This is a genomic window from Chryseobacterium edaphi (assembly GCF_025628985.1).
In the GTDB taxonomy this organism is placed as follows: Bacteria; Bacteroidota; Bacteroidia; order Flavobacteriales; family Weeksellaceae; genus Chryseobacterium; species Chryseobacterium edaphi.
In genome coordinates this window covers 1384113-1441783 of the sequence record NZ_JAOTEM010000001.1, presented here as the reverse complement: position 1 = coordinate 1441783, position 57671 = coordinate 1384113, and the positions used below count along the sequence as shown (strand labels likewise).

40 protein-coding genes (2 of these 40 cut by a window edge) are annotated in these 57671 nt (G+C 36.6%); 28 read left to right on the top strand and 12 right to left on the bottom strand.

Annotation, left to right across the window (positions count from 1 at the left end; all coding sequences use genetic code 11):
• The 13 genes from NZ698_RS06745 to NZ698_RS06685 all read left to right on the top strand — a co-directional run.
• A protein-coding gene (locus tag NZ698_RS06745; RefSeq protein WP_263002309.1) for a rhamnogalacturonan acetylesterase crosses the window boundary here: on the top strand, positions 1-358 show its final stretch. 965 nt of this gene lie to the left of the window's left edge; only the last 358 of its 1323 coding nucleotides appear in the window; the start codon falls outside the window, past its left edge; the stop codon is at positions 356-358.
• Positions 359-701: 343 nt separating this feature from the next.
• Positions 702-3479, top strand: a complete 2778-nt coding sequence (locus NZ698_RS06740; RefSeq protein ID WP_263002308.1) for a glycosyl hydrolase — start codon at positions 702-704, stop codon at positions 3477-3479.
• Positions 3480-3488: 9 nt separating this feature from the next.
• Positions 3489-4292: a hypothetical protein gene (locus NZ698_RS06735; RefSeq protein ID WP_263002307.1), complete on the top strand. Its 804-nt coding sequence runs from the start codon at positions 3489-3491 to the stop codon at positions 4290-4292.
• Positions 4293-4748: 456 nt separating this feature from the next.
• Entirely contained in the window at positions 4749-6623 is a 1875-nt protein-coding gene (locus NZ698_RS06730; RefSeq protein WP_263002306.1) for a rhamnogalacturonan lyase, read from the top strand.
• A gap of 30 nt (positions 6624-6653) precedes the next feature.
• A complete protein-coding gene (locus NZ698_RS06725) occupies positions 6654-7817 on the top strand; it encodes a glycoside hydrolase family 88/105 protein (protein WP_263002305.1) in 1164 nt (387 codons plus the stop codon).
• A gap of 306 nt (positions 7818-8123) precedes the next feature.
• Complete coding sequence (gene rhaT / locus NZ698_RS06720; RefSeq protein WP_263002304.1) at positions 8124-9212, top strand: L-rhamnose/proton symporter RhaT; 1089 nt, start codon at positions 8124-8126, stop codon at positions 9210-9212.
• Between the two features lie 343 nt (positions 9213-9555).
• The gene (locus tag NZ698_RS06715) at positions 9556-12600 is read left to right on the top strand and encodes a SusC/RagA family TonB-linked outer membrane protein (RefSeq protein WP_263002303.1); all 3045 of its coding nucleotides are present in this window, start codon (positions 9556-9558) and stop codon (positions 12598-12600) included.
• 18 nt (positions 12601-12618) lie between these two features.
• Positions 12619-14682, top strand: coding sequence for a RagB/SusD family nutrient uptake outer membrane protein (locus NZ698_RS06710; protein ID WP_263002302.1), 2064 nt, complete (start codon positions 12619-12621; stop codon positions 14680-14682).
• Positions 14683-14874: 192 nt separating this feature from the next.
• Complete coding sequence (locus NZ698_RS06705) at positions 14875-16977, top strand: bifunctional aldolase/short-chain dehydrogenase (protein ID WP_263002301.1); 2103 nt, start codon at positions 14875-14877, stop codon at positions 16975-16977.
• Positions 16978-17179: 202 nt separating this feature from the next.
• Positions 17180-18457: a sugar isomerase gene (locus NZ698_RS06700; protein WP_263002300.1), complete on the top strand. Its 1278-nt coding sequence runs from the start codon at positions 17180-17182 to the stop codon at positions 18455-18457.
• A 438-nt stretch (positions 18458-18895) separates the two neighbouring features.
• Complete coding sequence (locus tag NZ698_RS06695; protein WP_191737267.1) at positions 18896-20281, top strand: FGGY-family carbohydrate kinase; 1386 nt, start codon at positions 18896-18898, stop codon at positions 20279-20281.
• Positions 20282-20389: 108 nt separating this feature from the next.
• The gene (locus NZ698_RS06690; protein WP_263002299.1) at positions 20390-21541 is read left to right on the top strand and encodes an alpha-hydroxy acid oxidase; all 1152 of its coding nucleotides are present in this window, start codon (positions 20390-20392) and stop codon (positions 21539-21541) included.
• Between the two features lie 573 nt (positions 21542-22114).
• On the top strand, positions 22115-23518 hold the full coding sequence (locus tag NZ698_RS06685) for a glycoside hydrolase family 140 protein (protein WP_263002298.1): 1404 nt from the start codon (positions 22115-22117) through the stop codon (positions 23516-23518).
• Positions 23519-23532: 14 nt separating this feature from the next.
• Here the strand turns inward: NZ698_RS06685 and NZ698_RS06680 are convergent, their stop codons facing one another.
• From NZ698_RS06680 to NZ698_RS06655, 6 genes are all read right to left on the bottom strand, one after another.
• Positions 23533-24090 carry a hypothetical protein gene (locus NZ698_RS06680; protein ID WP_263002297.1) on the bottom strand — a complete coding sequence of 186 codons (558 nt, stop codon included), beginning with the start codon at positions 24088-24090 and terminating at the stop codon, positions 23533-23535.
• Positions 24091-24121: 31 nt separating this feature from the next.
• A complete protein-coding gene (locus tag NZ698_RS06675; RefSeq protein ID WP_263002296.1) occupies positions 24122-24565 on the bottom strand; it encodes a nuclear transport factor 2 family protein in 444 nt (147 codons plus the stop codon).
• A 114-nt stretch (positions 24566-24679) separates the two neighbouring features.
• Positions 24680-25726 carry a GntR family transcriptional regulator gene (locus NZ698_RS06670; RefSeq protein WP_056076505.1) on the bottom strand — a complete coding sequence of 349 codons (1047 nt, stop codon included), beginning with the start codon at positions 25724-25726 and terminating at the stop codon, positions 24680-24682.
• A 350-nt stretch (positions 25727-26076) separates the two neighbouring features.
• Positions 26077-28212, bottom strand: a complete 2136-nt coding sequence (locus tag NZ698_RS06665) for a hypothetical protein (RefSeq protein ID WP_263002295.1) — start codon at positions 28210-28212, stop codon at positions 26077-26079.
• A 265-nt stretch (positions 28213-28477) separates the two neighbouring features.
• Positions 28478-32086 (bottom strand): DUF4450 domain-containing protein, encoded by a 3609-nt coding sequence (locus NZ698_RS06660; RefSeq protein ID WP_263002294.1) that lies wholly within the window; start codon positions 32084-32086, stop codon positions 28478-28480.
• Position 32087: 1 nt separating this feature from the next.
• Positions 32088-33491 carry a glycoside hydrolase family 28 protein gene (locus NZ698_RS06655; protein ID WP_263002293.1) on the bottom strand — a complete coding sequence of 468 codons (1404 nt, stop codon included), beginning with the start codon at positions 33489-33491 and terminating at the stop codon, positions 32088-32090.
• Between the two features lie 320 nt (positions 33492-33811).
• Here NZ698_RS06655 and NZ698_RS06650 point away from each other — a divergent pair, with 320 nt between their 5' ends.
• A complete protein-coding gene (locus NZ698_RS06650) occupies positions 33812-34999 on the top strand; it encodes a GAF domain-containing sensor histidine kinase (protein WP_263002292.1) in 1188 nt (395 codons plus the stop codon).
• 90 nt (positions 35000-35089) lie between these two features.
• Here NZ698_RS06650 and NZ698_RS06645 read toward each other — a convergent pair whose 3' ends face one another.
• Positions 35090-35335: a hypothetical protein gene (locus NZ698_RS06645; protein WP_263002291.1), complete on the bottom strand. Its 246-nt coding sequence runs from the start codon at positions 35333-35335 to the stop codon at positions 35090-35092.
• Between the two features lie 22 nt (positions 35336-35357).
• Complete coding sequence (locus NZ698_RS06640) at positions 35358-35867, bottom strand: hypothetical protein (RefSeq protein ID WP_263002290.1); 510 nt, start codon at positions 35865-35867, stop codon at positions 35358-35360.
• Between the two features lie 270 nt (positions 35868-36137).
• On the opposite strand from NZ698_RS06640, the gene NZ698_RS06635 reads away from it, so the two are divergent.
• The 3 genes from NZ698_RS06635 (at position 36138) to NZ698_RS06625 (ending at position 38564) form a co-directional block, all read left to right on the top strand.
• Positions 36138-36314 (top strand): BF3379 family histone-like protein, encoded by a 177-nt coding sequence (locus NZ698_RS06635; protein WP_047446385.1) that lies wholly within the window; start codon positions 36138-36140, stop codon positions 36312-36314.
• 261 nt (positions 36315-36575) lie between these two features.
• On the top strand, positions 36576-37724 hold the full coding sequence (locus NZ698_RS06630) for a hypothetical protein (RefSeq protein ID WP_263002289.1): 1149 nt from the start codon (positions 36576-36578) through the stop codon (positions 37722-37724).
• Positions 37725-37730: 6 nt separating this feature from the next.
• Positions 37731-38564 (top strand): GLPGLI family protein, encoded by an 834-nt coding sequence (locus NZ698_RS06625; RefSeq protein ID WP_263002288.1) that lies wholly within the window; start codon positions 37731-37733, stop codon positions 38562-38564.
• A 53-nt stretch (positions 38565-38617) separates the two neighbouring features.
• Here NZ698_RS06625 and NZ698_RS06620 read toward each other — a convergent pair whose 3' ends face one another.
• From NZ698_RS06620 to NZ698_RS06605, 4 genes are all read right to left on the bottom strand, one after another.
• Complete coding sequence (locus NZ698_RS06620) at positions 38618-39187, bottom strand: RDD family protein (protein ID WP_263002287.1); 570 nt, start codon at positions 39185-39187, stop codon at positions 38618-38620.
• Positions 39188-39196: 9 nt separating this feature from the next.
• Positions 39197-41320 carry a Tex family protein gene (locus tag NZ698_RS06615; protein ID WP_263002286.1) on the bottom strand — a complete coding sequence of 708 codons (2124 nt, stop codon included), beginning with the start codon at positions 41318-41320 and terminating at the stop codon, positions 39197-39199.
• A gap of 149 nt (positions 41321-41469) precedes the next feature.
• Positions 41470-43884: a hypothetical protein gene (locus NZ698_RS06610; protein WP_263002285.1), complete on the bottom strand. Its 2415-nt coding sequence runs from the start codon at positions 43882-43884 to the stop codon at positions 41470-41472.
• A 114-nt stretch (positions 43885-43998) separates the two neighbouring features.
• Positions 43999-46407, bottom strand: a complete 2409-nt coding sequence (locus NZ698_RS06605) for a hypothetical protein (protein WP_263002284.1) — start codon at positions 46405-46407, stop codon at positions 43999-44001.
• Between the two features lie 307 nt (positions 46408-46714).
• Here NZ698_RS06605 and NZ698_RS06600 point away from each other — a divergent pair, with 307 nt between their 5' ends.
• From NZ698_RS06600 to NZ698_RS06550, 11 genes are all read left to right on the top strand, one after another.
• Positions 46715-46978 carry a helix-turn-helix domain-containing protein gene (locus tag NZ698_RS06600; protein WP_263002283.1) on the top strand — a complete coding sequence of 88 codons (264 nt, stop codon included), beginning with the start codon at positions 46715-46717 and terminating at the stop codon, positions 46976-46978.
• Between the two features lie 35 nt (positions 46979-47013).
• Complete coding sequence (locus NZ698_RS06595) at positions 47014-47148, top strand: hypothetical protein (protein WP_263002282.1); 135 nt, start codon at positions 47014-47016, stop codon at positions 47146-47148.
• Positions 47149-47240: 92 nt separating this feature from the next.
• Positions 47241-47882, top strand: a complete 642-nt coding sequence (locus NZ698_RS06590; RefSeq protein WP_263002281.1) for a DUF6266 family protein — start codon at positions 47241-47243, stop codon at positions 47880-47882.
• Positions 47883-48107: 225 nt separating this feature from the next.
• Positions 48108-48233, top strand: a complete 126-nt coding sequence (locus NZ698_RS06585) for a GIY-YIG nuclease family protein (RefSeq protein ID WP_263002280.1) — start codon at positions 48108-48110, stop codon at positions 48231-48233.
• A 12-nt stretch (positions 48234-48245) separates the two neighbouring features.
• Entirely contained in the window at positions 48246-48419 is a 174-nt protein-coding gene (locus tag NZ698_RS06580; RefSeq protein WP_263002279.1) for a GIY-YIG nuclease family protein, read from the top strand.
• 428 nt (positions 48420-48847) lie between these two features.
• Positions 48848-49741 carry an exonuclease domain-containing protein gene (locus tag NZ698_RS06575; protein WP_263002278.1) on the top strand — a complete coding sequence of 298 codons (894 nt, stop codon included), beginning with the start codon at positions 48848-48850 and terminating at the stop codon, positions 49739-49741.
• A 79-nt stretch (positions 49742-49820) separates the two neighbouring features.
• Entirely contained in the window at positions 49821-52880 is a 3060-nt protein-coding gene (locus NZ698_RS06570) for a type I restriction endonuclease (RefSeq protein WP_263002277.1), read from the top strand.
• Between the two features lie 7 nt (positions 52881-52887).
• Positions 52888-54504, top strand: a complete 1617-nt coding sequence (locus NZ698_RS06565) for an HsdM family class I SAM-dependent methyltransferase (RefSeq protein ID WP_263002276.1) — start codon at positions 52888-52890, stop codon at positions 54502-54504.
• The gene (locus NZ698_RS06560; RefSeq protein WP_263002275.1) at positions 54497-56113 is read left to right on the top strand and encodes a restriction endonuclease subunit S domain-containing protein; all 1617 of its coding nucleotides are present in this window, start codon (positions 54497-54499) and stop codon (positions 56111-56113) included. The genes NZ698_RS06565 and NZ698_RS06560 overlap by 8 nt, the downstream gene beginning before the upstream one ends.
• Entirely contained in the window at positions 56097-56690 is a 594-nt protein-coding gene (locus NZ698_RS06555) for an ImmA/IrrE family metallo-endopeptidase (RefSeq protein ID WP_263002274.1), read from the top strand. The genes NZ698_RS06560 and NZ698_RS06555 overlap by 17 nt, the downstream gene beginning before the upstream one ends.
• 39 nt (positions 56691-56729) lie before the next feature.
• A protein-coding gene (locus tag NZ698_RS06550; RefSeq protein ID WP_263002273.1) for an AAA family ATPase crosses the window boundary here: on the top strand, positions 56730-57671 show its 5' portion. Its footprint extends 1002 nt past the window's final position; the window shows 942 of its 1944 coding nt (coding positions 1-942); it begins with the start codon at positions 56730-56732; its stop codon lies beyond the right edge, outside the window.

Below are 57671 nucleotides of genomic sequence, written 5' to 3'. Positions count from 1 at the left end.
TGCAATGCGTGAAATTGCGAAGGAAGAAAAAGTCGATTTAATTGATTTGAATGCCTTGACCAAAACCTTGTTTGAAGCGATGGGACCGGAAGAAGCAAAAAGAGCATTCGTGCATTATCCCGCAAATTCTTATCCCAACCAACCGACCGCTCTGGCTGATGATACACATTTCAATACGTATGGCGCTTACGAATTGGCAAAATGTGTCGTGAAATCAATCGTCGACCAAAATTTATCTTTAAAGAAATATATTTCAAAAAATTATAAAAGTTTTAACCCAAATAAACCTGATAAAGTTGAAGAATTTCACTGGCCGGAATCTGTTTTTATGGAATCTTTGAAACCAGATGGAAATTGAAAAATAATAGATTGGTTCGAAAAGAAATTTTGTTTGCTCCAACCCTAAAGTGAGCAAAATTTCTGTGAAATATTTCAGCAAAATTACTCCCTTAAGGGTCGGGAAAATAATTTTGATGAAATTGAAAGTCCTGAAAGGACGTTATCAAAAGCATTGGGTGAAGCCCAATGATAAAATGAAGAAATAATAAACGAGCCCTGAAAGGGCGAAATCAAAACGTAACAAAAAAATCTTTGATTTTTAAAACTAATGTGTTCTTTATAGCAGTCGAATCATTCACTTATAAATAACTAATATGTCCAAAAATCTTTTGTGACTTTGTGGTTAAATTAAACAGTCAAAAATGAAAATTAAAAATATAGTCAGCCTTAGTCTCCTCTGTTTTGCTTTCGGAAATCTCTCCGCACAAAACCCGTGGCCACAAACCACCGAGACCGCGAAACCGTGGACCCGCTGGTGGTGGATGGGAAATGCCGTTGATGAAAAAGGATTGGATAAACAACTGACCACTTTAAATAAGGCAGGTTTTGGAGGTGTGGAAATCGTGCCGATTTATGGCGCAAAAGGTTTTGAGAAACAATACCTCACTTACCTTTCTCCGGAGTGGATGAAAATGCTGCAGTTCACGACCAACAAAGCAAAAAGCCTGAATATGGGCGTTGATATGTCGGTAGGAACAGGTTGGCCAATCGGTGGTCCACAAGTTGACGAACAGGATGCTGCGACAAAAATGATTGTACAAACCTACACGATTTCATCTGGTGAAAAATTTTCAGATAAAATCGCTCTGAAAGATGAGAAACAGAAGAATTTAAAAACAGTAAAACTCGATATTGTCACGGCTTACAATGAAAAAAATGAAGCTGTAGTTTTAACGGATAAAATCGATGCTGACGGAACTTTGAACTGGAAACCAGGTGCAGGAAAATGGACGGTTTACGCAGTTTTCGTTGGCAAAACTTTACAAAAAGTAAAACGTGCTGCACCGGGTGGAGAAGGTTACACTTTAAACCACTTTTCGCCGGACGCGACGAAGGATTATCTGAAAACTTTTGACAAGGCTTTTGGAAATTCCAACTACGGAATCAGGTCTTTTTTTAATGACAGTTATGAGGTTTATAACGCTGACTGGACGCCGGATTTTTTAAATGAATTCAAAAAAAGAAGAGGATATGACTTAAGTCCGTTCATCAAATATCTCGTGAGCAACGAAGAAAATGAAATTGCGGGAAGGGTAAAATCGGATTATAGAGAAACTTTGAATGAATTGATTTTAAATAATTTCACCAAAGATTTTACCAACTGGGCACATTCAAAAAACTCAAAAAATACCAATCAGGCACACGGTTCGCCGGGAAATTTGTTGGATTTGTACGCAGCTGTCGATATTCCCGAATCTGAAACTTTCGGAAGTTCGATTTTTGAAATTCCAGGATTGAAGAGAGATACTGCGGATATTCAGAAATCAGATATGCCGGATTTTAATATGTTGAAATTTGCATCTTCGGCAGCGAATGTGACGGGCAAAAAATTAACTTCCAACGAAACTTTTACGTGGCTGACAGAGCATTTCAAAACCTCGTGGTCACAGGCAAAGCCGGAAGTAGAGCAGGTGTTTTTATCGGGAATCAATCACGTTTTTTACCACGGTACGACGTACACACCGGCCGATGAGAAGTTTCCGGGATGGCTGTTTTATGCGTCGGTAAATTTCGTTCCTGAAAACAGTTTGTGGCCACATCTGAAAGGATTAAATTCTTATATCGAACGCACACAATCTGTTTTGCAGAGCGGAAAATCGGATAACGAACTGCTGATGTACTGGCCGGTTTACGACCAATGGGCAAGTCCGAAAGGGAAGGATGTGACGTTCAAAGTTCATAACGTGGAAAAATGGCTGGTGCCGACTCCGATGTACGAAAATATGAATAAGCTCAGTAAAATGGGATATTCTCTCGATATGATTTCGGATAAAATGATTGGTGAATCAAAGTCGGAAAATCAGAAAATTCAGGTTTCGAAGGAAGGCTCGGCTTATCAGGTTTTAATTATTCCTGAACTGACGTATTTGCCGGAATCTACTTTAAAAAACATCCTGAATTTAGCTCAAAATGGTGCATCTGTCATATTTCAAAACGAACCCAAAGATATTCCCGGAAACTTTGAAGTCGAAAAAAGAAGAACGCAGTTAAAATCTTTATGGAATCAGATTCCGTTTCAAAACCAAGCCGGAAATGTGAAATTTGCTAACGTTGGTAAAGGAAAAATTGTATTAAGTTCTGATGTTGCAAAAGCTTTGGAATATTTAAAAATTGAAAGAGAAAAACTGACTGATACTGGATTGAAATTCGTGAGAAGACAGTTCGACGGCGGAAAATATTATTACATTGTCAACCATACTTCAAAGGAAATCAATCAAAATATTCCTTTAAATTTCACAGGAAAGCAAGTTACTTTAATGAACCCTGAAAATGGCGATTTCGGAATTGCCGAGACTCAGAATAATTCAGTAAAAGTTCAGTTGAAATCAGGAGAATCATTAATTATCAAAACTTCTGACATTCCGGATAATTCAATTGCAAAATGGAATTATATTGAAAAAACCGAAGCGCCGATTCTTTTAAACCAATCTTGGCAATTGACTTTCAGAGAAGGCGGTCCCGAACTTCCGAAACCCAAAATTTTAGACAAACTTCAGCCTTGGACCAACTTCACAGAAGATGCTTCAACCCAAAGTTTTTCCGGAACCGGAGTGTACACGACGACTTTAAAGTTAAAAAAGAAAAACGCTGACGATTATCTTCTGAAACTCGATAAACTCTACGAAAGTGCAAAAGTAATTGTCAACGGCCAGGATGCCGGAATTGTCTGGAGTCTGCCTTTTGAAATCAACATCGGAAAATATCTGAAGAAAGGAAAAAATACCATCCAAATCGAAGTCTGCAACCTGATGGCTAACAGAATCCGTGATATGGACCAAAAGAAAATCCAGTGGAGAAATTACCACGAAATCAATTTTGTGAATATTAACTATAAGCCGTTTGACGCATCCAACTGGAAAGTTCAGCCTTCTGGTTTGGACGGACAAATTCAAATAATTCCAATTCATTATTCAAAATAAAAATTAATTATGACTAAAAATATCATAAAAACATTCGCATTAGGAACTTTGCTGACATTCAGTTTTTCTAATGCCCAACAGAAACCGAAAGTCGTTTTAGACAACTTTTTCAACAACGAAAAAAAGGAAAACAAGGAAACCAAAGTATTGGAATCGTGGCATTACACGTGGAACGATACCAGCAACGGTGGATTTTCTCTGTTGGGAGAAATCTTTACAAAACAAGGTGCAGAAATCAGTACTTTGACGACGGCCCCGACCAAAAAAGATTTGAAAAACGCCAATATTTACATCATCGTCGATGCCGATATTGATAAAGAAGCATATGGCGGAAAGGCCAATCTGATTGACCCGACCAGCATCAAAAACCTCACAGATTGGGTGAAAATAGGAGGTGTTTTGGTTCTGATGAGCAACGATAACGGCAATTCAGAATTCGAACATTTCAACAAACTTGCTGGCGAATTTGGAATTCATTTCAACGATGATAGCTACAACCGCGTTCAGAAAAGAGAATTTGAGCAGGGAAAAGTGATGGTTCCAGCCGGAAACGAAATTTTCTCTGAGCAGAAATTATATATGAAGGAAGTGGCAACGGTTTCCGTGAAAAGTCCGGCGAAAGAATTGCTTTCTGCGGAAGGCAAAAACATCGCAGCCATCGCAAAAATAGGCAAAGGAACTGTTTTCGCACTAGGCGACCCGTGGTGCTACAATGAGTACATCGACGGCAAAAAATTACCCGCAGATTTCACCAATTATCAGGGAACTGAGGAGTGGGTAAAGTGGCTGTTAAAGCAGACTTCTAAGAAATAATTTTTTTAAAGTGCAATCGGTTGAAGTTGTTTAGAAAGATTTATTTGGGCAGCTATTTCCGCCTTCCGCTCCCAATCTTTTTTGCAAGACGATTCAGTTTAAATAGAACTTGCAGTCTAAGCAAAAAAGGATTTCCGCTCAAGTCGGGCTGCGAGAATCGAGAAACGAGATTTCTTGATTCAAAGTAAAAATAGAAACTAAGTGATAGATTCACGGTTTTAAAATGTTTTTAAATTTTTAAAAGCCCTGAAGGGCAACATCAAAAGCATTGGTTAAAGCCCAATGATAATTAGAAGTACAGATTTCAACCAGCCCTGAAAGGGCAATATCAAAAGCATTGGGTGAAGCTCAATGATAGATTAAAGGAAGATTTCACACAGCCCTGAAAGGGCGAAATCAATTAAAATAACCTTTGGAAAACGGCAACCATTAGCCAAAACTTATAAAATCAGAATTATGAATGTAAAATTCAAATTTATTTTAGGCGCCATTCTTTTTTCAGAACTCCTGTCTGCACAAAGACAAATGGAATATCTGAAACGGGGTATCGTTGCCATACCTTCAGATTCAGGCGTTTTTGTGAGTTGGCGATTGCTAGGCACAGAAGCTCAAAACACCCATTTTGATTTGTACCGAACTGAAAATAATTCAACCAGAAAGCTGAACGAAAAACCACTTTCAAACGAAACCAATTTTTTAGATAAAACCGCCGACAAAGCAAAAAACTACACTTATTTCGTCAAATCAAATACTCAGGACAAATCGGTTGATATTGATTCTGCAAACTATGTAGCGAATCAAAAACCATATTTTTCTATTCCGCTGAAAACACCTCAAGGTTACACGCCAAATGATGCATCAGTCGCAGATTTGGATGGCGATGGAGAATATGAAATCATCCTTCATCAAACCGGAAGGTCAAAAGACAACAGCCAAAAAGGAGAAACCGACCCACCAGTTATTCAGGCTTATAAAATGGATGGGAAGCTTTTGTGGGAAATCAATTTAGGTAAAAACATTAGAGAAGGCGCACATTACACGCAATTTTTGGTCTACGATTTAGACCAGGACGGCAAAGCGGAAATCGTAATGAAAACAGCCGATGGAAGCAAAGACGGCAAAGGAAAATTTATCGGTGACCCGACAAAAAATTACGTCAACGAAAACGGAATGATTCTCTCCGGACCGGAATTTCTGACTGTTTTTGACGGAGAAACCGGCGCAGAAATTCATACCGTGAATTATGAAGTTCCAAGATTTGCCGGCAGTTTAAATCCAACCGATGAAGAAATGACCGAAACCTGGGGCGACGCCAAAGGAAACCGTTTAGACCGATTTTTGGGAGCCGTTGCTTATCTGGACGGCAAAACACCGAGCGTCATTATGTCGAGAGGCTATTACACCAGAACGGCAATTGCAGCTTGGGATTTTAAAGATAAAAAACTCAGCCTGCGATGGCTTTTTGATACGGAAAGTTCCGAAGAAAATAAAAAATACCGCGGACAGGGAAATCATAATTTAAGCATTGCGGATGTCGATAACGACGGAAAAGACGAAATTGTTTTCGGTGCAATGACCGTTGATGACGACGGGAAAGTGTTGAATAGCACAGGTTACGGTCACGGCGATGCTTTGCACGTTGGAGATTTAGACCCATCGAATCCGGGACTGGAAATTTTTGATATTCAGGAAAGATTTGATGATGCAGGAGCGCATTTCAGGGACGGCAAAACCGGAAAAGTTTTATGGAAATTACCGTCCACAGTGTATAGTGAAGCAGGAAAATTTCAGGGACCGGGACGTGGCTTGTCATTAAATATCGACCCTCGTCACGAAGGTTCGGAATCGTGGGCAGCCGGAGCCGGATTGAAAGGAGTTTATAACAAGAAAGGAAAAAAAATCAGCAACAAAAATCCTCCAGCGAATATGGGAATTTACTGGGATGGTGATTTCTTAAGCGAAATTTTAGACGGAACCAATGTATTAAAATGGGACTGGAAAAAAGAAAAATCCAATCTGATTTTTGATGCAAAAAGTTTCCAGTGTGAATCGAATAACGGAACAAAGAAAAATCCTGCTTTGGTGGCTGATTTATTCGGAGACTGGCGTGAAGAGGTGATGTACAGAACGGCCGATAATCAGGAATTGAGAATTTTTTCTACGACCATCCCAACAAAACACAGATTGTACACTTTGATGCATAATCCGCAATATAGATTGAGTATTGTCTGGCAAAATGTCGGGTACAATCAGCCTCCGCATACCGATTATTATTTGGATGAATCGATTAAGGAAATGCCAAAACCGAATTTTAAAACAGTAAAACCTTAGAATAAAATTGATAAAAATAAATTAAAATATATGAAAAGATTACTCATTAGAAATGGTGTTTTTGCTCTTGTCATCGCAGCTTTGTCTTCGTGTTCAGTTCAGAAGACAACGACGGCAAAAGATGTTGAGCTACCCAACAAAAAAGAAGTTTTGGAAGTCTCGAGAAGAGCCAACCAATACTTTATGAACAAATGGCCGGATACCAAAAAAGAGATTATTGGCAAAAAAGTCTGGCCAAGTAATCTCTGGACAAGAGCGGTTTATTATGAAGGATTGATGGCACTTTACACCGTTGATCCTAAAAAAGAATACTACGATTACGCAATGTCGTGGGCAAACAATCACAATTGGGCGTTACAGCGTGGAACTTATACCCGAAATGCCGATCATCAAGCCTGCGGACAAACCTATTTAGATCTTTATGAAATTGATGGAAGAAAAAATCCTGAAAGAATAAAAGACGTAAAAGCTGCGATGGACAGTATGATTGTAACGGATAAAGTAGATGATTGGTGGTGGATCGACGCACTTCAAATGTCAATGCCGATTTTTACGAAACTTGGTAGAATTACAGGAGAGCAAAAGTATTTCGATAAAAATTACGAAATGTATGCCTATACCAAATATAAGCACGGCGGAAATGGTTTGTATAATCCAATAGATAAAATCTGGTGGAGAGATAAAAGTTTCGTTCCACCTTATAAAGAACCGAATGGCGAAGATTGCTACTGGAGTAGAGGAAACGGTTGGGTAGTTGCAGCTTTGGCGAAAACTTTACAAGATACTCCAAAATCTGATCCTCATTATCAGGAATATCTGAAAGATTATAAAGATTTGTTAGCGGCATTGCTTCCAACTCAAAGAGAAGATGGTTTTTGGAATGTGAGTTTACACGATCCTACAAATTTCGGAGGAAAGGAAATGACAGGAACCGCACTTTTCGTTTATGGAATGTCATATGGAATCAATAATGGATTGATCGACAGAGAAACTTATTTGCCAGTTGTGGTAAAAGCGTGGAACGCAATTGCTAAAGATTCTGTGCAACCAAACGGATTTTTAGGTTGGGTACAGGGAACAGGAAAAGAGCCAAAAGATGGACAACCGCTTGCTGTAGACAAACAGCCGGATTTTGAAGATTATGGTTTGGGTTGTTTGCTACTTGCGGGAAGTGAGGTTTATAAATTGAAATAGATTTTTTAAAATAATTGAAAGACTTAATAATGAAAATTGTTAAGTCTTTTTTGTTGGTATAAATGAAATGGTGAATATGTAAATAGTCAAAATTTGAAAAAATAAATTTAGATTCATATTTTGGTATCTAAATAAGGATTAAAAAATGTCTTAAAATAAATGTAACTTTCAATATAATAATGTGTTGTCGATAGTATGAGAAATTATAGAAAAAGTCTTATTTTACAATAATATATAGGCATGACACCACAAGATGCGTAACCGATTACATCTTGTTAATTTTCAAATTCAACCAATACAATAATTATGAATGCATTATTAGGAGTTTTATTCCATTTCTTAGGAGGATTTTCTTCGGGAAGTTTTTACTTACCCTATAAAAAGGTAAAAGGTTGGTCGTGGGAAACGTATTGGTTGATAGGAGGAGTTTTCTCCTGGATCATTGTTCCGCCGCTTGCTGCTTTTCTTACCATACCTGGTTTTTGGGATATCATTCAGAATGAAAGTTCTTCTATTTTGGGACTGACTTTTTTGTTTGGTGCTTTATGGGGAATCGGTGGCTTCACCTATGGTTTGGGCGTTCGATATTTGGGTGTTGCGCTTGGAAGCAGTATAATTTTGGGACTTTGTATGGTTTTCGGATCATTAGTTCCTTCCATATATTATGAATTTTCTCCACAATCAGGTAAAGATAATATTGGATTAATGTTTTCCAGCACGTGGGGACAGTTTGTTTTATTGGGACTTTTGGTTTGCGTTGTCGGAATCATTATTAGCGGAAAAGCCGGGATGATGAAAGATAAAGAACTTCAAAAAGAATCGATTGATCCACATGGTGTAGAAGTAAAAACTGAATATAAATTTGGTTTAGGATTAATCGTCTCTATCATATCCGGGGTTTTGAGTGCTTGCTTCAACTTCGGATTGGAAGCCGGTAAACCAATGGCGAATGTTGCCAACGAAGCCTGGAAACTGGCAAATCCTGATCAGGGAGAATTTCTTTTTCAGAATAATGTAACTTATGTAGTCGTTCTTTGGGGCGGAATGGCGGTCAATCTGATTGGTTGTCTGTACTTGGCAAATAAAAATAAAACATATACCGACTACGTCAAAAAAGATGTTCCGACTTTTAGGAATATCCTTTTCTGTGCGCTTGCCGGAACAATGTGGTATCTGCAGTTTTTCTTTTACGGAATGGGAGAGAGCAAGATGGGGAATGGCGCAAGTTCTTGGATTCTGCACATGGCATTTATTATTTTGATAGCCAATCTTTGGGGAGTTATTATTAAGGAATGGAAAGGTGTTTCCAAAAAAACCATTACTACTATTTCCATTGGAATGTTTGTTTTATTAATATCAATTTTAATAGTGGGTTACGGAAATTCTTTAAGATAGTTTAAGTAAAATTTACAACTTATTAATTTCATCAATTTTATATAGTTTCAATTTTGTAAGGCACTGATAAAGATCAGTGCCTTTTTTTTTGCAATTTGTATACTTTTTTGTAAAAATTATTTTAAACTGATGGCGAATCTCCAGTTGCGATTTATTTATCGATTTCAAATTTTATTCGTTTTTTTATAACTGAATCACTAATAGTTTTAAATTTTATATCAAATATTTATAAATATTTAAGTTAAATTAAGAATTTTGTAAGGCAGGATATTGCAGGATGCCAAAACTTTTGTAACAATGTACTTTGGTGACAGAATTAAATAATGTAAATAAAAATTAATATATGTCATTAATAATTAAACCTAAGAATTTTAAGCCACTCATCGCACCGCTATTTTTGCTTGCGTCTGGTTTGATGTTCGGACAAAAAGCAGTAAGTGATACTGCAAAAACAAATACCAAAGATATCGAGGAAGTAGTAGTTATCGGATATGGTAAAATTAAAAAGTCTGATCTCACTGGATCTGTATCATCTGTATCTGCAAAAGATCTTGCGGCGACTCCCGCAATGAATGCTTTACAGGCTTTGCAAGGTCGAGCAGCCGGTTTGAATATTGTTACAGCAGGTGGAGCCCCCGGAGCGGCTGCAAACGTAACCGTTCGTGGTGGTGCATCAATTACTCAAGGAACAGAACCGTTGTACATAGTTGATGGTTTTCAGCTAGATAATGCTTTGAACATCATCAATCCTAATGATATTGAAAGCATAGATGTATTGAAAGGAGCTTCTGCGATTGCAATTTACGGAGCGCGTGGATCCAATGGTATTATTGTTATTAAAACAAAAACCGGTGCAAAGGGAAGAATCACGATCAACTATAATTCTTTCATGGCATTTGATATGCTTTCAAAGAAATTGGATATGGTTTCAAACTCTGAACAATATGTAAAATACCAATATGAGATGGCTCAGCTTCAGGCAAAAACAACTACATGGAGTAATGTTTTTGATAATGGTTTGGGTATAGATTCACCAGGATTTTATACGGGTGCATTTAACAGAATAAGCAATCGTTATGGTTCTGCACCTGCACTAGACTGGCAAGAAAAAATGCTTGGCGGAACGGGCTTGACTACCAACCAAAACGTAAGCGTTTCTGCAGGTAATGAGAAAACTCAGGCTTTCATCAGTTATAACTATAATAAACAGGAAGGTTTATTACAAAACTTTAGCGAAACAAGAAATTCATTACGTGCTAATATCAATTCAGAATTGTATAAAGGAATACGTTTAGATTTCAGTTCGATGTTTACTTCCAATTCGACTAATGGTGGAGGAGCCTATTCCGGAATGAAAAAAATCCTCCTTCAGCCAATTAACGGAGGAACATTGTTTACACAAGATCAGCTGTTTAATACTCAGACTTTCCCAGATTACTCTGCTTTAGATTCTAGTTTTGATACTGAAAACCCTTATGTAGAAACTGCGGCATCTACTTCAAACAGAAGAGCCAGGACTTTCTTAGCAAACGTAGGTTTGGAATTTGATTTATTGAAAGGTTTGACATTTAGAACTGCAGGATCTTATAACTGGACAAATACTAAATCCACTGCATTTTCAGATAAAAATTCACGCGCATTTCTTACAGATCCTGTGAACACGGGAATCAATGGAAGTATTGGAAATTCTGAAGCATACCGATATCAGATTACCAATACTTTAACTTACAATAAGAATTTTGGTGAAAAACACAAACTAACTGCTTTAATTGGTAATGAAATAATCTATCAGGAAACTGAAAGTAACAGCATGAGATTGATAAAGTTTCCAGCTATTTTAAATTATGGGTTAAACGATATCTCAAATGCTACTGTTTCTGATAAGGATGCAGACAAATCTTCACTAAGCTTACTATCATATTTTGCACGTGTAAATTACAATTATGACAACCGCTATTTGTTAACAGGTACAGTTCGTAGAGATGGCTCATCAAAATTTGGTCCTGAAAATAAATATGGTGTGTTTCCATCTGTAGCTGCTGCATGGAGAGTTTCACAGGAAGGTTTCTGGAAAAATTCTAAAATAGATAACTATGTCAATGATCTGAAATTCAGATTTGAATATGGTATTGTAGGTAATAATAGTTTACCAAATAACGTATTCAGAACCAATGTTGTAGGAACAGATTATCCTTTAAATAATACGGTAGGTAATTTAGCGTTAGTTACAAGTAGTGTTTTAGGAAATCGTATGGTGCAATGGGAGGAGATGAGATCTACAAACATTGGAGTAGATTTAGCATTATTTAACAATAGAGTAAAATTAACTTCCGAATGGTACAATAACAATGTATCAAGCATGTTATTGCAAACTGTACTTCCTGCTTCTACAGGATATTCAAGCACCTATAAAAACATCGGTTCAATGAAGAATTCCGGTATGGAATTCACTTTAAATTCAATCAACCTAAAATCTGAAGACTTCAGATGGTCAACTGATGCCAACATAGGATTTAATAAGTCTAAAGTACTGTCTCTTGATGAGGGTCGAACATTCAGGAACTTCAGCGTAGGAAGCAATAGAGCAGGTATGGTAACATATTATGCAACCGTTGGAGAAGAATTGGGTGATATGTATGGATATGTTTATCAGGGAATTTATACCACTGATGACTTTACCCAAGCTTCAAACGGAACATTAACCTTGAAGCCGGGTGTTGTGAAACCTGCATCAGGAACTCCAAAACCAGGAGATATTAAATTTGCGGCAGATAATGCAGCCGGAGATCAGTTTACAAGACAATTAGTAAAAATTGGAAACGGTACACCTGATTTTATTGGAGGATTGAGTAATAACTTTTCTTACAAAGGTTTTGATCTTGCAGTATTCTTGAAATTCAGTGTAGGTGGAGATATTTACAATGCCACAAAACACAGTATGAGTCCGTATGCTTTGTTCCAGAACGTACCTTCAGAATTCGGTGATAACTATTACCATGTGGTTGATCCAATTACAGGACAGGCTGCAACAAGTTTGGTGAGATTAAAAGAACTAAATCCTAATGAAAGTGATAGACTTTGGAGCTTAGGGACTACAAATTCAAGTTATATTACTTATCCTTCATCATATTATGTAGAAGATGGTTCATACTTGAGAATTTCTATGGTAACTCTGGGTTATTCTTTTCCAAAAGAATTTATAAGCCATGTTAAATTAACAAATGCACGTATCTATGCAACTGTGAATAATTTAGCAACGATTACTGGTTATTCAGGATTTGATCCTGAAGTTTCGGCAGCAAGTGGCGTTACAGTTACTCCGGGATATGATAATTCTTCTTTTCCAAGATCTAGAAGTTATGTTCTTGGTATTAATCTTACTTTTTAATATTTAAATGTTTCAATCATGAAAAATATATTTAATAAACACAATTTAATAAAAAAACTGATTATCGTTCCAACGATTTTAATTGCAGGATTAAGTATCAATTCTTGTAGTGATGAGTTTTTAAATCAACCCGCATACAATTCGTCTGATACAGAGTCTGTATTTACAAATATCGAAACTGCAGATGCCTTTGTTCAGGGTTTATACAGAGGTCTTATCCCTACAGAGATGTTCTATCAACTAGGAGCGGGAGATACCGTAACTCATTCTTCTGAAGATGGATCAACCAATAATTCAAAATACAATATCTGTAATTATCAGTATGATGCAAAAACGCCTAATACGGTTACAGGAATTTATGCTGCAATGTACGCCGTCATAGAAAGAACTAATATTGCAATTGACAGATTACCGGATATGCCTGCAAGCACGAAACGTGATGCGTTATTAGCTGAAGCAAAAGCAATTCGCGCCTTTTGCTACTACAATCTTATTAGAGTGTATGGTGACGTACCAGCGATCTGGATTCCTTTGGAAGAGGCAGATCCTAATGATCCTGCGACACTTTATCCTAAACGTACTTCACGTGATGTAATTTATGACAAGGTTATTGGTGATATTCAAGAATCTATTGGTAACATGCCTGTTTCTAATGGAACTCCTGAGAGATTAAACAGACAATCTACCAATGCAATTTTAGCAAGAATTGCTTTGTATGCAGCGGGATATTCTCTTCGTTGGGATCTTAATACCGGATCTGCAGGTACAATGTCTCGTCGTCCAGATAACGCAAGAGTTCAGCAATTATATCAGATTGCAGATGCAGCATTATCTTCAGTTATTAACGGAGGTACCAATAGCTTAGTGCAGGCTCAAGGTGGTAAAAGCGGTTTTGAAGCTTTATGGTTCAATTTTGACAGAAGAAATTTTTCTACTGTAAATCAGGAGATGATGTGGCACATCGCTGAATACGGACCAAATACCAATTCAGCCTTTGGTGTTTATGCACATCCGGGTTCAAGAGGAGGTACATATGGCTCTCGTAAAGCATTACAGTTTATACTTCCAAGTTATTATCTTTCTTTTAACGCTTTAGATAAACGTAGAGATGTTGCTACAACATCTTACAGTATTTATTTCTTAAATGCAGGTGCAGCAACGGATACTTGGGTTGATGTAGGGACTACATATTCTTGTATTATGCCGGGTAAATTCAGAATTTCATGGTGTGTTGAGCCACAAGCTGCAGACGCACGTAACCTGAATATTCCGATTATGAGATACGCAGATGTCTTGTTAATGTATGCTGAAACACAAAATTATTTGAATAATGGTCCTACTGCAGCTGGAATCGCTGCTTTGCAACAGGTAAGAAACCGTGCAGGGATTAGCTCTATGACAATTCCAAGCGGACAACAAGCTTTCGAATCAGCAATTGTTCAAGAGCGTAAATGGGAATTTTCTGACGAGTTTATGCTTCGTACAGATTTAATTAGAATGAATAAACTAGCGACAGAAATTGATGCTACAAGACAGGCAATGAAGAACTTATCAAACCGTACGGGTCAATTTGCAGCAACACCAATTTATCGTCTTTATAAGTATCATAAGAATACACAGGTTTACGGAGATCCATTCTTGGCAGTTACTTATATTGATTTAACTAATCCTGCACAGATTGCACAAGTTCAGGCAGTTCCTACAAGTTCTGCAGGTTATGCAGCTTATCAAACAACTTTGAAGGCTATAGCATTAGCAAACGGACAAGCTTCAACTACTGATGACAAATGGTATCCTGCAAATATGTTCCAAGCTTATACAAGTACATTTAATGGTAACGCAAGAAAAGCTGTAGGATTTACTGCAGGTTTCAATGTACTCCAAATCGGAAATATTATCTATACAAAACCAACAGGATCTTTTGAGAATGGAGGAGTGTATCCAAACTGGATCGAAGGTGGAGGTGATGGACTTTTCTACGGATTTGTACCAAACAAAACAGAACTACTTCCTTTTGCTTCGGCTTCTGCAGGTCATCCTTTAGTTGATAACCCTAACTTGACTCAGCTTCCTGGGTACTAATCAAGACTAAACACCAAGCAAAATATTAATTTATACTTAACCTAATTAAAATTACCGTACAGCTGAACCGGAACGTGATAAATATCATTGTTAATTTATCTTTAAATAATCGGTTCAGCAGTATAGTACGGGATGCTGTAGAAAATGCTACAGTCTAAATTTGGGTAAAATTCAGAAACAAAAAGAAAACAAATGGAAAACGTAAAAACATTTAAATACGTAGATTATTTATGGGATGAAGAAAAAGCAGCATCATTTGGCGACGACCAGGTGGCTTTATTTTTATACCGTTCAAACATATTAGGAGCAGACCTTAGAATTACCAATTATGGTGGTGGTAACACAAGTTGCAAAACCATAGAAAAAGATCCTTTGACCAACGAAGAAGTTGAAGTAATGTGGGTAAAAGGTTCAGGTGGAGACATCGGAACACTTACAAGAAAAGGAATCGCCGGATTATATACGGAAAGATTAAGAAATCTTAAAAATGTTTACGGAGGTCTTGCAGACGAAGACAGAATGGTAGGTTTATTCGACCACTGTATTTTTGATCTTGAAAGCAAAGCTCCGTCTATTGATACGCCTCTTCACGGTTTACTTCCATTTAAACATATCGATCACCTTCACCCGGATGCTCTAATTGCAGTAGCTGCCGCTAAAGACAGCGAAGCGATTACCAAAGAAATCTGGGGAGATACAATGGGCTGGGTTCCATGGCAGCGTCCCGGTTTTGATTTAGGTCTGCAGCTGGAAAAATGTTTAGCCGATAATCCTGGAATCAGAGGAATCGTTTTGGGTAGCCACGGTTTGTTCACATGGGGAGATACTTCTTATGAATCTTACATGAACAGTCTGGAAGTAATCGAAATGGCTTCTGAATATATCGCTAAAAAAATCGAAGAAAAAGGACAGGTTTTTGGCGGACAAAAAGTGGAGTCTCTACCTGCTGAAGAACGTAAAAACAAAGCTGCTCAGATTATGCCTTTGTTGAGAGGTTTAGCCTCTTCTGAAAACAGGATGGTAGGTCATTTCACAGACAGCGACGTTGTTTTGGAATACATCAACAGTAATGATTTGGAAAGACTGGCTCCGCTTGGAACTTCTTGTCCGGATCACTTCTTAAGAACAAAAATTCAGCCTTTAGTGTTGACTTTAGATAAAAATGAAGATTTAAGTGATTCTAAAGCTATTTTAGAAAAATTAAATCCACTTTTTGAACAGTACAGACAGGAGTACAAAGACTATTACGAAACGTGTAAACATCCAAACAGCCCTGCAATGCGTGACCCGAATCCGGTGATCATCATCTACCCGGGAGTGGGAATGTTCAGTTTCTCAAAAGATAAGCAGACAACGCGTGTTGCGAACGAATTTTACGTAAATGCAATCAACGTAATGCGTGGCGCAGAAGCTATCTCTGAATATACTTCTCTGCCAAGACAGGAAGCATTCGACATCGAATACTGGTTATTGGAAGAAGCGAAGCTTCAGAGAATGCCTAAAGAAAAACCATTGTCAAGAAAGGTTGCTATCGTAACTGGAGCAGGAGGTGGAATTGGGCAGGCCATCGCAGACAAAATGGTTCAGGAGGGTGCAGTCGTTGTTTATACAGATTTAAATCAGGAAGCAGTAGAATCTGTGACTGCAAAATACAGCAAAGACCAGGCTGTAGCCGTGACTTGTGATGTGACCAGCGAAGAGGCAATTGCCAACGCTTTCAAAGAAGCTGTTTTAGCTTTTGGTGGAGTAGACATTATCGTGCATTCTGCAGGTTTGGCTATTTCTAAATCTTTGGAAGATACCACTACAAAAGACTGGGATTTACTTGAAAATGTTTTGGTAAAAGGTCAGTTCTTAATGGCGAAAAGTGGTGCTGAAGTTTTGAAAAAGCAGAATTTAGGTGGAGACATCGTAAGCATTGCTAGTAAAAACGGATTGGTTGCGGGACCAAACAACGTAGCCTACGGAACAGCGAAAGCAGCTCAACAGCACATGACAAGATTGTTGGCAGCAGAATTGGCAGCCGATAAAATCCGTGTGAATGTGGTAAATCCGGACGGAGTTATCGTTGGAAGTAAAATCTGGGAAGGTTCTTGGGCAGAAGGTCGTGCAAAAGCCAACGGAATTTCTGTAGAAGAATTGCCTGCATTTTATGCAAAAAGAAATTTATTGAACGAAATTATCCTTCCTGAAGACATCGCAAACGGAGTTTTTGCCTGTGTAGCAATCTTAGATAAAACCACAGGAAACATCATCAATGTAGATGGCGGAATGGCAAATGCTTTCCCAAGATAATATTAAAAATTTAACCACAAAAGGCACAAAAGTTTATTGAAGTTATTATTCGGATTCTGAAAAGATCAAATAAGGATTACCGAAATTTGTTGAATTGAAAAGACAAGGCTTACTTGAACTTTAATGCGCAAAACATTAAAGCTAGAAATTTTCAGGAAAGCTTTTGTGACTTTTGTGGTAAAAATAAATTTAAAAATAAATCATGATTATAGGAAAAGATATCATTGAACAACACAACAAAAACGAAGTTGAAAATTTCAATTCAGACTTCGCTTATTTATCAGATAAATTAACAAAATCAGGTTCGAACGTTTCTGAAATTGTTAACAAGATCGCTGATTTCCAGGTGGCAATTCCAAGCTGGGCTTTAGGTGCAGGAGGAACCCGTTTCGGAAGATTTTCTTACGGTGGCGAACCGGCTGTTTTAGAACAGAAATTAGATGACGTTGGATTGCTTCACGCACTGACTCATTCTGCTGGAGCGGTTTCTCTTCACATTCCATGGGATATTCCAAGTGATGTTAGTGCTTTGAAAGAAAGTGCGGCGTCTCACGGATTGATCTTCGATGCGATGAACTCAAACACATTTCAGGATCAGCCGGATGCAAAACATTCGTACAAATTCGGTTCTTTAAATTCTGTAAACGAAGATTCGAGAGCTTATGCTGTTGAACACAACAAAGAAGTGATCAGAATCGGAAAAGAATTAGATTCAAAAAGCTTAACCGTTTGGTTGGCAGACGGAGCGAGTTTTCCAGGACAGCTAAACTTCCAGACTGCTTTGTCCAACACTGAAAAAAGCTTAAAAGAAATCTACGCAGGAATGCCGGAAGACTGGAAACTGTTCATCGAATACAAACCTTACGAACCGAATTTCTACTCAACAACCATTCAGGATTGGGGAACTTCTTTCATGCTGGCAAACGCTTGTGGCGAAAGAGCTTTCACTTTGGTTGATTTGGGTCACCATTTACCAAACACGAATATCGAACAAATTGTTGCAACCTTGATGTACAAAGGGAAATTGGGTGGTTTCCACTTCAATGACAGCAAATATGGTGATGATGATTTGACAGTAGGTTCTATCAAACCTTATGCTTTATTCCTCATCTTCAACGAATTGGTGTACGGAATGGAAAATAATAAAAACAATCCTTATCCGGCATGGATGATTGACGCGAGTCATAACATTAAAGATCCTCTGGAAGATTTATTACAGTCTTTGGAAGCTATCTTAATTGCTTATGCTCAGGCACTATTGGTAGATCAGAAAGCTTTAAAAGAAGCACAACTTAATAATGATGTTGTTGCGGCGCAGGATATCTTGCAGAATGCATACAGAACAGATGTCCGTCCGTTGTTGAAAGCAGCAAGAATGCAGACTGGCGCGGCTTTAGACCCTATCGCTGCTTACAGAAGTTTAAAGGTGAGAGAAACCTTGATTTCTGAGAGAGGCTGGGCAAAAGCAACCGGATTGTAAGATCCGTTTTAATTTGATAATTACTTTCAGGTGCAATCGAAAGTTTAATTATATGTATCCTTATTTACCGTTGAGAAAAGAGTGTTTAGAAAATTAGGACTAGGCTTCGTTATTTAAGAAATCAGTGGATTTTTTTCTTAATTTTTCCTAATCACTAAACACTCCTTGATGGTTTTTTAAAATTATTAAATTTAAAATGATTTTAAACTATTTAAGAAGAAATATGTAAAAGTACTTTTCTAAAAGTATTTTTGTTAATAAAAAATCTTTTGTGACTTTGCTAAGTGGAACGCCTTTGTGAACTTAAAAACAGTCAGCTTGTCAAAAAAATCTTAGCGTACTTTGCGTTAAAAAATATTAGAACAATTCAAATTCAAATTCAAATTTTGAAAAAAAACTAATTCCCATTTATAATAAATCATTAAATTCATCTCAGGAATGTCCAAAAAAAAGGTAACCATCGTATTTGATATTGGAAAAACCAACAAAAAGTTTTTTTTATTTGATAAAAATTACAAAGAAGTTGTGCGTGAATATACCGAACTTCCCCTTACCACCGATGAAGATGGTTATCCCACAGAAGATCTTGCGGCACTCCAAAACTGGATCAAAGATAACTTCAATGCCATTCTCGATGATGAAAATTTTGAAGTAAAAGCCATCAATTTTTCTACTTACGGAGCGAGTTTTGTGCACCTCGATCAGAAAGGAAATGTTCTGACGCCTTTGTACAATTACACCAAACCGATGGATCAGGATATTCTTGATTTATTTTACGAAAAACATGGCAGCAAACTGAAAATTGCCCGCGAAACTGCATCTCCACAAACCGGAATGCTGAACTCAGGACTGCAGTTATTCTGGTTAAAATACAAGCATCCGGAAGTTTTCAAAAAAATCCGTTACAGTCTTCATTTACCTCAGTATTTATCGTATTTATTTACCGGAATTTGCGTTTCGGAATTTACCTCAATCGGCTGTCATACCAATTTGTGGGATTACGACAAAGCAGATTATCACGATTGGGTGTATGAAGAAGGAATCGATGCCTTGTTAGGTCCCATCGTTCCGACTTCCGCAAGCATTAACACGTCTTACAGAAATAAAAAAATTAAAATCGGCGTTGGAATTCACGACAGTTCTTCCGCGCTGTTGCCTTATATATTAAGTAAAAAAGAACCATTTTTACTGCTTTCAACAGGAACTTGGAGTATTTCTTTAAATCCTTTTAACGATGAAAGTCTGACGGATGAAGATATAGAAAACAATTGCCTGAATTATATGCGTATCGATGGAAAACGTGTAAAAGCATCCCGTTTTTTTATGGGAAATGAATACAAGATTCAGGTTGAAAAATTGTGTGCTTACTATGGAAAAGAGTATGGTTTCCACAGAGAAGTGCAGTTTGATCAGGATCTGTACCTGCGTCTGATGAAGAATAAAAATATCTATTTCCGTTTTGAAGGGATTATTTTAAAACGAAAAATGATTACCGCAACAGATTTAAATTCATTTGAAACTTTCGAAGAAGCGTATCACCAATTGATGATTGAATTGATGGATTTGCAGATTCATACCATTACCAATGCCATCGGAAATTCAGAAATAAAAAATATTTACATTGACGGAGGTTTCACAGACAATGATGTCTTTATGAAACTGATGTCTCACCATTTCCAGCATTACAATGTGATGTCAACACACTCTCCTCTGGGATCGGCTTTGGGTGCATCAATGGTAATTTCAAACAAAAAAATAGACGAAACTTTTTTACAGCAGCATTATCAGATGAAAGTGCTTCAGCCTTTAATTCTTAATTTATAAATTTTGTTGGAAGCTGGAAGTCAGATGCCGGTAATAAAAACAGTAATTTAGTTTTTAACATCAACATTAAATGTCCATCACCCAACATCCAACATCTAACAACAAATTATGTCCTTTCCATTTGATACCAACTACGCTTCCCTCGAATTGCTGATCGAAAAAGCAAAAAAGAAAATGCCCCGGTTCGCTTTCGAATATCTGGATGGCGGCTGTAACGAAAATATCAACCGCGACAGAAATACAAGTGAATTGAGAGATGTTCTCCTTCGTCCACAATATTTAAACAACAACTACACGGAAGCCAATATGGAAACGGAACTATTCGGCGTAAAATATTCCGCACCGTTCGGAATTTCTCCGGTTGGTCTGCAGGGTTTGATGTGGCCGAATGCTCCGGAAATTTTAGCTAAAGCAGCTTTTAAACATAATATTCCTTTTATTTTAAGTACGGTAACGACCAGCAGTATCGAAAGAATTGCTGAATTAACGGAAGGAAAAGCATGGTATCAACTCTACCATCCAAGAGAAGAATGGTTGCGTGACGATATTCTTGACCGTTGTGAAGCTTCTGGTTATGACGTTTTATGTGTTTTGTCCGATGTTCCGACTTTTGGTTACAGAGCAAAAGAAATTAGAAACGGTTTGGCAATGCCTCCGCAACTGAATTTCAGAAACGTTTCGCAAGCGTTGGCGAGACCTGAATGGTGTCTTGAAATTTTAAAACATGGCGTTCCGAGTTTTAAAACAATGGAAAAATACATGGACAAAAACATGAACGTGAAACAACTGGGACAGTTCATGAACTCTACTTTTTCCGGCAGATTAAATTCAGACAGAATCAAAGCCATCCGCGATAAGTGGAAAGGAAAGCTTGTCATCAAAGGTGTGGCTTCCGATGAAGATGCAGCCGAAGCGGTACGTTTAGGTTTCGACGGAATGATCATTTCCAATCACGGTGGAAGACAGCTGGATGCCGGAGAATCAACGATTGCGGTAGTAAAAGAGATCAGCGAAAAATACAAAGGTCAGATTAAAATCATGATGGATAGTGGCGTAAGAACCGGTCCGGATGTTGCGCGAGCTTTGAGTTGCGGCGCAGAATTTACCTTTATGGGAAGAACGTTTATGTATGCCGTCGGAGCTTTAGGTAAAAAAGGTGGCGATCATATCATTGAAATGCTGAAAATGCAGTTCAGACAGGTGATGGAGCAGGTTTGCTGTGATACGCCGAAGGAGTTGCAGAAGTTTAGGGTGAAGTAGGTTAGATCGGGAAGGTGGAAGAGGGATCCTGAAAGTTTTTTACGTTTTCATTAAAAGATACTTTATCTAAGTACAACTTTACAGAATGCGAACCATCAATTTTCAGATCAAAAAATGTCCTTATTTTGTAATGAATGAGAAGCTTAGTGAGCTTGTATAAGTGAAACGGCTTTGTGTAACTTAAAAGCAGATAGTATTAAAAATTCTTTGTGCACTTTGCGTTAAAATAAAATATTTTGAATAATCATACCAAAAAAATACAGTTCCATGAATTGTATTTTTTTTATTTGTATTAAAATAATAAGCACCGATTATAATGATAAATTTTTCTTGCCCCAGCCCTAAAGGGTGGAAAAATTATAACGAAATTTCAGGAAAATCACTTGCTTGAGAGTCGGGAAAGAATGATTTGTTTTATTCTGTTTTCAAGCTTTGCGAAGCAAATTTTATTTGCCTTTGCATTCTTAAAATTAAAACAGAATAAAATTAATCTTTGCGATAAAAAATTTACCGCATAAATTTAAAAGCATAGCTCATTTCACTTATCTTGTCAAACAAAATTCCATAATAACCATGAAAAAAATAATATCAATCCTCACAATAATCTACTCTGTATTTACCTTTTCTCAAAACAAAAAACAGGAATTACCATGGTCAAATGGAGCTCTGCAGGTCAGCTCTAACAACAGATATTTACAGCATAAAAACGGAAAACCATTTTTCTGGTTAGGAGAAACCGGATGGCTTCTGCCGGAACGTACTGATCGGGATGAAGTAGATTTTTATCTGAGTCAATGTGCAAAAAACGGATTCAATGTCGTTCAGGTACAGACCATCAATGCCGTTCCTTCTCATAACAAATACGGGCAGACTTCAATGACTGACGGTTTTGATTTCAGCAACATCAATCAAAAAGGCGTGTACGGATATTGGGATCACATGGATTACATTGTACAAACAGCCGAGAAAAACGGTATTTACATCGGGATGGTCTGCATCTGGGGCGGATTGGTAAAAGCAGGAAAAATGGATGTAGATCAGGCAAAAAAGTACGGACAGTTTTTAGCGGAACGGTATAAAGATTCACCCAACATCATTTGGTTTATCGGAGGCGATTTAAGAGGCGATATCAAAACAGAAGTTTGGGAAGCTTTAGCCAATAGCATAAAGTCCGTTGACAAAAACCATTTGATGACCTATCATCCTTTCGGTGCTACGAGTTCAGCAGATTGGTTTAACAGTGCCGGTTGGTTAGATTTTAATATGTTCCAGAGCGGTCACAGAAGATACGGACAGCGGAAAGGCGACGGTGAATCGAAAAAAATCGCCGATACCGAAGAAGACAACTGGAGATATGCCGAAAAAGCACTTTCGATGAAACCTTTAAAACCCATCATCGATGGCGAACCATCCTACGAAGACATTCCACAGGGACTTCACGATGCCAGCGAACCACGATGGAAAGATCATGATGTAAGAAGATATGCATATTGGTCGGTGTTTGCCGGTTCTTTTGGGCATACGTACGGGCACAATTCCATCATGCAGTTTTACAGACCAGGTCTGTCGCCTGCATACGGAGCTCAGCGTGCTTGGTACGACTGTCTCAATGACGCAGGTTTTGTGCAGATGCAGTATTTAAAAAATCTGATGTTGAAATTTCCGTACTTTGAAAGAATTCCGGATCAAAGTATTATTAAAGGCGAAATGGGCGAACGTTACGAAAGACTTATTGCTACCCGCGGAGCAGATTATCTGCTCGTGTACAATTACACCGGAAGAAATATGCAAATCGATTTGTCGAAGATCAGTGGAAAGAAGAAAAAATGTTGGTGGTACAATCCAAGAACCGGCGGGTACAAATACATTGGCGAGTCTGATGGAAATAAAATTGTACAGTTTACGCCTGATAAAGAAAATGGAGAGGCTAAGGATTTTGTTTTTGTGGCGGTGGATGCTTCGAAGGATTATTTGTGAACTCCGCAATTTTTTTAGAGGATGATTTGTCCGTTAAAATCAAATTTATATTTTCTGTTTTCCCAATCGGTAGCCAAAATATATTCATCAGTAATTACAAAAGTGTCGTAGCTATCCAATGTTGTAAAGACGTCTTTGCCAGCTTGTTGCCAAACAATTTTTCCGTTTTTGTCAAGTCTTGAAATTTCAAGTTCACCATGAATAATATAATCATCTTTGCATTTAAAAATTTCAAAACAAGTTGCTTGATCAGCTTTCGTTTGCCACAATAAACTTAATTCAGGAATTGATAAACAAAAAACAGTATCGGAGCAACAGATGATTATTCTGTCGGGTTCAATTATTGTCGAAGTTTCATGAATACCTGTTGATCCACCAGCGGAACCAATTGCTGCGCTTTTGATAAGTCTGTTTTCGTTAAAAATTTTAATTCCAAAAACTGTTGTAGGGTGATATTCAGATTCGTCTAAATAAGCAAAATCATATTGATGAATATTGTCAGCCGAGCCTTCGCTAAAAGTTGTGTCAGAGTAAATACTAATTTTATATTTTTCTGTTGTGTAATTTTTCATTAAATCTCACTAAAACAACTTGGTACTTTCTTTATTTTTTCTTCTCCGACTTCACTGCCTGCCTCGCCAACAATTTCCAGTCGTTTTTCACCTTTGTCCAGACCAGTAAAATATCCAAAGTCACATCACCCGGTTCCTTCCCCAAATCAGCAGTCGTTGCATAAAAATGATGACGGACAATCGCTGTATTTCCGACGATCTGTATGTTTTGTTTCGTAATATCAATCGTTAGAAAATCTGATTTTTTGCTGACCAGTTTTTCAACAAATTCTTTGGCATCATCGATATGACCTCCCGAATGTCCGTAAGTAAGTTCCGGTACAATTAAAGATTGCAGTGCGGATTTTTCACCACTTATCATCGCTGATCTCAGTTTTTCTGCAGCATCTGTTACAGCTTGGATATCATTTTTTTTCTGTCCGAAAACAGTGATTGCCACTAAAAAAGTCAGGGCGAATATTAATTTCTTGATCATTTTAATTAAATATTTTTGTAGAAATTTTGTAAAAAATTCCAATTTATTTTGAATAAATATTTGGACAATACTATTTTAAAGTATAATTACCATCAATCATCAATCATCAATCATCTATAGCGATTCTCTCTGAATAAATTTAAAAACATTATTCACCTGCTCCTTCTTATTTTTCAAAATCATATACGCAGCAGATTCTCCCATTGCCTTAAAATCAGTCGTAATCACGGTAATTCCCAGCAATTCTTTCAAAGGGGTTTCGTTGTAGGAAATAATTCCGATGTCTTCACCCAGTTTTAAATTTTTCTGACGGATCTGCTTGACCAGATTCACCAAATCACGCTCACGGATGGTGATGAAAATATCTTTGTCCTGGAGTTCCATGTCGGGATAAATTTCATCTAGAATTTCATAGTCGAGTTTAAAATCCCTGCAAAACTGCTCAAAACCGCGCACAATGCGGAAAGGGTAGGGATGAATGGATTTGTCAGGATAGACCAGAATAATCTTCTCGTACTTTTTAATTTTATCTAAACCTTCCTTCAGCGCATCATAAATATCATGCTCAAAATCCTGGAAAATTGAACCGTAATCTCCTGAAATATTAGGCTTTGTATTGTCTAAAAGCAACAATTTATTCTTTGGGATCTGTTCGATTATATCTAAAACTTCCTGTGTTGAACTCGTATGTTTCGACTGTTCATCACGGAAGTGAGGCATCACGACATAATAATCAAATCCACCAAGATTTTTTTTCAGCGCATTGATGAACAGCGTTTCGTCGCAGTGATAGATGTACATCTCCACATTGCCTTTGGTACCGATTGCATTGACGAAATAATTGTAAATCATCATTTTATACGTACTCGGCTTGTTGATCAGAAAGAAAATATTGATAATGTCGTTCTTGTTGATTCGGGAAATATAATAACCTTTTCCTTTTACAGATTCAATGATTTGTCTTTTGCGAAGCTCTTTGTAAGCTTTTTCCACGGTATCCCGGGAGAGAAAGCAGGATTCGCTGAGTTCATTGATTGACGGAATTTTTTCTCCGATTTTTATTTGCCCTCCATCAATTCCGTTCAGAATAGAATCTACAATCTGTTTGTATTTCGGAACTCTGGAGTTTTCATTGATGTTGATTTCTAATGTTTCGGCCATGATTTTTTACAGATAGGAAATGCAATTCAGTTAAAAAACAGCTAAAATCAAAAGCGATTAATAGCTGAAAACAAGATACAAAAATTTGAAGTAACAGATTCATGAATGTTTTTAATAATGTTGATAGTCTAAAACTGTTAATTATCAGTAGATTATGAAATTCCGAGTCATCTGATTAAAATTATGTAAAATTCCCATTTGCACCTTCAAGATTTTCAAAACCCTGAAAGTTTAGAATATTTTCCACCCTCCAACTCTCCAACTCTCCAACTCTTCTATTCTCCAACTCTCCAACAAAAAAGCCTGCCCCTTTCGGAACAGACTTTAGAAACTATATGAATGTGAAATTTTTAAGGCATCTTTTTAAAACCTTCTGCTTTTATTTTCCAGCTTCCGTCTTTCGGGAAGCCTGGAAATTCTCCTGTCGAAGCATCCCAACCTTCCAACATCATCGCAACAGTCGTCAAAACACCACCGTTTCCGGGAAGATAAATTCTAAGACGTTTGTCCTGGAAGTTATGTCCGTTTTTCAGATAGGTATTGGTTTGAATGTTCATAAACAAAGCATCCAAAGCCTTATTTGGAAGTCCAAGTCTTGCTGCGTTCATCGCCGTCATCGGGAAATCCCAACCCCAGGTATGTTCCCAGTTCCATCTTTCCCAAACGACATCCAGCGTGTTTTTCATAATTTTCTTATCCAGTTTCGGAGATTCAGGAACCATTCCTAATGCACCCAAAACTGCTGGGTGGTCGGTCATCCACTTGGGAAAAGTGAAAGAATCTTTCGCTGATTCTGTCGATAAATAAACGCCGTCCTGTACCGGAAGCGGAGCCAGTTTATTAATCACATCATCCCATTTTTTATCTCTCGGCTGACCCAATCTTTCCTTCCACTGCTGAGCGATTTTCAGCGACCAATCCCAATACGCCACCTCGTAAGTCGGGTTGTAAGTATCTTTTGCTGGAAAAACTTCCTGAGCCGGAATTACGCCTTTTCCTAAGTTGTAGCGGTTTTTCTCCTTGTCATAAGTTGCAAAATCAGCCATAAAATCAGCCGTCGCAAAAATCAAATCTTTATATTTTTCAAGAACCTTTTTGTCTTTGCTGTTGCGGTACAAAAGTTCGGTCATATAAATAATGTGTGGCTGTTCCCAAATCAAAAATGCAGCAACTGAGGACGGACTTTCGTTTCCTTCGTTATCCGACATTTTAATCCAGCGAACGCCTTTGTAACCCTGTCTTTCTGCTAATTTTTTAGCTTTATCAAATGACCTGAAATAATAATCCAGTTGCTTCTCCAAAATCTCAGGTCTTCCCCAAAGTGCAAAGTGAACACCGTGCCACCAATGCATTTCCGTATGCGGTTTTCCGTACCAGCTGTTGAATGTCAAACCTGTTTCCTGAGGCGGATTGTTTCCTCCACACTGAACTTTGGTTAAATATTCTGACAAAACAACTCTTCTCTCCAATTCATTGGCTCTTGGGTCTGTACTTCCTTCAAAATCAACAGCAGCACCGCTTTCCCAGAAGTTTTTCCAGCCAGAAGTACTTTCTTTTTCTGCATCCGCGAATAAAGTTCTGTTAGATTTTGGACTTTTAGCCGAAAACTCTACACTTAATTCAACGGTTTTGTTTTTCGAAGAAGGTTCGTAAACAAAGTAGTGTTTTCCAGCCTCACGAAGTTTTCCTTCCGTAAAATTGAATTGAGTATAATAATCTGTGCTTTGTAATTTGTGCTGAATCAAACCTTGCGTCGACTGTGAAGAAACAATTTTCGTGGTATGTTCGTTTTCTCTTCCATAAAATGCGGCATCATCCAAAAACTGTCCCGACGGATGCGGATATTTGGCAAAAACCTTAAGCTTGCCTTTCGCCACCAAATCAGATTCAATTTTCACCCCGATTTTATCTGAATTTTGGAAAGAAGCCGTCCATACTTTCACCGGAGTTCCTTCCAGAGAAAATTCGCTGGTGATAATTCCTGTCCATAAATCAATCTTCTGATTAACGTTGGTCAGGTCTGAAATTTTCGCTTTCTGACCGTCTTTTTTCATCAGTTCAATCCCAATATTTCCCAACTGCAAACGGTGTTGGTTCACACGGAAATATTCCACAGCACCTTTATTTCTTTCCGGTTCTTTGATTTGAACAGAGTACAAAGCTTTTCGCCCGTCGTTATTGAAATCGTAAGGCTTTAGAGTTTCCTCAAATTTATAATTCTCTTTATTCGGAAAGCTGTTCCAGCCCCATTCAGACTGTGTTCCGAGAGAAACACCGTTTTTGTAATATTCAGGAAACGACTGCATTCCGGTAATGTCAACCGTGTAGGCAAACTTTCCGTTTCCAACCGTAAAAGTGGAAAGCGTATCGGCTTTTGTGTTGACAATATTATGTCGCTGAACGACCTTTTTCCGGTCGATTTTCTGGGCATTCACTGAAGAAAATCCCATCAGGAAAATCCCTAGATATATTGTAATTTTTTTCATTACGCAATTAATTTTATTAGTTGATGATGTTTTTAACCGCAAAAGAGACAAAAGATTTTTATGTTTTCTAGACACTTAAAAGTCAGCAAAATGACAGTATTTAGATTCAACATTTTGCAAACTTTTGAATCACTTTTTTTCAATTATTTCTTTTGATGCTTTTGCGGTTAAAAGCCTTTTCATTATTTTATATTATCTTTCACGAATGCACAAATAAAAGTTTTTCTTCCATAAGAAAACATTCGTGCATTCGTGGCATTTTCTTCTATTTCAAAACCGTCGCACTCATCATTCCAATCACTACATCATTGCTCACAGCCGTTAATTTTATCAACTTTAATTCTTTACTCGCATCAATCGGCAAATCCAGAATTGTGGCAGAACCACCATCCACCTGACGGTCTGTAAACCCTTTGATACTCGAATATTTGCTTAAAGTTCCGCCTTTATATAATTCTCCGGTTTTCAGTTTCACTCGATATGGAATTTTGTCATCTGAAATTTCAAATGCGAAATTATCATCAAACAAATCCTGCTCAATCGGCCACCAGTTCGTCGGATTTTTCAGTTCTAATTCTGAAGTCGAACCGTCTGCATACTGAACCGTAATTTTTCCATTTACAATCTGCGACTGCATCGGATTCGTCGTTCCAGCCATCAGAAAATAAATTTTCTTTCCTTTTCCTGAAATTGGAATTTCTAAAGCATCCGAATAGTTATCCCACTGACTTACAAACGCAATGTTTCTATCGGTTTTATCAATTAAAAATGGAACTCCGAGAAACTCAACTTTGCCATTTTTTCTTTTGCTCATCAATCCGCTGTCATCGATTTGAGCGGTAATTAACGGGTAACACCAGTTTCCGATTCCCTGCCACGGAAGCTGTAAAGTCGGAACTTCCAATCTTGGTGAAAGGTATTTCTGATTGAAAATTTCGGTTACTTTTTCATTGTATTTTGAAGCCAAAGAAATGGAATTGAATTGACCTTTGTTTTCAATTTCCCAATCTGTGATTTCGATATTCTGTTTAATTCCGTTGTAATCAAGTACGATTGAATTGGTTCCTTTGCTCAAAACATTCGCAGGAATTTCAATAACTGTATTTTGATTTTTTTGAATCGAGAAAGTTTTATTTAAACCATTTATAGATAGCTTTCCATTAATTGGACTGGATGATTTCGACTGAATCTGCAATTTTTTATTCACCCATTTTGTCTCCAAAGGAAAACGAATGTCAACATTCACAGGTTGCCACCAAGTTGTTCCGTTTTGCTCGACCTGAACGAAGAAAGTTCCTTTTCTCTCTTCTTGCTTAAGTTCAAACTTGTGGTTAACCACCCCGTCTTCTCCCTTCGGTCGAATCCACCCCTCCAGAGGAGGGGAATTTTTGATTAGTCCTTGTGGGTCGTAGATATTTTTAATTTTCTTTTTTGAATCAAAATTCAACTGAAGATTTTCGGAAATATAATTGATGTAATCGGTTTGTTCGTTTTTCAGTTCTTCTCCGGAATAGTTGATTTCAATTTTAAAATCTTTTCCTTTCGTCGTTTCAAACTGAACAAATGGTTGCAGAATAGAATTCGGTTTAATCTTCCAATCCACTTTTTTACCGTTCACTTTCACCGATTTGATATTGGAATAATTCACAGGAATATGCATTTCCAGCGCCACCGGATTCTGATATTTTGATTTAAATAAATACTCGGTTTTTCTTGAAGTTCTGGTAAACTGATAATCCCAATCGGGAAGTTTCAGCTCGGCAGAATTCCAGTTTTTCGGGAAACCGGGTTTTATGCTGATTTTATTCTCCAGTAAATTCGGATAGACTCCGAAAAGTCCTTCCGTCAAAGTTCTGGACGCCACACCAATCGGGTCGGCAAAATCACGGTACAATTCTCCACGAAACGCGTCGTAATGAGAAAGCTGTTCGAAATTTCCCGGACTGATGCCGTAATACATCGATTCCACCAGATTTCCCTTCCAAAGTTGATACGCATCCTCAGTTCTTCCAGCTTGCCAATACGCCAAAGCGGTTTGTAAATTTTCTGCCAAAGCCACATTATTAATCGACCAGTCGTATGGTTGCCAAGTCGTAGTCGCCAAAGTAAAATAGTCTTTATTATCAGCACCTTTTACGGTAATCGGAATTTTTGGTGTGTGATGATTGATGTACTGTAAGTTTTGATAATCTTCAAATTCATTCAGAATAAACGCGTCGGAAACGTGATAAATCGACCAGATTCCCGGTTTGTCGTGAATGATTTGATTGCCCAAAGCATCTTTGTACTCAGCAAAATAACCTTTTTCTTTTATCCAAAGCTGGTTTTTCATTGCTTTTAAAATCGCATCTGCTTCCTGTTCGTAAGGCTGAGGATTTTCGCCAATGATTTTCGCCAGTTTTGCCATTTCACGGTTGGCTCTGTAATTATAGGCCGAAGTGTGCGTCACCTTTCCACCCGAATATTGAAGCGCATCACTCGCCCAAATTGCAGCATACGCATCATACAAATCGCCACGTTTGAAATTTCGTTTTTCCCAATCCATATGGCGAACCATTGTCGGCCACATTTTTTTCAGGAATTCTTTGTCTCCGGTGTAACTGAAGTGTGAAAACATCTGGTCAAAAAACACCAGATTCATATCGTAATGGTGCGGTTTTGTGTTGTCGTTCGGATTTCTGGAAATGTATCCGCTGGAAAAAACGGAAGTTCCCATTTTTTCTTCGTGTCGGGCAAGGTGACGTATCGTATCCATTTCTACGGGTGCAAAATCGGGTTTTAAAACTTGCGAATTTGCATAACTTTCAAAATGTTCTTTCGCTCTGTCGTGCCAGTTCAACGCATCGGCTGTGTAAGCTCCGCGCCACGCATTCAACCGCATTCTCCAGGCAACGGCGCCGTGAAGGAAGGTCGGACTTTCCCAAATTCCATCCGCTGCAACCGCTAAATTGGCTCCGAAATTATTTAAATCTGCATCCGGAGTTTTGAGCTGAATTCTGTTCGTTAATGTTAAACGGGATTTTTCAGCATCATTGAAAATGTTTTTCAAATCTTCATCTGAAAAATTCTTATCTGATTTTCCTTTCGCAACCTGAATGTAAACCGGTTGTTTTTGTGAAGAATACGAAGCGTAAACTATCGGAGATTTGTCTGTTTTATTTTGAGTAAATTCAGCCAGTTTTTCCAAAGTCTCAGCATCAGTTTGCTGTAATGAAGTGACATTAGAAAAACTTCCGTAAACGGTTTGAGTTTCTTTTTTCTTATTTAAATAATTAAGCTGAAACTGATTTTTATTGAGTTGAAACTGATTGTTCAGACAATATTCAGGTAACAGATAAAATCCGGATTCAGGGTCTGCACCTATGTCGCCGTTTCTGCTGAAAGTCGTTCCGCTCGCACCGCCGTAAACTGCATAGATTTTTGTGGAAGAATCTATATTCACAGTTTCCATTTTTAAAATTAAACCTTCTTCCTCAGCTTGTGCCAGAACGGTCAGTTTTAAAGTTCCGTTTCCGAGAATCGGGTCTTTGATTTCATACAGCATCGTTCCAGGTCGGTAACGCGTTTCAATTTTATCAGCCTGAATTAATTTCTTAATCGAATTTTCTTTTTGAATAACAAACTGAAGATTCCCGCCCATTCCCGGAAGATACAGCGCAAATTCAGGCAAATCTCCCGCTTCAACTCTCGATGCACGGTTGTCACCATACAAAGCCCGGTTGAATCTGTATTTTCCGTTGACCAGTAAAAAATCGCCTTTGTCTTCCTTGTAATGCAGTTCACGCTCATTATTCTGCCAATGTTTCGACTGGGAATAGGAAAGTGAGAATGCCGATAAAACCAGAAGTCCGGCGAAAATGGTTTTTCTTCGCATTTTATGGTTTTAACTCAGTTAATGGCTGTCCGTTAACGGTTACATTTTTTAAAGTCACATTTTTCAGGTAATCTACTTTATAAGGAATCTGAACGCCAACCATTTTAGCATTAATCATTGTAAAATCGGTTACTGGCGAAGATTCGTAAGCATCAGAAAATACGGCATATTTTCCGCCTTTGTCAACGGTTAAATTTTCAACCCAGATATTTCTGATGGTCGGAATATGATTTCCAGGCTTTTCATAATGCATATTGAAACGAACGGCCGCTTCTTTGTAAGCACCCACTTTCGTGTTGTAGAAAAATACATTTTCTATCGTTCCGCCACGGCTTGAGCTGGTTTTAATTCTTAAAGCACGGTTAAGATTCTTACTGTCCATCACGTTTCCGATGGCGTAGATATTTTTTGCGCCGCCGGCAATTTCACTTCCAATCACGACACCGCCGTGACCGTCCTTCATTTCGCAGTTTTCGATGATGTGGTTTTCGGCTGGTCTTCCGATGTCTCTTCCGTCCTCGTCTCTTCCGGATTTGATGGCAATACAGTCGTCTCCTGTGTCGAAATAGGAATCTTTAATCCATACATTTTTGCAGGCTTCAGGGTCGAAACCATCGTTGTTTGGTCCGTGGCTGATTACTTTTACTCTTTCAATTAAAACATTTTCACACAAAACCGGATTGAGATTCCACATTGGAGAATTTTTTACCAAAACATCCGCCATATAGAAATTTTTAGACTTGTAAGGCTGAACGAAATTCGGTCTTAAGTACCATCCATCTCCAAAAATTCTCTCTCTGGCAGGCGTTCTGTTGGCCATATATTCGTGAAGTTTAGCTCTTGCAGGATTTTGTCTTCCCGGACGCGATGTGTTGTAACCATATTTTGTTGCACCACACCAGAACCACCAGTTGTCTAAATCTGAATTTCCATCCAAAGTTCCTTTTCCGGTCACTGCGATGTTTTCTTCTTCATAAGCATAGATTAGAGATGAATAATTCATACATTCCATCCCTTCCCAACGCGTGAAAACGATAGGGTAGTCGTTGCTGTCCTGACTGAACAGAATCGTTGAACCATCGGTCAAATGAAGGTTTACATTAGATTCAAGATAAATTGCACCCGTTAGGAAAACTCCATTTGGAACAACAACCCTTCCGCCACCTTCAGCACTGCATTTTTCAATTGCTTTTTTGAAAGCTTCCGTATTTTTTGTTTTTCCGTCACCTACTGCACCGAAATCTGTAATCAGATAGTCTGCTTTTCTGAATTTTGGAGCTTTGATTTGTTTCTTTAAAGCTTTGATTTCTTTTAGTGGTTGTTTTGCGGAAGTCCACGGTTTGTATTGAGCCGATATATGAATCGAGAATAACAGTATAAGTACGAGAAGAACGTATTTTTTCATTTTATCAGAGAATTATTTAATTAAAAGAAAATATTTAAATATCATTTTCTTTGTTAATCGCAATCTAAAATTATTATCAATAGAAATTATCCTGCACTGTCTGTGTAATGAAATTCAGTTAAGATAAATTAATTTATAGCAATCGATTGCATCATTTCAAAGATATAAATAATACCTATTTGACGAAGGCAGAAAAATTAGAAATCTTAATATGAAGCAATGATTCAAATTAAATCTAATAGATTATTTTCTTACCTTTATCCGCTGATTATGACTGGGTGTCAACAACCTTACAGTCAACATGATTAAAAATATTTCATATGATGGATTCTGCAAAGTCATTTGATTTTGAAAAAGATATTGAACAGGTAAATAAAATTCCTGCAGTAGCAAATATTCTGGAGGTAATCTGCAGCACGACAGGAATGGGTTATGCAGTTGTTGCGAGAGTCACCAAAGATCGTTGGATTGCCTGTGCAGTAAATGATAAGATTGATTTCGGATTGGGAGTGGGAGGCGAACTGAAAGTGGAAACTACGATATGTAATGAGGTAATGGAATTCCAAAAAACTGTTGCCATAGATCACGTAGATAAAGATCCTTTATACTCAGATCATCACACTCCAAAATTATATGGTCTTCAAAGCTATATCTCAATTCCTCTGATCCTGAAAAACGGGGATTTCTTCGGAACTTTATGTGCAATTGATCCTAAACCTGCATTGGTGAACAATGAAAAGACGATCAATATGTTTAAACTCTTTGCAGAACTGATCGCATTTCATCTGGATTCTCTTCAAAATCTCAGCGAAACACAGGCGCAGTTGCAGGAAGAACAGGAAAATGGAGAAATAAGAGAGCAGTTTATCGCTATTTTGGGTCATGATCTCCGAAATCCTGTGAATGCGATTTCCAATGCTGCTCAGCTTTTATTACGGAGTACATTGGATGAGAGAAATCAGAGATTGGCAAAAGTCATTCAGGATTCATCCAATCGTACAAAAGGTTTGATTGACAATATGCTTGATTTTGCAAGAGGACGTCTCGGTGGAGGAATCAATCTGAATTATGAAAACAGCAAAACTCTTGAAGAAACTCTTCATCAGGTTATCTCTGAACTTAGGATGGCTTATCCGGACAAACTTATTCAGACAGATTTCTGCCTGAAAGATGAAGTGAAAGCAGACAACAAACGTGTAGCACAATTGTTTTCTAATCTTTTGGGTAACGCAATCACGCACGGAGAAAAAGAATCACCTATTATTGTGACAGCAACTACAGAATCTGATCATTTTGAACTTTGTGTAATCAATAAAGGGAATAAAATATCGGAAGAAACAGAAAAACATCTCTTCAAACCGTTCTCAAGAGGGAAAGTACATCACGGTCAGGAAGGATTGGGATTAGGACTTTATATCGCAAGCGAAATTGCAAATGCTCACAATGGCAGAATCTTAGTTGATTCTACTGACGAGGAAACCTGTTTCAGATTTCAGATTTTAGCATAATTGTAAACTAAATAAAATCCGGATTTCCGGGTATTTAAATAATAATAGAAAGACTTTGCAACATTGATGCAAAGTCTTTTTGTTTAGTTTTTAACGATCGGTTATTGCAAAATAAATTACATACAGCCATCCCAAAATACCGTGAATGATTGCCCATAATAAAGATTTATTTCTGTCCCAGGAAGTAACGACTGCGATCACAGAACCGAGACTGATTCCCGTCTGTGTAACGGTGTTGGTAACTTTATTGGTCGTTTCCGGATCTGAGGTGTTTTGTGCAGCAATGATAGTAACTGCAAGTAATACGAACGTAAAGGTGAGAATTTTTTTAGTCATAAAAATTATGATGTTGAATATTTTATTTATTTAGATAATCGATGCCATATATTCCTTTATTGGTGCTGATCGAAATTATATCGGTTCTTTTGAGATTTATAAAATTATTATTGCCAAAGTATTTCAAATAATCTTTTTCATCCAGGTGCTCTTTTTGATCTAAAATATTGTAAGCCGATAAATAGCGGTTTTTATCAATACTTAAAACTTCATATTTTACAATTTCTGTTGAAGAATGATATTGTCTATTGATGAATAATATGACAGAAAGAAATATAGATTTGGAAATAAAAGTAAACAAAAAAGAGATAAAAATTGTATAGGCTAATAAATTGATAAGGTTGGCTCTTTTGTATTTTCTTACGATACCAATAATCATTATGATCATTAATAAAAGAACGCTTGCACCAATGGCAACGTAAGGATATGTATTTTCAGTGAAACGATCGAGCTCTTCCTGCAAATAATATTCTTTCTGTTTAGGTACAAATATAAATGACATCAAGGCAAAACAAATGACAAAAATTATCATTGTTTTGTGTTTCTTTATTAATTGAATCATGTTTTTATTTAGTTTTCAGCAAAAATAAATAAATGAAGATTACTGTCAACCTTATTTATTTTAAATTTCAAATTTAAGTTTAAATCACTCTTGAATTGAATTATTTCTTCGGTTTTGTACATTTAAAACTCAAAATTCTGGGTTTTGTGTTAAATAATTCACATTTTGCTATAAATTTTTTCCCCAATGTTAGGCTGGAAACATCTGAAAACATATATTTGCAGACTAAATTTTATAGACATGAAAGAACTTATTGAAAAAATCAACGCAGAATTCGAAGCGTTTGCAACTGAAGCAAACCAACAATCAGAGAAAGGAAACAAAGCAGCGGGTACAAGAGCTCGTAAATCAGCTTTGGAATTGAGCAAATTGTTCAAAGAATTCAGAAAGGTTTCTGTAGAAGAATCTAAAAAATAAGACAGACTCAGCCGGCTTACTAAAGCCGGTTTTTTTATGACTTATTTTAACTGTGTACTTTCTTTAATACAACAAATTCTTTCATAAACAGAAAGAATTTTTTTGTTAAAATATTTAAAGATTCTAACTGTTATTCCCAAATTTTAAGGCTTTTAGTTAAATATTGATAATTTATTACTAAATAACTCATGTCGTATTGAATTGTATGCTTTCTGAAATATATATTTGTCGTACACAACAAAAGGTGTTAAACAAATTTATATGAAACGAATTTTTATTTTATTTTCCTTTATTTCAACATTTCTTTCAGCACAAAAAATACAGGTTGTTGATGCTGAAAACAACAAGCCGATCGGAAACGCGAGAATCATTCTTGAGAATAGAGTAGTCTATACCAATGATGACGGTTTTGCACCGGTAGAATCTACAGAAAAAAATCTTGAGATTTCTGCGACTGGTTTCACAAAACAAAATCTTAGTACGTTCACTTCTTTAATTAAACTAAAACCCAGTTTCAAAGATATTGAAGAGGTAAAGATTGTGAGTGTTGATATCAAGACGATTTTTGAAGATGTTTTTAAAAATTATCATAAAAGATATTTTGATGATCCGTCACTTTACGATATTACTTTAAAACAACGAGCTTTTGATAATGATAAATTACACTTTATGGTGATTGCAGAGGCCAAATTATGGAGCGAAAGCAATATGTATAACTTCAAAGATGGCTTCAGAAAAGATTATGACAATATTCTGCAAATTCAGCTGAATGATGTGAAATATTTGAAAAATATAAAGTCAGACAGTGTTTTCAGCCAAAAAACAGACGAATTCTCTCATGAGATTGTTGGCAATTTCTTTTTTAATTATGAAATCTACCGAACACTATTAAATTTAAGAAATAAAGAGACCAAATTTTCCGGTAATTTAATTTCTGATGATGGTGAAGAACAGATCATTAACTGTAAAATAAAATCGAGCTATGGAATCAATATTAACGGAGAAATTAAGTACAATAAGAAAGATAAAGTGATTACTAGTTATGAATTTACCTATTTGCAGGGTGATTTTCCGACACAAAAAAAAGTAACAACGGATGGGAAAAAGTTTAGCAAAAAGCTTGGTAACGCAACAATAAAATTTGAATTTTACAAAAAAGACGGTGTATATCTTCCTTCTCTGAATAGTTTGAATACGGATAATTTTGTTTTTTTCTATGAAGATCAGGTTCATACCAAAAAAGGCAGCCGTGAAATCATCTACAATAGTTTTTCAAAGTCAGACAAAAAAGGATTGGAATCTAAAGTTGACCTCAATAAAAGCATTTGGGAAAACATACCTGTCAAAGAAGACAAGGAGACTGCAATTTTACTTTCAAAAGAAGAACAGGAATTTATCAATCAAAAATAACAGACTATGAAAAAAATACTTTTATCAGCATTTATTGTAACTTCATTCGCCTCAAATGCACAGACTCACCGTTTTATTTATGATGTAGAAGACAAGAAAGACTCTGCACAGAATGTCACTACAAAAGAAAATTATCATCTTGATATTGAACCTAAAGCAATTAGATATTATCCACGCGATTTTTTTATAGGAGATTCTTTAGTTGCTCATAACCTTGCGATTCCAAACGGAGCGAATTTTAATACCTCAAATATTCTCACCCACAAATCTGGAACTGACGATTATGAATATTATGATGTTTTAGAAAATATTATTTTAAAACTTCCGTCGAAAAATAAACAGAACTGGAAACTGACGGAGGAGAAAAAGGAAGTGAAAGACCTAAAACTTCAGAAAGCTACCACAACTTGGGGCGGAAGAAACTGGATTGCATGGTTTACTTCTGATATTCCTTTTCAGGAAGGTCCTTACAAGTTTCATGGTCTTCCGGGATTGATTGTTGAGCTTTATGACGACCAGAACAATTACAAATTTGAACTGGTAAAAACTCAGAAGCTGACGAAACCTTATGTTAACCAGTACATCAGTTACATGATCGAGCAAAGTGTTCCGGTGAATGAAGAAAAATATACAGCCACAAAACTGAAATACTACGATTCTCCGATCAATACATTGAGAAACAATAGCGGTTCAACAAAAAGTAATGAAGAATTTTACCTCAACGACGGAACAAAAGTAGGAGAAAATAATTCCCGTGAAGTGAATGAGCGTTTAAGAGAATCCGTTAGAAAATACAACAATCCGATTGAGTTGGATAAAGCGATAAAATATCCTTTGTAAGAATTCAAGTGATCTATGTGAAAATCTGTGTGAGAATTTTTTATCAACAGATTTCACATTTTTTTTTGTTTCAAAATATCCTGATCCAGCATTTTTCTGAGTTCCCAAACCTGACTTTCTTTTAAAGTATAAGTAGTACACAATTTATTATTCATAAACATACTTAGACGTGTTTCAAAAAAAGTTCGCGTTCCAAAAGCAACATCTTTGACGGTTCGTTCTGAGAATGAAGGATAAAAATTGGCAAGACAAAGAAAATTTCTTTTTAAAGACTTGGTGATTTCCGGATAATTTCCATAGTCATCAATTACCTTTATTTTAAAAAGTTTCTTTCCTAAAGTTGTTCCCCAACGAGTTTCGGTGATACTCCCTAAGATCATCACTAAAGGAATTGTAGCAATGAAGGAATAAATTATAGGGAGGTGAAAAATAAAATATAAAACTAAAAAGAAAGGAATCATATCAATGAACTTTGCGAATTGTCTTTTTTGATCGCTTCCATAAAAATCTATTTTGTAAGGTAAAACGTATTCACGTTCATTATAAATACGCTTACCTTCAAAGTCGAAATTACGGGTTGCTCTGCGAACTATTTTTCTTTCTTTAAGTTCTGAAATTTTCATGAGTTTTAATTATAGAATCATGCTCAGCTGAATTCTTTTTCTCGCCTCATCAATTTCCGTCACTTTTACCTGAACGTGTTGATGCAGCTTTACCACTTCATTGACATCAGAAACAAAACCCTCTTTCAACTGTGAAATATGAACGAGTCCGCTTTCTTTGATTCCTAAATCTACAAAACATCCGAAAGCAGTAATATTATTGACGATTCCAGGAAGAATCATTCCTGTTTTCAGATTTTTAATGCTTTTTACATTCGGATCAAATTCAAAAACTTTGGCAGCTTTTCTGGGATCTAATCCGGGTTTTTCAAGTTCTTTTAAAATATCTTTTATTCCTAAAATACCAATCGTTTCATTGGTGTATTTTTCGGGATTGATCAATGCTATTTTCTCTTTATTCGCAATCAGCTCATCGGTTTTTATTCCTAAATCTTTTGCCATTTTTTCAACAATTCCATACGCTTCTGGATGAACCGCCGAATTGTCTAACGGATTTTTAGCATTGCTAATTCTCACGAAAGCTGCAGCCTGTTGATAGGCTTTTTCTCCTAATCTCGGAACTTTTTTTAATTGTTTCCTGTCTTCAAAAGCACCGTTTTCAGCACGGTAATTCACAATGTTTTCCGCCATTTTCTCGCCAATTCCTGAAACGTAGCTTAACAGGGATTTACTTGCTGTATTTAAATTGATTCCGACAGAATTTACGCATTTCATCACCGTAGAATCCAGTTCGTTTTTCAATTGAGTCTGATCTACATCGTGTTGATATTGTCCGACACCAATCGATTTAGCATCAATTTTTACCAATTCAGCCAACGGATCAGCCAATCTTCTACCGATAGAAACAGCGCCACGAACAGTTACATCATAACTCGGAAATTCATCCCTTGCAATTTTACTTGCCGAATAGACAGAAGCTCCTGCTTCCGAAACTACAAATACCTGCAAAGGCTTGTCAAAAGCTATTTTTTTAATGAAAAATTCAGTTTCTCGACTTGCGGTTCCGTTTCCGATCGATATTGCCTGAATGTTATAAGCATTCACCATCGAACGGATTTTCTTCATCGCCATTCCGCTTTCGTTTTGAGGTGCGTGTGGATAAAGAGTTTCATTATGAAGTAAGTCACCTTTTTCGTCGATACAGACTACTTTACAGCCGCTTTTATAACCGGGATCAATCGCCAAAATTCTTTTCTCTCCCAAAGGCGGAGCGAGCAGAAGCTGACTCAGGTTTTCCGAGAAAATTTCAATCGCTTTTTTATCTGCCTTTTCTTTGGCTTCCTGTAAGGTCTCGTTAGAAATGGCTGGCTCCAAAAGTCGTTTGTAAGAATCTTTAATGGCTAAAGCAATCTGCTCCGAACTTTCATTTCTTGATTTAATGACTGCATTTTCGATAAAATCAATAGCTTCATCTTTATCGATTTCGATGTTGGTTTTCACAAAACCTTCTGCTTCTGCTCTCAGCATTGCTAAAAGTCGGTGAGAAGGCGCTCTGTTGAGGCTTTCTTCCCATTCAAAATACTGCGAGAATTTCTGAGCTCCTTCCTCATCCTTTTTGGCTTTTACCACTTTTGAAGCAACGACAGCTTTTCGCTGGAAAAGTCGGCGCAGATTTTTTCGGACATACATATTTTCATTGATCCATTCTGCCATGATGTCTCTTGCGCCTTGAAGTGCTTCCTCTTCCGATGAAACCTGATTGTTGAGGTATTTTGACACCAAATGCTGTAAATCGCCGGCTTTTTGGCTCATGATGATTTTCGCCAAAGGTTCAAGACCTTTTTCTTTGGCAGCATCGGCTTTTGTTTTTCTGCGTTTTTTGAAAGGCAGATACAGATCTTCCAATTCCTGAATATCAAAACTTTCTTCGATCCTTTGTTTTAATTCAGATGTTAAACCATTCTGTTCTTCAATTGATTTTAAAATACTCTCTTTACGTTTTACGATTTCCTCAAACTGTTTGTTGAGTTTTGAGATTTGCTCAATCTGTATTTCATCCAGGTTTCCCGTCGCATCTTTTCGGTAACGCGAAATAAAAGGAATCGTACAGTCTTCTGAAAGTAATTTTAAAGTAGCATTGATGCTTTTATCGGATATATGGAGTGTGCTTTTTATAAAGTCAGTCGTATTCATGCGGCATTTTTGGAACTGCTAAAATAAGGTTTTAAAAAGAAAAAAGGCGAGTCGCCCCGCCTTGAATGTTTGCACAATCTATTTTTTTAAATTTTTGATAATCAGTTACAGCAATTATAACTTGCTAAAAACAATAAACCACAATAAAACTAAGGCACTATTTTATCATAATACACCGGTGTATATTTTTCATTATCAGATCCCATAATAACAAATCTGAATTTTTTTGCGGTGTCATTATTGTAGAAATCGATTAGAGTAGGGTTGGCTTCATCTGCTTCGAGAGACGGATTCCAGTAGAGAACGGTGCGGTAATCATAACTTATTTTAGAAAGTTCAGAATTTCCGTAATCTGCATCAGGATATTTTTCAGATTCATTATAACCTTCCATAACGAAAAAGTTAAGATCAGTCATTGTCAGCATATTATTTGTACGGGCAGGAGCCTGAGTATCGCCTCTCTTAGTGTAAATCAGAACAGATCCGTTTCCACCACCGCCTATTCCGACACTTCCTTCTTTGATGATCTTTATCATCGCAATATTGTCAGCTGAGATTCCGCTAAGCGAGCTTGCATCCATCAACATTTCATCCAGATAAATATTTGCTTTTCCCTGACGGATGTACGGAGTTGGAGTTCCGTTCTCATAATTGATGGTCAGTCCGGCAACACGACCCTGTAGCCACTGCAGAATGTTGGGTGAACTGGCCGCAGACTGGTTGTCATTGATAAAATCGAATACTACTTCATTGATGCTGTTGTAGAGTGGGCTGCTGAGTTTTTTGTTGAGTTCCTGCGTGAGGTTTTTCTTTTTGGCTTTTACTTTTACCTCTTCAATGGTAGTGATCTTTTCGTTATATTCTTTCTTAGATTGTCTTGCTTCAATGGTTTTGGTAAGTTCCGCAGATTGCGAAATTTCAGAAGATGATTTTCTGTCGACAAGTTGATAATTTTCTACCGCAGGCAATTCTTTCTTTAAAGGAATAAAAGTATTGGTCGGATTAATAAAAACATTGGTTCTGCTTTTAAGGGCAGCATTAGCTCCGTTGATCTGATACGTTATTTTTAGTGGCTTTTCAAAAATCATGTTGTCAAAAAAGAATTCGCCGTTGCTGTCTGTTTCAACTTCGAAGACCTGATTGCCGGAAAAATCTCCGTCTACAAACATAACGAGATTTTGTTGTGCGGCAGGTTTTGCATTGACGGTAACTCTTCCTTTGTAGGAAATATATTTTGTAGATTGATTGATGATCGCTGGATATTTTCCTGAAATTATTTCTTTCCAGTCAAACATTTTCCATTGTTCGGAGATAAGAAGGGCATCAAGAGCTTCTATATTTCGTTTCTCAACAAAATATTGGGCAGGACGGTCTATTTTAGACACAACAGCACTGTTGAGCCATAGAGCACTCAGAAGGTTTTCATCCTGCAGTGATTTTTTATCTTCAGGATCGAATACTGTAACAGAATAACTGGGAACACCTTTGATTGATTTGATGTCAAATGAATTCAATGCTCTCTTTTCAGTACTTACTACTTTAGCTTTTGCTTCCGGTACCGAAACGACAAGATTCTGAGGCATGACAAAACACATTCTGCTGACCAGAACATTTTCTTTATCGTCAAATACCGTAATCTGCAAAACGCTGTTGATCAACTGATTCGTCGGGATCGACTGAAAAACGTCTTTCAACTGATTGATCTTTGCCTTGTAAACGAGCTGATCTCCGATATTTGCAACAACCGTATAATAAGGAAGACTTTCTCCGGTATTTGTAAGTTTGTATTTTATATTGTCTTTTTCACTGATAACCTGCAGGCTGATCCCTTTTTCATAAGCTTTTGGCAGGTCAATAGTACCTTTCTTTCCGTTATTATCTGTAATTACCGCTTCGTAGATTTTATCTTTTTCGGGTGTTAAAGTGAAAACTCCCACGTTGCCGTCCAATCCTTTGAAGGTGGAGATTTTCTTTTCAGGATTATTTTTTTCAATCACGTAACCTTCCCATTTTGAAGGCGGAGTTCCGGTAGAATGAAGACGCACTGCAATTTTACTTTGGATTCCTTGTATTAATGTATTTCCTTCAGGATGCACAGTTGCCGTCCATGCAGATGTTTTGTCTGCCACCAGTTTTTTGGGTGAGTCAGGATTGTAAATAGGAATTTGCTTTAAATACTGAAAATCCTCATTCAGATTGCTCATCATTGGAGTGTAAGCCCGCAAGAAATAGACATCTTCGCTCAGACTTTCAGGAAGCTGAATACTTCCCTGCACAGCACCGTTAAAAACAGGAAACCGTTTTTTTAAAACCTGCTTTTTATTTCGGTCATAAATTTCAATAAAAAAGTTTGTTGAAATGTCTGATGTTGTAAAATTCCTGAAAACCATGGCGTTAAACCATAACGTCTCGCCGGAAAGATAAAGATCTTTATCAGTAAGAATATAAATATTTTCCTGAGAAAATTTTTCGTTTAAAGTTTGAAGCGCTTTATCAGCGGATTGTTGTGAAGAAAACGGACTTGAAAAAGCCGCGAGAAAACAGAATAAAAGTATTCTTTTCATTGCCTGACTGCATTAATGATCTGCAAATTAGTAAAAAAAAAGAATACTTTTAAAATTATAAGAAACTTTATGATTTGAAAATATTATCTATTCTCCGAACTGTAACCAGTTATTTTATTTTAAAATTTCATTATAGTATAGTGGAGTATCATTTTCCTCATCGAATCCGATGATGATTACTTTATAGCTTTTCGCAGAATCATTATTGTAAAACTGCACGGTTGTAGGTTCTTTATCATCCTTCGGAAGATAAGGATTCCAGTACAAAGTGCTTCGGGAATCTTTTGTAAGAGTCTGTGTTTCTATATTTTCATAAATCTGATTGTTAAATGGCTCTTCCTTATCATACCCTTTTAATTTCATTTCTTTCAGCGACTTAGATTGGGTATCAGGTACAGATCCTGTAATTCCTCCACGGCGTGTATAGATCAGGATAGCCCCGTTTCCGCCTCCGGAACTTCCCATAAAGAATCCTCTTACTACCTTGATCATGGCCACTTCAGGAACAGAAATCGTGGAAACCAGTGATCCGTCAATCTTCATTTCATCCAGAAAAATTTCAACATTTCCACCACGCATTGTTGCAGTCGTATTGCCGCCCTGAGAATTGATCTGTAATCCGGGAACTCTGCCCTGAAGCCACTGAACAACATTTATAGCTCCCATTCCGTTATTTTCATTGACGAAATCAAAAACCATTTCGTTTGCGCTTTTAAACATGGGACTGCTCAGCTGATCGTTCAGCTTTTGGGTTTTACCTCTTTTATCAGCTTTTATTTTGACTTCTTCAATATCGGTTATTTTTTCATTGATGAATTTTTCCGAGGTCAGATTGGCGATAGATTGGGCAACCTTTGCAGGAACTTCTTCACCCTGAATTCTTTCGGTCAGTTTCATTCTGCTCTCAGGTAATTCTTTTCGCAGCGGTACAAAACTGAAGTCAGGCTGAAAGTAAACCTGAGTATTGCTCACGGCTGCTTTATCACTTGAATTGAGCTGATAAGAGAAAGTCATGGTATCTTCAAAAACAAGATTGTTTAGTGCAAAAAGTCCTGAAGCATCTGTTTTGATCTGATGAAATCTCATTCCCGCTTCCGGCATTTTAAAAATTAAATTAAGATCGGCATTGGCGGCAGGTTTACCCTGAGAAACCACTTTTCCTTTATATGAAATATAAGACTCAGGTTTGTTCTTTATCATCGGATAATTACCGAGCATGATATTATTCCAGTTAAATCGGTTCCACTTCTCCGAAATAAGGAGGGCATCCAATGCTTCTGACTGATGGTTTTTAGTAAAATATTGCGCAGGTCTGGAAATATCTGAGTTGAAATCACCTAGCCAAAGACTGCTTAATACGCTGTTTTCTTCTTCGGATGTGCTGCTTTCGGGATCGGTTACGACAACGCTGTACCCGTTATAATTGGCGATTTTTCCAATTGTGAAAGAGTTTTTGGCTCTCTCGCCAGTATTTAGGTTGCTTGTAAGGTTGGGCTTTTTAATATTCAAAAGATCGGGCTGCACAAAGCATAGACGCTGAGCAACCACATTTTCTTTCGCATCGAATAAAGTAAGCTGCAAAACGCCGTTAATAAGTTTGCTGGTCGGGATTGAAGCAGATTGTACATCAATCATTTTGTTGATGTTGGCTTTATAAACCAATATATTATTGATCGTCCCCAGAATCTTATAAGGCTGACTGTCTGCAGAAATGTTTTTAGACTGAATAGAGTATTTTACTGCGCTATTGGTACTTTCAACCTGCAGATTGATTCCGGAAGGACTGACTGGAGGTAAATTGACACTGACTTTTTTCCCTGCTTCATCCTGAAGAGTCACCTGATACGTTTTACCCGCCTGCGGATTAATGCTGAATGATCCTACGTTCTGATCAAGACCTGTAAACTTCACAATCGGGGTATCGGGATTTTGTGTATCGCTCAAAAAGCCATTCCATTTTGAAGGGGTCATACCCTTAGAATATAATCGTACGGCAAATTTTGTTTTGATTCCATCTACGAAAGTTCCGCTTTCAGGATTTACAGTTGCTGACCAGGCTGCATCTGTATTGGCTTGCAATTTTTGAGGAGACGAAGGATTATAAACGGTTATAGGTTGAAGATAATTGAAATCTTCACTGAAATTGGTCATCCACGTTGTATAGGCTCTGACAAAGTACACATCTTCTTTTAATGTGGATGCCAGAAGAAAACTCCCGCTTCCTTCACCTTTCAACAGAGGAACCATTTTTTTGTCGATCAACTTTTTATGGCTGTCATAAAGTTCTACAAAAAGTGAAGTGGAAATCGTGGAACGGTTGTAACCCTCGAAAACAAATGATTTAAACCAGAGATTTTCTCCGGCTACATAATGATCTTTGTTGAAAAGAAGGTGGATTTTTTCCTGAGGGTAGTTTTGGTCAAATTTCTGAAGGGCTTTCTCGGCTTTATCCTGAGCCTGAACACAGGTTGATGCGGATAATGTAAGCACAAAAGCCATTCTTTTCAGTACATCAATACTCATACTTATTTGCGTTTTTAAATTTAATTTTCAAAAATACATTTTTTTCTTACTTAGGAGAAATAAATATTATTAACACTCGGTGATAACGCTTTAAATCTGATTTAAATCACAATCCAAAAAATTCCGTGATTGATGAATAAGTTATGCTTAAACATTGATTTTTAACTCTGAAAAATAAATTTTAAACTAAATACATGGTTTGACGCAATATTTTTTCAATGTCATCGTTAAATTACGTGAACAAAAAATTATAATTTCAGATTTTATATGGGGAATATTTATTATGTTAAATAAATAAACATACGTGATGAAAACAAAATTCAATTCTCAGCTGACGGAAGAACAGTTTGAAACTGCCGTTTTGACTTTACTTTCCGAAATTTTAGAAACCCTCAAAAGATCTCCGGGTCATGATTCTCAATATTATGACAGCGCAGATGTGAAGCGGTTGCTGAATATCAGTGACAGCACTCTTCACCGCATCAGAAAATCTCAGAATATTCCGCATCTCAGGATTGGGCGGAAAATATTCTATCCCAAATCGTTTTTCAACAATGCCTTCAAAAAATGAAGGCATTTTTTCTGTCCATTATTTAGAGTAAACAAATGATTTTTCTTCGGGAGTTCTTCGGAACACCTTCGGGTCTTCTTCGGAAAAAACATCTTTTTTCCGAAGAAGACCCGAAGAAAACCAATCCTTTTCCGAAGCGAAGTCAGGAGAAACCATTCAAAACAGATTAAAACACATCATAAGCGGTCACTATTTTCACAGGTGATACAAGGTGGATAAATCCTTTCTACCTTCGTTCTGTTAATTAAAAAAATACAATAAAATGGCAAGAATAACAAAAGGAATCCTCGGAGGATTTTCAGGAAAAGTAGGACCGGTAGTAGGTGCAAGCTGGCGTGGACAAGACATTATCAGAAGTACACCCAAACCAAGCAGCAAACCGCCAAGTGAAAAACAATTGCTACAGCAATTGAAGTTTAAGTTGGTGATTGGTTTCTTACAGCCTGTCAAAAACATTCAGAATAGGTATTTTGGTTCAGCAAGCGGCTCAAAATCAAAAGTGAATATGGCTGCGTCATACACAATTGGTGAGGCAGTCGAGGTGGTTGCCGATACTCCGCAACTGGTGTATAACAAAGTTCTGATCACGAAAGGTGATTTGGCGGGCTTTCAGAATCCGTCGGCAGCTCCGCAGACAGGGCAAGTGTTGAGACTTTCATGGGAAGACAACAGCAATCAGGGAAATGCAAAAACCACCGACAGAGCCAATGCAGTTTGCTACTGCGAAGAACTTGGGACATTTGAAATTTTTGAATCACTGACTGACCGAACTTCTATGACTGCCGATATTACATTATCAGCCTATTATTCAGGAAAGGAAGTTCATCTCTGGATGTATTTCAATAATGTTGAAGAAACCCTCGCCTGTAACAGTCCGTACCTCGGAATGTTTACGCTTCTTTAAATTTTTATCTCCGCTTTTAGCGGAGTTTTTTTTAGTATATCGGTGGCTGAGCGTAGCCGAAGCCCCGACAGTTGTGGCTTCGGCTACGCTCAGCCACCAGTTCCCCAAAATATAAAGTTTGTCTGTTTCGGAGCCTGGAAGTTCTTTTAGTCCCGATGCCTGAGGTTCTCGAAGGCATCGGAATATTAATAAAAATTATTACATTTAAATAAAAAAACACAAATTATGAAAGGATGGATGTATATCCTCCTGTGCTCAGACGGCAGCTACTACACAGGAAGTACCAACAATCTCGAACTCAGACTCACACAACATCAGAATGGGGAAGGAGCCAATCATACTAAAAACTGACTTCCCGTAAAATTGCTGTATTTCGAAGAATATGACCGCATCGATCGAGCCTTCTATCGTGAAAAGCAGGTGCAGGGTTGGAGCAGGAAGAAGAAAGAAGCGTTGATGAATGGCACACCAGAACTTTTACCGGGATTAGCAATCGCATATCGGGATTTGAGAAATGAAACTGAAATAGAAAAGTAATAATAGTGTCAAAAATCATAATCAAATTACGAATCATGATCCGATGCCTGAGGCACTCGAAGGCAGAGGTGGCTTCGACTTCGCTCAGCCACCGCGTCTCCTTACTTCGTGTAGTGACCACATTCTTGCCTTTCACTTCTTTATTGAATAAAAATGATCAAATTTTCCCACGAAGAATACTCATCATCCGATAACTGAATATCACAAATCAAAGGTGGATGAATATCACAAATCAATATCACAAAAAGGTGGCTGAGCGTAGCCGAAGCCCCGCCCGATGTGGCTTCGGCTTCGCTCAGCCACCGGGTTTCATTACTTTATTGAGTCACAGATTCCTGCAATACTTTCACCAACTCACATTTTACTGATTCCCATAATCGGGATAACCGTTTTTTAGTTACATTTGACAAAACTAAAAAATCACGAAAATGAAATTTACAGCCATTGACTTTGAAAAGGCAAACAATGATTCCTGTTCCGTTTGCAGTATCGGGATCTCCGTATTTGAAAATGGAAGCGTAATCTATTCAGATAACTTTCTGGTACAGCCACCCGGTAATGAATACCTTCCTCTTCATACCTCCATCCACGGAATCACTGCAGAAGATACCTGCACCGCTCCGCATTTTCCTGAGGTTTGGGATTTGATCCTCGAACATATTGAAGGTCAGACTGTCGTGGCACACAATGGATGTACGGTAGAATTTCCGATTCTGGAAAGTTTATTCAGGTATTATGAAATGAATCTGCCTGTCTATCAAGGCATCTGTACTTTACAGCTTTCCCAACAGCTTTTTCCTTACCTGAACAATCACAAATTGTCAACACTTGCTGAACTGCTGAATTTGAATTTCAGCGAAAAGCTACATCACAACTCCCAATATGATGCTGAAGTCTGTGGTTTTATTTTCCTTAAAATGATTCAGTACTTCAAATTGAACAACTCCTTTCAGCCTGATCATCAAATAAAAAAAGAAGCTGTAAAAAAAGATTTCTTTTCAGAAACTTTTGCTTCCAAGAAGATCAATTCTTTACTTATTTACCCAACCAAAAAACCAAAGTACGAAAACCACTATTTCTATTCTAAAAAAGTGGTCATCACCGGAGAATTCACTGCATTCCCGAAACAGCGAAACAAATTAGCACAGATTTTATTTGACTGCGGTGCCGATATCAACACCAGTATTTCAAAAAATACAGATCTGGTATTGGTAGGAACTGGAGCCGGACCCAAGAAAATGGAAAAGATTACTGCTTTGAGCATTGCGGTGATGAATGAGGAAGAGTTGCTGGGATTGATTGGGGATATTGTGAATGGTTAATTCTCAATATTTTCAACTTTCCCAATACGGTTGAATGCTTTTTAATTATATTTGAAGGTTATGTACAATAAAGCTAATAATGTTTAACGAAGATTCTAGAGTAAAAATACCAGCTATTCTGCATTTATGTAGATTGGGTTACAGCTATATTCCCAAAAATAGGCATGATAGACTGCAAGAAAATAATATATTTCCTGATATTTTTAGACAGTCAATCTCTAAAATAAATTCTCATATCTCTGAAGATGAGGTAGAGCGTTTATTAACTGATGTTTCTTTAAAACTGGAATATGATGATATGGGCAGAGAGTTTTTCAGGAATTTAAGCAATACTTCTGGAACTCGACTTATTGATTTTGAAAATTTTAATAATAACGAATTTCACGTTACTACTGAATTAACTTACAAGAAAGGAGATGAGGAATTTAGACCAGATATAACTGTTTTAGTAAATGGTATCCCTTTAGTTTTTATTGAGGTTAAGAAACCAAATAATAAGGAAGGTGTTATTGCAGAAAGGAATAGGATCAACAAAAGATTTGCTCTAAAAGACTTCAGAGCTTTTACCAACATTACGCAAATGATGTTATTTTCCAATAATATGGAATATGAAGATGGAGTTATAGAGCCTATTATGGGTGCTTATTATGCTACGCCTTCTAAAGACGGAGTAATGTTTAATTATTTTCGTGAAGAAGAATTATTGAATTATACGAATCTTCTAAAACCTGAAAATGAAGAGCTGGAAAATTTAATTTTAAAAGACAATAATATTGTCGCAATAAAATATACTGACGAGTTCAAGCTGAATAAAAACTACGAAACGCCTACCAACAGAATTATAACTTCTTTACTTTTTAAAGAGCGATTGGCTTTTTTCTTACAGTTCGGGATTACCTATGTAGAAAGAACCAATAGAGAAGGAAATATTGTTATTCAAAAACATATTATGCGTTATCCTCAGTTTTTTGCTTCTAAAGCTATTACTCAAAAACTAGATGAAGGAATAAAAAAGGGGATTATTTGGCATACACAAGGAAGCGGAAAAACAGCATTGGCATACTACAATGTAAAATACCTTTCTCATTTTTACCAAAAGAAAAATACTATTGCGAAATTTTATTTTATTGTAGATCGAATAGATTTGGCAATACAAGCACAAACCGAATTTCGCTCCAGAGGTTTGTCCGTAAAAATGGTCAATTCCAGAACAGAATTTATACAGGATATTAAAAAAGCAAGTGCAATACTTAATAGTACAGGAGAACAAGAAATAACTGTAGTAAATATTCAGAAATTTTCTGATGACAGTACGGTTTTAGAATCTTTTGATTATGATTTGAATATACAGAGAATTTATTTCATAGATGAAGCACACCGAAGCTATAATCCTAAAGGTAGTTATCTTGTAAATCTTTTGCGTTCAGATGATGATGCCGTAAAAATTGCTTTAACAGGAACTCCACTTCTTAAAGAAGTAGCAAAAGATTATGACTCAAAAGTTTTGTTTGGAGAGTATATCCATAAATATTATTATAACCGTTCTATTGCAGATGGCTACACCTTACGGTTGATTAGAGAAGGAATTGCTACTACTTACCAAATGCAGATGCAAGACGTAATGGAGCAAATTAAAATTCTGAAAGGTGATATTTCGAAGAGTGAAATTTTTGCTCACCCAAAGTTTGCAGAACCTATGCTGGAATATATTCTGAATGATTTAAAAGATTTCAGAAAGAAAGATGAAACCATTGGCGGAATGGTGGTTTGTGATACTTCAGAACAAGCAAAAGAGCTTTTTGCACAGTTTGAAAAAATCTACGGAAAACAGGAGTTTGATTATGCAATGGTACGAGAAGAAAGAGAAAGATATGGAAATAATACTCCTCTAAAAGCTAGTCTTATTTTGCATGACGTCAATTCTAAAGATATTAGAAAACAAGAAATTGAAGCTTTCAAAAATGGAGATATTGATTTATTGTTTGTCTATAATATGCTTTTGACGGGTTTTGATGCGCCTCGACTTAAAAAACTGTACTTAGCAAGAGTAGTAAAAAACCACAACTTATTACAAACTTTAACACGAGTAAACAGACCATACAAAAAACATCGTTTCGGTTTTGTAGTAGATTTTGCAGACATCACTAAAGAATTTAAAGAAACCAATGAAAACTATTTCCAGGAGTTGCAGCAAGAATTAGGCGATGAAATGCAGAATTACAGCAACTTGTTTAAAACTAAAGAAGAAATAGATCAAGATGTTTCAGAAATCAAGGAAAAGTTATTTCAGTATGACATAAAAAATGCTGAAAGCTTCCGCTTGCAAATGGACGATATTAAGGATAAAAAGCAATTGTCAGAACTTGTCAAAGTTTTGCAAAAAGCTAAAGAACTAAAAAATATTATCCGTTTACAGGGAGATGATGAATTACTGGGATTATTAGATTTCTATAAACTCAATCAACTTCTCAAAGAAGTTCAGAGGAGATTAGATACCTTAAATTTGGTAGACAGTATCAATAATGAAAACGATAATACTAATTTAATCAATACCGCTTTGGAAGATATCTTCTTCCAGTTTACCAAAATTTCTGAAGAAGAAATGATTTTGGCAGACCAGCTCAGAAATCAGCTCAGACAAACCAGGGAAGAACTGCAACGCAATATAGATCCGGCAGATCCTGAGTTTGTAACACTGCGGGAAGAATTGGAACGTATTTTTAAAAATAAAAATCTAGATGAAGTCAATCAGGAAGATATGCGCGACAATATCCATATTCTGAGCAGAATTTATGATGAGGTACGAGAACTGAACCGTAAAAATGCCCTTTTCAGAGCTAAATATGAAAATGATGAAAAATATGTGAGAATCCATAAAAGGCTGGTCGACAATCCTACCATTATTGCAAAAGAAATACAAATTTACGAAGCATTGCTGGGAACTAAAAATGTAATAGACGATATTTGTCTGCACAATGTGGAACTGGTAAAAAATGAAACCTACTTCAATCAGGAAGTTATGAGTATTGTAATACAGCAATTCATTGACTCCCAGAAAATGAATCTGGATTTTAACACCACCAAAAATATTAATGACCTTATTGTAAAAGAATACAAACAACAATATACTTACAGCTAAAGAAAAAATGACGGAGATACAGTTTATCGCACAAACCAAAACCTTAATAGATGGACTAAAAAGTGTTTGTGCGAACTACGGATTAGGAAATGACGCCAGCGAATTTAATATTATTTCGCAGGTTTTTTTATATAAATATCTTAACGATAAGTTTATACACGAAGCAAAAAAAATAGAACCGGAATTGTCTCAGGCAGAAGATTTTCAGTCTGCTTATGAAAAGCTTTCTGAAGACAAGAAACAATTTCTTCTCGCAAGAATAGGAAATAAAGCAGCGAAGCTTAAGCCCGAACAATTAATTGCCTATTTGTTTAATAACTCCAATCAGCCCAATTTTGGGGAAATTATTTTTGACGGAACTTTAAGGAGCATCAGTGCAGAAAATATCGATATTTATTCGGTGAGTTCTGCAACGGGTGTTAAAGATAAAATGTTTGATGACATCAGTTTTTTCATCAGGGATGCTTCACAGCGTGATGCTTTTTGCCGAGCGTTGCTCAATAAACTGGTGAACATAAGTTTCGAGAAGATGTTCACTGAGAAATATGATTTCTTTGCCACCATTTTTGAATATCTGATTAAAGACTACAACAGCGACAGTGGCGGTAAATATGCAGAATATTACACACCACACGCTGTGGCACGAATTATGGCAGCTATCTTGGTAAAAGAGGGTGAAAAAAGTGCAAGCGTATATGATCCGAGTGCAGGTTCGGGAACGCTACTGATGAATATTGCACATGCGATTGGCGAGAAAAACTGCACCATCTATTCTGAAGATATTTCTCAAAAATCGGCTAATATGCTCAGATTGAATCTTATTCTGAATAATCTGCAACATTCTATCCCGAATATTATCAAAGGAAACACTATTTTGCAACCGGCACATTTGGGCAAAAAATTTAAGTATATTGTTTCTAATCCTCCGTTTAAATTAGATTTCTCAGATTATCAGGCAGACCTTACCAAAGACAGCTTTAAAGAAAGGTTTTTTGCAGGCGTTCCCAATATTGCAAAAACAAAAAAAGAATCGATGGCGATTTATCTGTTATTTATTCAGCACATTATGTACAGTCTGGATGCTAAAGGTAAAGCAGCAATTGTAGTTCCTACAGGTTTTATCACGGCACAAAGCGGGATTGAAAGAAAAATAAGAGAAGCACTGATAGAGCGCAATTGGTTGCGAGGCGTGGTAAGTATGCCGAGCAATATTTTTGCAAGTACCGGAACTAATGTTTCTATTGTATTTATAGACAAGGAAGCCGACAGCGAAAAGATCGTTTTGGTAGATGCTTCCAAACTGGGAAAAACTATTAAAGAGGGCAAAAACCAAAAAACGGTTCTTGAACCAAAAGAAGAACAACGCATTATTGATGCCATGAACCAAAAGAATGCAGAGGAAGATTTTTCTGTAGTGGTAACCAAAGAAGAGGTAATGGCTAAAAATTACAGCTTTTCTGCGGGACAATATTTTGAGGTGAAGATAGAATATATAGAAATTACCACAGAAGAATTTGCACAGAAAATGCAAACCTATGAAAGTAATTTCAGCCAATTATTTGCAGAAGGAAATGAACTGGATAAGAAGATTTTGGAGAATTTAAAAGGGTTGAAGTATGAGTAATTTAGTTTCTACATTTAATCAAAAAAATGCACCATATTTTCTAGATGAAAACTGGACTTGGTATTATTGGAAAGATATTATTTCAAGTTATCAACAAGGATTAATACGTTCAAATTCAGAATTAAATGAAATTGATGGAATAGATTATTTCAAAATGAATTTTATAAATGAAAATGGCACTTATACTTTTAATGGTTTACCAAAAACTTTTGCAACAAGTGAAGAAATTGATAACTACAAAATAAAAAATGGAGATTTTTTCATTAATGTTAGAAATTCAAAAGAATTAGTTGGCAAATCCTGTGTTGTTTATGATGTAAATAAGAATATTTTATTTAATCATATGCTTGTAAGAATTAATCATAAAGAATATGTAACTGGTTCTTTTATAAATGCTTATTTTAATACAATATTTGGGAAAAAACTTATTGAAACTTGTAAAAAAGGAACAACTACCGTAATTGCACTTTATCAAAAAGATTTATATAATATACCGATACCAATACCAAAGAAAAACGTTTTAGAAGGAATTGATAATATATATAATTCTATTAATAAAAAGATAAAACTCAATAACCGCATCAATGCAGAATTGGAAGCAATGGCAAAAACGCTGTATGATTATTGGTTTGTACAGTTTGATTTTCCAGTTTCTGATACCTTGGCTTCGACTCCGCTCAGCCAACAGTCGGTAGCTGAGCGTGAAAAAATTACGGTAGTCGAGCGTAGTCGAGACTACAAATCTTCTGGCGGGAAAATGGTGTACAACGAAACCCTGAAAAGAGAAATTCCTGAAGGGTGGGAGGTTACCGTTTTTAATGATTGGATAAAAGACACAAAAGCTGGTGATTGGGGAAAAGAAGAAATTGAAGGAAATTATACGGAAAGAGTTTATTGCATAAGAGGTGCAGATATTAATGGAATTAATGGAAAAGGAGAAGTAAAAACTCCAGAAAGATTTATTTTAAAAAGTAATTCTTCAAAAAAATTAATGCCTAATGATTTTGTTGTTGAAATTTCGGGTGGGAGTCCCGTTCAATCTACAGGTAGAATTGCTTTGATAACAGAAAGTACTTTAGAAAGGTTTGATACTGACATTATTTGTTCTAATTTCTGTAAAGCAGTTTCTATAAAAGATGAAAAGTATATTTACAACTTCAAACAAGAATGGCAACGTTTGTATGATGCAGGTGTTTTCTTTGGCTTTGAAGGAAAAACAAGTGGCATAAAGAATTTTCTTTTTGATTCTTTTATGAATTCATATTCTATCGTTCTACCCAAAAAAGAAATCGTAGAAAAGTATTATGAATTTTTAAAATCAACTGATAAAAAAATACAATCAAACCTTAAGCAAAACCAAGAACTCTCTGCATTGCGAGACTGGCTGTTGCCCATGCTGATGAATGGGCAGGTGAAGGTGGGAGAAGCAGAAGCGCAAGTTTTGGGAATAGTTGCAAAATTAGACGCATCCTATGATAGATCTTCTCAAAAAAGTGATGATGAACTTTTTGAAGTATGGCTAAAAGAGGAAGGGTTAGCAGCAAGAGGGGATATAGATCGATCGACATTACGAGAATTGTTTGATGCAATGGATGATGAAGACAAATAATGAAATAGAAACAATAGCAAATTCTGTATTGTCAAAATATGTCAAAAAAGGTGGGGTTCATAAAGTATTTCAAGAAATAATGCATTCTGAAAAAATTAAATATAAAGAAGTAAATTCTGAAAATACTGATTTTGTTGGAGCATTAACTAAAAATAAAGATCAAGCTTATATTTTCGTTAATAAAGATATTGATAATATTGGTCGTAAGCATTTTACCATTGCTCACGAATTAGGACACTATTTTTTGTCACATAACTTACATAGCAATTTAGGTTTTTGTACGAATAGTGATATTGCTGAAGAAGAACATCAAAAAAATCCTATTGAACGAGAGGCTAATTATTTTGCAAGTTGCTTGCTAATGCCGAAGGAAAAAGTGAAAACAGCTTTTTTAAGCATACTAGAAAATCGCAGCAGAAAGAGAATCAAAGATTTTTTATTAGTCAAAAATGATTATACTTTCGGAGTTTGGCTATCAATAAAAAATGATCTAACAAAACGTTATGGGGTGTCGGAAACGGCATTAAGGTTTAGATTAAAACAGCTTAAATTGGCGGACTTTCAATTTGAGAAGTAAGTTACACATTAAAAAAAACTATTAACTAATCATATAAAAATGAAATTTTACTCTTGTAGTGTAGGAGAAAAAGACAAAGGTTACGATGAAGAAAATCTTAATAGAATTGTTGAAAAAAAGGCATTCATTCTTCACGAAAACACTCCACAAAAAGGTACTTATAATGCAATTAAACAAGGTGATATTCTGTTACTTAAATATAGGAGTCACTTTATAGCGTACGGTAAAGCAAATGAAATATTTACTTCTGATGATGAAGAGTGGAATCTTACAGCCCCTGTTGAAGAATGGTATTTTTTTGACCAAAGTAATAAAGAAAGAGGGATTCACATATATGGTATGAAAGAAGCTACCTTAAGTGGTAGTCAATATGGTACAGTAAAACCTTTACGCCATACCTTTTCATTCAATACAATTAAAAGAATCAATAAAAACACAGATTTGTTTAATTCAATAATTTCCGAGATGAATAAAATGGATACACAAGAAAAACTAGATATTCTAAAATACAAAAAACAAATCATCTTACAAGGACCTCCAGGAACGGGAAAAACCAGAGAAGCAAAGTTGATTGCAAAAGAGTTGATTGGTAATAATTCTAAAATTTCAGAAAAGAATATATTTTCTTTTTTTACAATTAATCAAGAAATATCAGCAAGAAAAGAATCAACAAAATATATTATAAAAGAAATCAATCAAGATTCAATTTTACTATCTACAAATGGTGAAGATAGATCTCCTACTAGGAAACAAATATACGATTCATATATTGGGAAATTATGGGAGAAAAGTAGTGAAGAAAGAAAAAGTAATACTTTATCTTACGCTGACGCCTTAGCAAAAAACTTATTCAATAGATTTAATGATTTAAAGAATAACGATCAAATTAAGCTGATACAATTTCACCCAAGCTATACTTACGAAGATTTTGTAAGAGGAATTGTAGCAGAATCAAAAGGTGAAAAAATTGAATATAAGAAT

Excerpts from the sequence above, each read along its gene's own strand:
- NZ698_RS06740 (WP_263002308.1), top strand. The coding sequence starts at position 702 with ATGAAAATTAAAAATATAGTCAGCCTTAGTCTCCTCTGTTTTGCTTTC.
- NZ698_RS06735 (WP_263002307.1), top strand. The coding sequence starts at position 3,489 with ATGACTAAAAATATCATAAAAACATTCGCATTAGGAACTTTGCTGACA.
- NZ698_RS06730 (WP_263002306.1), top strand. The coding sequence starts at position 4,749 with ATGAATGTAAAATTCAAATTTATTTTAGGCGCCATTCTTTTTTCAGAA.
- NZ698_RS06725 (WP_263002305.1), top strand. The coding sequence starts at position 6,654 with ATGAAAAGATTACTCATTAGAAATGGTGTTTTTGCTCTTGTCATCGCA.
- rhaT (WP_263002304.1), top strand. The coding sequence starts at position 8,124 with ATGAATGCATTATTAGGAGTTTTATTCCATTTCTTAGGAGGATTTTCT.
- NZ698_RS06715 (WP_263002303.1), top strand. The coding sequence starts at position 9,556 with ATGTCATTAATAATTAAACCTAAGAATTTTAAGCCACTCATCGCACCG.
- NZ698_RS06710 (WP_263002302.1), top strand. The coding sequence starts at position 12,619 with ATGAAAAATATATTTAATAAACACAATTTAATAAAAAAACTGATTATC.
- NZ698_RS06705 (WP_263002301.1), top strand. The coding sequence starts at position 14,875 with ATGGAAAACGTAAAAACATTTAAATACGTAGATTATTTATGGGATGAA.
- NZ698_RS06700 (WP_263002300.1), top strand. The coding sequence starts at position 17,180 with ATGATTATAGGAAAAGATATCATTGAACAACACAACAAAAACGAAGTT.
- NZ698_RS06695 (WP_191737267.1), top strand. The coding sequence starts at position 18,896 with ATGTCCAAAAAAAAGGTAACCATCGTATTTGATATTGGAAAAACCAAC.
- NZ698_RS06690 (WP_263002299.1), top strand. The coding sequence starts at position 20,390 with ATGTCCTTTCCATTTGATACCAACTACGCTTCCCTCGAATTGCTGATC.
- NZ698_RS06685 (WP_263002298.1), top strand. The coding sequence starts at position 22,115 with ATGAAAAAAATAATATCAATCCTCACAATAATCTACTCTGTATTTACC.
- NZ698_RS06680 (WP_263002297.1), bottom strand. The coding sequence starts at position 24,090 with ATGAAAAATTACACAACAGAAAAATATAAAATTAGTATTTACTCTGAC.
- NZ698_RS06675 (WP_263002296.1), bottom strand. The coding sequence starts at position 24,565 with ATGATCAAGAAATTAATATTCGCCCTGACTTTTTTAGTGGCAATCACT.
- NZ698_RS06670 (WP_056076505.1), bottom strand. The coding sequence starts at position 25,726 with ATGGCCGAAACATTAGAAATCAACATCAATGAAAACTCCAGAGTTCCG.
- NZ698_RS06665 (WP_263002295.1), bottom strand. The coding sequence starts at position 28,212 with ATGAAAAAAATTACAATATATCTAGGGATTTTCCTGATGGGATTTTCT.
- NZ698_RS06660 (WP_263002294.1), bottom strand. The coding sequence starts at position 32,086 with ATGCGAAGAAAAACCATTTTCGCCGGACTTCTGGTTTTATCGGCATTC.
- NZ698_RS06655 (WP_263002293.1), bottom strand. The coding sequence starts at position 33,491 with ATGAAAAAATACGTTCTTCTCGTACTTATACTGTTATTCTCGATTCAT.
- NZ698_RS06650 (WP_263002292.1), top strand. The coding sequence starts at position 33,812 with ATGATGGATTCTGCAAAGTCATTTGATTTTGAAAAAGATATTGAACAG.
- NZ698_RS06645 (WP_263002291.1), bottom strand. The coding sequence starts at position 35,335 with ATGACTAAAAAAATTCTCACCTTTACGTTCGTATTACTTGCAGTTACT.
- NZ698_RS06640 (WP_263002290.1), bottom strand. The coding sequence starts at position 35,867 with ATGATAATTTTTGTCATTTGTTTTGCCTTGATGTCATTTATATTTGTA.
- NZ698_RS06635 (WP_047446385.1), top strand. The coding sequence starts at position 36,138 with ATGAAAGAACTTATTGAAAAAATCAACGCAGAATTCGAAGCGTTTGCA.
- NZ698_RS06630 (WP_263002289.1), top strand. The coding sequence starts at position 36,576 with ATGAAACGAATTTTTATTTTATTTTCCTTTATTTCAACATTTCTTTCA.
- NZ698_RS06625 (WP_263002288.1), top strand. The coding sequence starts at position 37,731 with ATGAAAAAAATACTTTTATCAGCATTTATTGTAACTTCATTCGCCTCA.
- NZ698_RS06620 (WP_263002287.1), bottom strand. The coding sequence starts at position 39,187 with ATGAAAATTTCAGAACTTAAAGAAAGAAAAATAGTTCGCAGAGCAACC.
- NZ698_RS06615 (WP_263002286.1), bottom strand. The coding sequence starts at position 41,320 with ATGAATACGACTGACTTTATAAAAAGCACACTCCATATATCCGATAAA.
- NZ698_RS06610 (WP_263002285.1), bottom strand. The coding sequence starts at position 43,884 with ATGAAAAGAATACTTTTATTCTGTTTTCTCGCGGCTTTTTCAAGTCCG.
- NZ698_RS06605 (WP_263002284.1), bottom strand. The coding sequence starts at position 46,407 with ATGAGTATTGATGTACTGAAAAGAATGGCTTTTGTGCTTACATTATCC.
- NZ698_RS06600 (WP_263002283.1), top strand. The coding sequence starts at position 46,715 with ATGAAAACAAAATTCAATTCTCAGCTGACGGAAGAACAGTTTGAAACT.
- NZ698_RS06595 (WP_263002282.1), top strand. The coding sequence starts at position 47,014 with ATGATTTTTCTTCGGGAGTTCTTCGGAACACCTTCGGGTCTTCTTCGG.
- NZ698_RS06590 (WP_263002281.1), top strand. The coding sequence starts at position 47,241 with ATGGCAAGAATAACAAAAGGAATCCTCGGAGGATTTTCAGGAAAAGTA.
- NZ698_RS06585 (WP_263002280.1), top strand. The coding sequence starts at position 48,108 with ATGAAAGGATGGATGTATATCCTCCTGTGCTCAGACGGCAGCTACTAC.
- NZ698_RS06575 (WP_263002278.1), top strand. The coding sequence starts at position 48,848 with ATGAAATTTACAGCCATTGACTTTGAAAAGGCAAACAATGATTCCTGT.
- NZ698_RS06570 (WP_263002277.1), top strand. The coding sequence starts at position 49,821 with ATGTTTAACGAAGATTCTAGAGTAAAAATACCAGCTATTCTGCATTTA.
- NZ698_RS06565 (WP_263002276.1), top strand. The coding sequence starts at position 52,888 with ATGACGGAGATACAGTTTATCGCACAAACCAAAACCTTAATAGATGGA.
- NZ698_RS06560 (WP_263002275.1), top strand. The coding sequence starts at position 54,497 with ATGAGTAATTTAGTTTCTACATTTAATCAAAAAAATGCACCATATTTT.
- NZ698_RS06555 (WP_263002274.1), top strand. The coding sequence starts at position 56,097 with ATGATGAAGACAAATAATGAAATAGAAACAATAGCAAATTCTGTATTG.